This is a genomic window from Intrasporangium zincisolvens, from assembly GCF_034724055.1.
GTDB lineage: Bacteria > Actinomycetota > Actinomycetes > Actinomycetales > Dermatophilaceae > Monashia > Monashia zincisolvens.
The window spans coordinates 1-54,671 of the sequence record NZ_JAWIIL010000015.1 but is presented as its reverse complement, the minus strand read 5'-3'; the positions used below and the strand labels follow the sequence as shown (position 1 = coordinate 54,671).

Here is a 54,671-nt window from a genome sequence, read left to right as displayed (position 1 = left end):
GCCAGCTTCGCGATCGATTCACTCGATCGCCGTGGCGTCCGTTGCTCCCTGTCGGGCTGACGAAGAGAACATTACAGGTGATCGGCCGGACCGCCAAAACGGCTCCCCCGAGGCCGGATACGCGCCCGGTCGGGAGCCTCACGGCGGCCCTGACACAACACCGACGCAGGCTCCGATCCGGCGCTCGGACGCATGCTGTCGCGGCACCCGTGGCCCGCCCTACTCTCCGGACATGACGCTGACGACGCTCGCGCTTCTCGCGGTCGCGGCGCTGCTCGTCGGCTTCGCCAAGACGGCCATCGGCGGCGTCGCGACGATCTCCATCGCGATCTTCGCCTTCGCCATGCCGACGCGTGAGTCGACGGCCGCCATCCTGCTGCTCCTGCTCATCGGTGACGCCTACGCCGTGTGGCACTACCGCCGCGACGCCGATCTCGCGCTGCTGCGTCGGCTCATCCCCGCCGTCCTGCCCGGCCTCGCCCTCGGGGCGCTCTTCCTCGCCTGGGTCGACGACGTGACGCTGCGGCGCTGCATCGGGGTGCTGCTGCTCGTCTTCGCCGTGGTGCAGCTCGTCCTCGTGTGGCGCAGCCCCGACACGAGCCGGATCTCCGACTCCCGCGCTGCCGCGGTGGGCACAGGCCTGGCCTCCGGCTTCGCGACGATGACGGCCAACGCGGCCGGCCCGGTCATGACCCTCTACCTCGTGGCCCAGGGCGCCCCGAAGCGGCGGTTCCTCGGCACGGGCGCGCTCTTCTTCTTCGGCGTCAACCTCTGCAAGGTGCCGTTCAGCATCGGGCTCGGGCTGTTCACGGCGGGGACGCTGTGGCGCACCCTGGCGCTGGCGCCGCTCGTGCTGGTCGGCGCCTGGGTCGGGTTGCACACCGCGCGCCGGCTCAGCCAGACGCGGTTCGACCAGGCCGTCCTCGCCGCGACGGTCGTGTCGGCGCTGGCCCTCGTCGTCCGCTGACCCCGAAGAGGGCGAGAACGATCAAGCGCGGCCCGGCCGCGCGGGCGCAGGCTCACAGACATGAGCCCTGACACGCAGTCCGAGACCCGCCACCCACTTCCCACCGATGCCGTCGACCTCGCGCCTACGAACTTCGACACCCTCCCGTGGGCCGCCCCGTTGACGCCGCGCGCCCCCGCACGACTGGTCGTCCCCGAGCCGCCCCGCCGCGGCGAGCCCGGCGGCGACCCGTGCGGGGTCTGCGTGCGCCACACGACGGGCGCCGTCTGGAGCGACGAGCACTGGACGCTGCACCCGCCGGTCGGCGGCAGCCTGCCGGGAACCGTGTGGATGGCGAGCCGCGAGCACGTCGACTCCTTCCAGGACCTGCCCGGCGCGGCGGCCGCGAGCTTCGGGCTGGTCGTGGCCCGGGTCGAGCGGGCGATCCTCCCCCTCGGCGGCGTCGGACGCGTCCACCTGTACCGGTGGGGCGACGGCGGCGCACACTTCCACGTCTGGTTCCTCCCGCGGCCGCTCGGGATGCTCGACGCGAGCGGGCCGATGCTGCCCCTGTGGGAGGACGTCCTGCCGAACGTCACCGACGAGGCCCTGCGCCAGGCGGCCGAGCGCGTCGCCGCGGCGCTCGAGTCCACCGCGTGACCGCCTTCCCGGTGCCTCGGGTCACTCGAGTCACTCGGGTCACTCGGGGCGCAGCCGCGCGGGGAGGTTGTACGGGGTCACGACCTCGACGTTGGCCGGCACCGACGTCGGTGCCCCCGGCAGGAGCCGGTGGGCACGCATGACCTGCCGCAGCGCCCGCCTCATGTCGGCGCCGAGGTCGTGGTGCAGCACCACCGAGACGACGCCGGTGCGCAGCAGCTCGAGATTGTCGGCGTCGAGGTCGTGCGCCACGAACACGCGGCACTCGCGACCGGCTCGCGCGAACTCGGCTGCCGTCGCGCGGTTTCCGCCGCCGACCGAGTACACGCCGCAGATCGACGCGTCAGCGACGAGTGCCGCGCGGACGGCGTCGGCGAGCGACGCGTCGAGCCCGTCGGTGTCGGTGACGAGCGCGGTGCCGACGCCGGCGGCCACGCGCGGCAGCTGCGCGCGGAAGGCATCGATGCGCTCCCGCTCGCCGAAGAAGGCTGATCCGCTCGTCGTCACGAGCACCGTGCCGCGCCCGGGCCCGAGCCAGCGCGCGACGAGGTACGCGGCGGTGCGCCCGGCCGCCGCGTTGTCGAGGCCGACATAGGCGACGCGTCCGGAGTCGTGGACGTCGGTGACGAGCGTGACGACGGGGATGCCGCGGGCCGCGACGCGTCGGGCAGCCGCCGCGACGTCCGGGTGGTCGGGCGCCTTGAGCAGGACCCCGTGCGAGAGCCGGCCCCGGCGACCGACCGCGTCGAGGGACGCGACGGCGGCGGCCGGGTCGGCGTTCTCGCGCAGGTCGAACCGGGCCCGCACCACGGCGGGTCGGGCGGCTGGCAGCTCGGCCTCGAGCGCGGCGCGCACCGCGCCCGAGAAGCGTTCAGGAGCCTGCATGACGACGTCGACGACGAGCGTCCGGGCGGCGATCCGCAGCTGCGACTGCTGGTGGTCGAGGTCGAGGACCGCCTGTTCGACGGCCCGCACGGCTCGCGCGCTCGCGCCCACCCGGCCGTGGAGCACCCGGTCGACGGTGGCCTCGGACAGGCCCGACTGCTCCGCGATGTCGCGGACGCGGTGGGTGCGCGGCGCCGACCTGGCCATGGGGTCACGGTAGTGCGCGTCGCGCTCGGACTGAGGGCTTTCTGAGGGCTTGACGGCGGTGCGGGGTGGACGTGGGAGATCCATCCTGAGAGGGACCACCCAACAGCACCCACCGCGTCGAGGAGGACGTCGTGACCCTGACCGCCCGCCCCATCCACCCCTGGCTCCTGCCCGATGACTGCCGGCTCGCCGACCTGCTCGAGGTCCTCGCCGACCACACCCGACTCGAGGACCACCCCCACGCGTCGCGACTCGAGGGCGAGGTGCCCGTGTACGCCGCCGACCGGCTCGTGGCCGCGGCCACCGCCGACGAGGAGGGCCGACGCGCCGTGCTCGCCGAGGTCGCCCACGCCCTCGCGGACGGACCGGGGATCGTCGTCGTCGAGGGCGCCTTCGGCGCGTCGGTCGTCGACCGCGTCACGACCGCGTTCGACGCAATGATCAGCGAGCAGCGTTCTGCCGGAACAGCATCCGGTGACCACTTCGCAAAGCCGGGTGCCAACGACCGCGTCTGGAACGCCCTCGAGAAGCTCGCCGTGACCGACCCGCGGGCCTTCGTCGACTACTACGCCAACGACGTCCTCGCCCTGGTCGCGACCGCGTGGCTCGGCCCCGGCTACCAGGTGACGTCGCAGGTCAACGTCGTCAACCCCGGCGGCGCCGGCCAGACCGTGCACCGCGACTACCACCTCGGATTCCAGAGCGACGAGGTCTGCGCGCGCTACCCCGCTCACGTGCACGCGCTCTCGCAGGTGCTGACGCTGCAGGGCGCGGTGGCCCACTGCGACATGCCCGTCGAGTCGGGCCCGACGCTCTACCTGCCGCACAGCCAGAAGTACGCCCACGGCTACGTGGCCTACCAGCGTCCGGAGTTCCAGGAGTACTTCGTGGCCCACCACGTGCAGCTGCCCCTCGCCAAGGGTGACGCCGTCTTCTTCAACCCGGCCCTCTTCCACGCGGCCGGCACGAACCACTCGACCGACATCCGGCGCATGGCCAACCTGCTGCAGGTGTCGTCGGCGTTCGGCCGGGCGATGGAGACCGTCGACCGGCAGCGCGTCGTCGAGGCCCTCTACCCGACGCTCCTCGCGGCCGTGTCGGGGTCCGGGGCCGGACGCGTCGGGCGGGGTGTGGCGAACGCGGTCGCCGCGAGCGCCGAGGGGTACGCATTCCCGACCAACCTCGACCGCGACCAGCCGATCGGCGGCCTGGCGCCGCCGAGCCAGGCCGATGTCGTCACCGAGGCCCTGGCCCACGGGGTCGACCCGGCCGAGCTGCACCGCCGGCTCGACGCCCAGGCCGACGCCCGCCGCTCCCACTGACGTCCCGCTCGCTCACCCTTCCTCCCCCGCCGCCAGCCCCCCACCCCTTTCCATCGAGTGAGCACTTCGTCACTCCCGCCCCACCCGTTGTGTGACGGGTGGGGCTGAGTGCTCACTCGATGAAGGAAGGTGGTCGGTGGTCCGAGGGGCGGTGGTCGGCGGTTCGGGGTGGCTGGCCGACCTCAGAGGGTGAAGGCGTCCCGGAAGCGCTTGAGGGCGAGCTCGGGGTCGCCCGACGCCCAGGCCTCGAGACCGACGGTGCCGCGGTACCCCATGTCGGCGAGGGCCCGCGCGACGGCCGGATAGGCGATCTCACCGGTGCCGGGCTCGCAGCGCCCGGGCACGTCGGCCACCTGGATCTCGCCGATCCACGGCAGGGCCCGGCGGCACAGCTCGATGAGGTTCCCCTCTCCGATCTGGGCGTGGTAGAGGTCGAGCATGAGCCGCAGGTGCGGGCTGTCGACGGCCTCGACGAGCGCCAGGCAGTCGGCGGCGCGGGCGAACGGCGTGCCGGGGTGGTCGACCTCGGTGTTGAGGTTCTCGAGGACGAACTGCACGCCCTCGCGCTCGCCGAGCTCGGCGATGCGGCCCAGGGTGTCGCGCGCCTGCAGCCACATCGCTCCGGTCACCTCGTGGACCGGCTGCACCGGGAGGCCCTGGTGGTCGAGGCCCGTGCCGTGAAGGTTCAGCCGCGGGATGCCGAGGCGCTTCGCGACGGGCACCGACTCGGCGGCCGTGGCGAGCAGCTCGGCGGCGCCCTCCGGGTCGGCCAGCCGACCGCGGACGTAGCCGGTCATGGAGGAGTACACGACGCCCTCGGCGCGCAGGGCCTCGAGCGCGTCGAGGTCGTGACGCGTCCAGTCCCAGATCTCGACGGCGAAGCCGAGCTCGTGGATGCGGCGCACCCGCTCGGCGACGGGCAGGTCGAGGAAGACCATCTCTGAGCTGACGGCCAGGGTGAACGGGTGGCCGCCGGGACCTGCGCCGGCACCGACGCCGGTGGGGGCGCTCACGCGACGACCTCACGGTCGGCGTCGCGCACGGTGACGGTGCCGCCCGCCTCGACGGCCTCGATGCAGGCCAGCGCGAGGCGCAGCGCGGCGCGGGCGTCCCGGCCGCCGACGACCGTGGGCGAGCCGGATCGCACGGCGCTGCAGAAGGCGGCGAGCTCGGCGGCGTAGGCGTCGGAGAAGAGGTCGGTGTCCATGCGCGCCGTCGGGGCGGCGACGCCGTCGGCCGTCCACAGACTTGTGGTCAGGTGCGCCGGGCTGCCGGCCTGCACCATGCCGACCGAGCCGAACACCTCGCCGCGCACGTCATAGCCGTAGGCGGCCGAGAAGCTCGCCTCGGCGACGCCGATGGCGCCGTTGTCGTAGCGGATCGTCACGACGGCGGTGTCGAGGAGTCCCGCGGCCTTGTACGCGGGGGCGACGAGGGCGTCGGCCATGACGCTCACCTCGACGGCGCGCGCGCCGGCGTTGAACCAGTTGAGCGCATCGAAGTCGTGGATCAGGGTCTGGGTGAAGATCGTCCACGGCGGGACCGCACCAGGGTTGGCGAGGCCGGGGTCGCGGGTGACGGAGCGGAGCAGCTGCGGGGTGCCGACGCGTCCGGCGGCGACGGCGTCGTGCGCGGTGGCGAAGTCGCGGGCGAAGCGGCGGTTGAAACCGACCTGCAGCGGGACGCCGGCCCGCTCGACCGCGGCGATGGCGCGGTCGGCGTCGGCGAGGGTCATCGCCATCGGCTTCTCGACGAAGACGGCCTTGCCGGCGCGGGCGGCCGCGACGACGAGGTCGGCGTGGGCCGTGCTGGCGCAGGTGATGGCGACGGCCTCGATGCGCGGGTCGTCGATGAGGGCCTGGGGGTCGGTGAGCCACTCGACGCCGAGGTCCTCTCCGAGGCGCTGGGCAGACGCTTCGAACGGGTCGGCGACGGCGACGAGCTCGGCCTCGGGGAGGCGGCGGGCGAGGGTGGTGGCGTGGTGGGTGCCGATGCGGCCGGCACCGATGAGGCCGATGCGGACGGGATCTGGGGCGGTCATGGGGGAGCTCCTTTGCTTCTCTACTAGAGCGCTCTAGTTCGATGGTGAGGCCGCCGACCGTCCCGCGTCAAGAGATCGACGCGAAGTCCTCTGGAGCGCTCTACACTTCGGACCCATGGCGACCGGACGCGTGACCATGGAGGACGTCGCGGCTCGCGCCGGGGTGTCGCGGGCGCTCGTGTCGATCGTCTTCCGCGGCGTCGCCGGCGCCTCCGACGAGACGCGCGCCCGCGTGCTCGCCGCGGCCTCCGACCTCGACTACCGCCCCGACACCCGCGCGAGCCGCCTCGGCCGGGGCCGGACCCGCATGCTCGGGGTCACGTTCGCCGTGGGGCACGCCTTCCACGGCGAGGTGCTCCGCAGCCTCTACACCGAGGCGGACGCGGTGGGCTACGAGGTGGTCCTGAGCGGCGTCACGCCCGACCGGTCCGACACCGACGCCGTCGACACCCTCCTCGCCGAGCGGTGCGAGGGGCTCGTCCTCGTCGGCAGCGACCTCGCGACCGGCGCCATGGCACGGCTCGCCGAGCGGCTGCCGGTCGTCAGCGTGCTGCGGCCCGCGCGTCGGGCGTCGGGCGTCGGGGTGGTGCGCACCGACGACGCCCTCGGGATGCGCCTCGCGGTCGAGCATCTGCGCGGCCTCGGTCACGAGCGGATCGGGCTGCTCGACGGCGGTCGGGCGCCCGGGGCCGCGGAACGCCGCCAGGGCTACCGGCGCGGCATGCGCTCGGCGCCCGGGCTGCACGCGCTCGTGATGCCCGGCGGCCTCACCGAGCTCGACGGCGCCGCGGCCGCGCGGGCGTTCCTCGCGATGAACGCGCCCCGCCCGACGGGCGTCGTCGCCTTCAACGACCGCTGTGCGCTGGGGTTCGTCGACGTGGTGCGGCAGGCGGGGGTGCGGGTGCCCCAGGACGTGTCGGTGGTGGGCTTCGACGACATCGAGCAGGCCGGCTACCCGCACGTCGCGCTGACGACGGTGCGCCAGGACGCCGCCCGGCTCGGCGCCGAGGCCGTGCGAACGGTGACCGGGCAGCTGGATGACGCCGGGGCCGTGGAGGCCGCCGAGCCGACCGGCGCGGTCATCGAGCCCGAGCTGGTCGTCCGGTCGAGCACGGCACCTCCGAGCGCCGGTCGAGTGGCCGCCCCACCGAAATCCTGACGCGCCCGACCACAGCCCTCTGGCACGTTTGGCCCCATGCCGACCTACACGTCCTACGACGGGACCGAGCTCGCGTACCGCGTCGAGGGGTCGGGCGAGCCCCTCGTCGTGTGGCCGGGAGGCCCGGCCCGCGACGCCGCCTACCTCGGCGACCTCGGCGGGCTCGCCGATGCGGCCCGACTCTCGCTCGTGATCCCGGACCCGCGCGGCACCGGCGCCTCGCCGCGGCCCGCCGACCCGACTGGCTACGCCGCCACCCGGCTCGCCGACGACCTCGAGGCCCTGCGCACGCACCTGGGGCTGGACACCATGGACCTGCTCGGGCACTCGGCGGGCGGCTCGGTCGCCGAGCTCTACGCCGCCCGCCACCCCGCACGCCTGCGCCGACTCGTGCTCGTCACCCCCGGCACCGCTGCGCTCGGGCTCGACATCACGGACGACGAATGGGACGCACGCGTCGCCCTGCGCGCGACGGAGCCGTGGTTCGCCGGCGCGAAGATCGCGCTCGAGGCCGACGACGGCACGCCCGCCACCCGACAGGCGATGTCGCCCTTCCTCTACGGAGCATGGTCCGACGCAGCGCGCCACCACGCGGCGTCCGACGACGACCAGCGCAACCGCGAGGGCACGCGCGCCTTCTGGGCCGAGCAACCCGACCCGGAGCAGACGCGTCGGGCGATCGGCGCGGTGACGGCACCGGTGCGCGTCATCGTCGGCGAGCTCGACCTCATGCCGGGGCCGGGGCTCGGCGAGCAGCTCGCAGCCCTCTTCGCGGACGGGCGGTGCCTGGCGCAGCCCGGCGCCGGACACTTCCCGTGGGTCGACGACCCGGAGCTCTTCGCCCGGCTCGTCGTCGAGGCCCTCGCGGACTGAGGGTCAGGCCGTCGAGGCCGGGTCGCGGCCCTGCCACGTGCAGACGCACGCCTCGTTGCCCTCGGGGTCGGCGAGGATCCAGAAGGCAGGGGCGCGCGAGTCGGACACGAGACGGCCGCCGGCGGCGAGCGCCCGCTCGATGCGTCCGGGCGCCTCGTCGTGCGCGACGGTGACGTCGAGGTGGATCCGATTGCGTTGCGGCCGTGGCTCGTCCATCTGCTGGAACCACACGGCGGGGCCCAACCGCAGCGGGTCCTGCACGTCGTCGCGCCGGATGACGTCCCACCCGAGCACGGCGTCCCAGAACGGGCGGACGGCGTCGATGTCCATGGCGTCGATGGCGATCTCGAGGACGGTGAGCGACCCCGGCTCGGACGCGAGGCCCAGCTCGGCGACGACGTCGTCGACGTCCCGGCCCAGCGCGATGTCACTGTCGGTGACACCGCCGCCGGGACGCGTCGACAGGGCGAGGTGGACGACCGGGGCGCGGAGGTCGACGTCGAGCTGCCGGCCGTGCGCGGCAGCGACGGCGCCGACCCGGGCGACGAAGTCGAACGCGGCCGCGGCGTCGGCGGCGCGGACCGTCAGGTGCATCCGCTGCAGCAGGAACCGCCAGGTGGGCAGGGCGTCGGAGGCGGCTTGCCGGGTCAGCTTGTCGGTCATGCCAGCACGCTAGCGCTGCGCACCGACCGGTCCCGTGGTGCGGCGCACCTCGAGGTGCGGCTCGAGAACCACCTCGACGACCTCGGACCGGCCCTCGTCGAGGCGCTGCGTGGCCGCCTGCACCGCCGCCACGGCCATCGGTCGGGTGGCTTGGCTCACCGAGGTGAGGCCGACCGTCGCGAGGCGCGCGAGGGGGCTGTCGTCGTACCCGACGACCGACACGTCGCCGGGCACGACGCGTCCGGCCTGCTGGAGCGCGGCGAGGGCGCCGAGCGCCGCGCGGTCGTTGTAGCAGACGAGGCCCGTGACGCGTCCGTCCCCGTCCAGCGCGCCGGCGGCGACGAGCCCGGCGGCGCCCTCCTGCCCAGCCTCCTCGGTGGCACCCCCGGAGACCACCCGTGCCGACGCGTCGGGCACGCGTCGGGTCGCGGCGCGGAAGGCCCGGCGGCGCAGCGTCGCGATGGAGCCGCGGGGGCCGTCGACGAAGGCGAGCGAGCGGTGCCCGAGGCCTGCGAGGTGGTCGACGGCGAGGCCCACGCCGACGTCGTCGGCTGCCCGGACGACGTCGACACCCTCGACGTCGAGCCGCCGGCCGAGGGCGACGACGTGGTGGTCGCGGGCGAGGGCGGCGAGGTCGGCGTCGGGCGTCGACGGGCCGAGGAGGATGAGCGCCTCGCACCGGAAGTCGAGGAGCATCTCGACGGCGCGTCGTTCATCGCGGGTGCGGGTGAGCGGGCTGACGACGAGGTCGTAGCCGCGCTCGTCGGCGGCTGCCTGGAGGTCCTCGAGCAGCTCGGCCTGGAAGGGGCTGCTGACGTCCATCGTCACGCCGAGCAGCTGGGTGCGGTGGCGGGCGAGGAGGCTCGCGGTGCGGTCGGGGCGGTAGCCGAGGTCGGAGGCGGCGCGGAGCACGGCCTCGCGCGTCGCGTCGGAGGGGCCGGGGCGTCCGCGGAGCACGAGCGAGACCGACGCCGTGGAGACGCCGGCGCGCGCGGCGACGTCGTCGAGCCGCGGGCGTGGCGGTCGGGTCGGCATGTGGCTCCTCGGTCGAGGTGAGCGAATGGGTGATCGGGCGGGCGACCGGTCGACAGTTTGTCAGCACAAAGCGTTGACAGTGCGGTGCGGCGCCCCGCACACTCGCTTAAAGCGCTTTAAGACTAGCGCTTCAGGGGTTCCGCACGCCGATGTCCAGAGAGGCACATCACCATGACCACGTCCCCGATCGGTGTCGCCGTCATCGGCGCCGGCATGGCCGGGCGCGCGCACTGCGCCGGCTACCGCACCGCACCGACGCTGTTCGACCCGCCGCTGCCGCCCATCCGGTACGTCGCGGTGATCGACGCCGACGCGTCCGTCGCGTCCGACGCCGCGACCCGCTACGGCTTCGAGCGCTCGGGCACCGACTGGCGCGAGCTGCTCGACGACGACCGCGTCCAGGTCGTCAGCGTCGTCGTCGCCAACCACCTGCACCGCGAGATCACCGAGGCGCTGCTCGCCGCCGGCAAGCACGCGCTGTCGGAGAAGCCGCTCGCGGCGAGCCTCGAGGACGCGCAGGCGATGGTGTCCGCGGCGCAGGCCCACCCCGACCTGGTGACCGGCGTCGGCTTCGTCTACCGTCGGCAGCCCGCCGTCGCCGGCATCCGCGACCTGCTCCGCGACGAGCTCGGCGAGATCTCGCACTTCAACGGGCGGTACTGGTGCGACTACGCGCTCAGCCCGCAGGTGCCGATGGCGTGGCGTTACAAGGGCAGGCCGGGCACCGGTGCCCTCGCCGACATCGGCAGCCACCTCATCGACGTGGCCGAGTTCCTCTGCGGTCCGATGGTGTCGGTCAGCGGTGCCACCTTCACGACGAAGGTCACCGAGCGCGCCTTGCCACTCGGTACGACGTACGGGCACGCCAAGGCCGAGCTGTCCGACGTGCGCGAGCCGGTCGAGAACGACGACGTCGCGACGTTCACCGCCCACTTCGAGAACGGGGCCGTCGGCACGTTCTCCATCTCGCGCATCGCGCCCGGGCACGCCAACTCGATGGCCATCGACGTCATGGCGCAGCACGGCGGGGTCAAGTGGGACATGGACCGACCGGCCGAGTTCAGCGTCATCCGCCGGCTGCGCGAGGACGGGTTCGACGGCTACAACCAGGTGCTCGCCGGGCCGGCGCACCCGTACGTCAAGGGCGGCCTCCCGATGGACTTCCCGGGCGTCTCGTACGGCGTCGGCGACCTCTTCGGCTACCAGGCGCGGGCGTTCCTCGAGCAGGTCGCCGGCATCAAGGGGCTGCCTCCCGTCGCGCCGTTCGAGGACGGCGTCCGCGACCTGCAGATCATCGACGCCGTGGCCCGGTCCGCCGCGTCGGGCGGCGCCACCGTCTCCGTCGCCCCCTGAATCCCGCTCTCCCCCAGCACGTTCCCCACACAGCATCGATCTCCGTCGACAAAGACGTCACGAAAGGACCACCCCCATGCAGCTCGGCGCCTACAACGCGTGCCTCGCGGACAAGACGCTCCCCGAGGCCCTCGACATCATCAAGGGCCTCGGCCTGACGAGCGTCGAGATCAACTCGGGCGGTTTCCTGCCGCCGATCCACCTGCCCGTCGAGGAGCTCCGCTCGAGCGAGGACGCGCGGCAGCAGTACCTCGGTGAGTTCAGCTCGCGCGGACTCACGCTGACCGCCCTCAACTGCAACGGCAACCCGCTGCACCCGGCCGCCGGGTTCCCGCACTCGCAGGACCTCATCGACTCGATCGAGCTGGCCGCCCTGCTCGGCGTCAAGCGGCTCGTGACGATGTCGGGAGCACCGGGCGGTGAGCCGGGAACCTCTGTGCCGGTGTGGAACCCGCTGCCCTGGTGGAGCCCGTTCCTCGACGTCCAGGACCACCAGTGGAGCGTCGCGGTCCCGTACTGGAAGGACATCCAGGCCCGCGCCGCGGACGCCGACGTCAAGGTCGCCATCGAGATGCACCCGGGCAACATCGTCTTCAACCCGCGCACCCTGCACCGGCTCGTGGCGGAGACCAACGCCACGCACGTCGGTGCCGAGATGGACCCGAGCCACCTGTTCTGGCAGGGCATCGACCCGGTGCTCGCCGTCGCCGACCTCGGCGAGCTCGTCTACAACGCCGCCGCCAAGGACACCCGCATCAACGCGGCCGCCAAGGTCAACGGCGTCATCGACGACGCGTTCACCCGGGTCGCCGAGGGCTCGAAGGGCTACCTCCCACTCGGGGGCGGGACGACACTGAGCGGCTGGCCGACCAACTCGTCGTGGGACTTCGTCGCCGTCGGGCGCGGTCACGACACGGCGTACTGGACCGAGTTCCTCCGCGCCCTGCACAAGGTCGACCCGGACATGCCGGTCAACATCGAGCACGAGGACCTGCAGCTCGACCAGCTCGAGGGCCTGCGGTTCGCGGCGAACACCCTCATCGAGGCCGAGAAGGGCATCTGACGATGGCTGGCCCTTCGCCGGTCGATCCGCTGCGCCTCGGGATCCTCGGGGCGGCGCGCATCACGTCGCTGAGCGTCGTCGAGCCCGCCAGGGCCACGGGGCACCGGCTCGTGGCCGTGGCCGCCCGCGATGCAGACCGGGCCGAGTCGTTCGCGGCGGAGCACGGCATCGAGCGCGTGCTCTCCTCCTACGCCGACGTGCTGGCCGACCCCGACGTCGAGGCCGTCTACAACCCACTGCCCAACGCGTTCCACGCGGAGTGGAACATCCGCGCGGCCGAAGCCGGCAAGCACGTGCTCGCCGAGAAGCCGTCGGCGCTCGACGCCGCCGAGGCCCGACGCGTCCGCGACGCGGTGCACGCGTCGGGTGTCGTCTTCATGGAGGCGTTCCACTACCCGTACCACCCACTGGTCCAGCGGGTCTGCGGGCTGCTCGAGGCGGGAGCGGTCGGCGCGGTGCAGCGCGTCGAGGCCGTGCTCCGCATGCCGGCGCCACCGGACGACGACCCGCGCTGGTCGCGCGAGCTCGGTGGTGGCGCGACGATGGACCTCGGTTGCTACGCGCTGTCGTGCGTGCGGCTGCTCGGGCGGTTCGCCGGCGGCGAGCCTCGCGTCGTCGCGGCCCGGGCCGACGAGCGTCCCGGGCGCCCCGGCGTCGACGAACGGCTCTTCGCCGACCTCTCGTTCCCGTCAGGGGCGACCGGCCTGGCGGGCAGCGACATGGCGTCGGCCGACCGGGACATGTCGCTGACGGTGCGTGGTACGGCCGGCGAGCTCGTCGTGCCGATGTTCCCGGTGCCGCACGAGGGCGACACGCTCGTCCTGCGCCACGACGGCGAGGTGGAGGTCGTCGAGCACCTCGGCACCCGGACGAGCTACACCTACCAGCTCGAGGCGTTCGCCTCCGCCGTACGGGAGCGGACGTCGGTGCTCACCGACGCCGACTGGTCGGTCGGCAACGCGGAGATCATCGACGCCGCGTACGAAGCGTCGGGCCTTCGGGCAGGCGCAGCGGTTCGTGGGTAGGGAGGCAAGCTCACCGGCATGTGCGCTCGGGACGTCGTCCCGAGCGCACCGCGATGATCCTCACCCGCCGCGGGTCAGCGGCGGGTGAGGAGGACGACCGGGATGACGCGCGGCGTCCGTCGCTCGTAGTTCGCGAAGCCCGGGTAGCGCCGCTTCTGCTCCTGCCAGATCGGTTCGCGCTCCTCCGGCGAGAGCACCCGTGCACGGACGTCGATCGACTCGGTACCCACCTCGATCGACGCGTCCGGGTTCGCCTTGAGGTTGTGGAACCACGCAGGGTTCACGTCGAGGCCGGCGTACGACGCGAAGACGGCCCACCCGCCGTCGACGGCCTGGTACATCATCGGGTGCACGCGCGGCTCGCCCGACCTGGCGCCGGTCGTGTGGAGCAGCAGCAAGGGCGCGCCGGCGAAGTTCCCGCCGACCTTGCCGCCATGGGCCCGGAACTCCGCGATGACGTTGTCGTTCCAGCCGCTCACGGCTGCCACGCTACGCGGTTTCAGAGCCGCCGAACCGGCACGAACCAGGCGAGTAGGTCCTCGGTCCTGACCCGCTTGCACGGGGCAGGCGTGGCTCCGGACCACCGTCCGCAGCGCGTCACATCGCCGCCGGCCGAGCGTCCCTGTGGCCCTACTGGACCAGCAGACAGAACGGGTGCCCGGCAGGGTCGGCAAGCACATAGAGCGGCTCGCCCTCGTCCTTCGATCGGTCGTACAGCAGACGGGCACCCAACGCCTCCGCCCGCTCACGATGCCGCTCCAGCTCCTCGACCGAAGGCACCGTGAAGTCCATGTGCATCTGCATCGGCACCTGCTCCGAGGGCCAGGTCGCGGGAGTGGTGTCCTTCTTCTCCTGAACGGTCAGGACCCGATTGCCGTCACCGTCGAGCAGGACCAGCCAGTCGGCCTCGTCAGGACTCCCATCGGTGGGCGGTTCCTCGCCCTCCCGATACCGCAGCCCCAGAAGCTGCCGGTAGAACTCGCCCAGCGCTCGGCAGTCAGGCGCGTCGATCGCGGTGTGAAGAAGGACGGGATAGCCGGACACATATGCCTCCTTGCCAGGCGCGGCGGCCCACCTGAGTGGCCCCGAACCGAGAGTTCATTGCTGCGCAGCGTCAGGACCCCGATCCTCTGAGTCCCACTGGGCGCCACATCGGTCACACTCACGGTCGTACCCGGGGTGACCGCAGCCCACCCACTCAACCCACGGCGGCGAGCTCGCCATCGGTTCCGGGACGGCTGGAAGACCGATCACGAGATGCCGGATCTCGCCGCCACCGCAGCCCGGGCACGTGCCGCGAGGAACGTCGTACGGCGCACCCCGGTCGGCTCCCCCGTCACTGGGGAGGATCGTCATGCGGGCATTCTCACATCAGGGTCTGACGGCCTGAGGCACTTTCCACGTGTCTGCGGTGTGAGCGAACGGTTACCTGGGGGCGGCCCCGGACATTTCGGCAAGGACGTGTGTGCCGCCGCGCGCGTCGACCCAGTCGACGGCGGGCCCCTGAAAGTGTTTCACCCCGGCGAGCTGGGCCACGAGTACCTTCTGTCCGGCGAGGACGAGGACCTCTTGCGCAACGACGGTGGCGGAGCCGGGGGGCCGCACGTGTCCTGACACGGCTCCGGGCGGCAGCAGGTAGGCGTAGTAGTCGCCGGTCAGGTCGCCCATTCCGGTGTGCGTGGCTCCCGTCCCGTCGGTGGTGCTGGCAGACCAGTCGGCGATGCTGTCGGGCCGCAGACCCATGACTCGCGCCCTGTCCGGACCCGACAAGAAGATCGTCACGGGTACCTGGCGGGCATGTGCTTGAGACACGGGCCCGCCCGAACTGTCGGCCACGGTGCCGTCGTCCATCTCGTACACCGTGCCGCGTACCGAGCGCACATCGGGTGCCGGGCCGAAGGCTGCGAGGACCGAGACGTCCGGGACCGAGAACCGGCGCACGTCAGGCGGGGAGACGGTGAGATCTGGCGCCGTTGGGTCGCCGTAGGCGAGGACCCCCGCGCGCACGGGCGCCCGAACGACGCAGACGTACACGTACAGCGACGGATTCGCCTGACACGTCGCCCCGCCGGGGGTGTCTGGCACGGACAGGGCCAGGCCGGAGCCTGCTGGACTGCCCAGCGGCTGGACCGTGACCGTCCACGCGGACGAGTCGAGGGTGGCGGTGAAGGGGTTCCCGACGATGCCGAACCTGGCGACGAGGCTCCTCGGCGTCGACGGTATCGGAGTCGTGGGGGCCGTCGGGGTCGGGTGCGCGGGCAGGGCTCGGTCACGTCCCGCGACGATTGCCGATCCGACGGCGACCGCGATCGCGATGGCTGCCGCGACCGCCGCCGTGACGATGCGGCGTCGACGGGCCTGGTTCCGACGCACCGTCGCCATCGCGGCGTACGGGTCGACGGTCATGGGTGGCTCCGGCACGCTCTTGAGGAGGTCGACGACGTCATCGGACATGCGGATCTCCTTCCGCGAGCAGGGCCCGCAGGCGCGTCAGCCCGCGGGAGGCCGACGACTTGACCGTTCCCACGCTGATGTCGAGGAGGTCCGCCACCTCGGCCTCGGACACGTCGGCGTAGTGCCGGAGGACCACGCATTGCCGTTCCCGCAGGGGCAGCGCGGCGAGCGCCGTCAGCAGCCAACGGGTGTCCGGCGGCAGCATCTCCACAGACCCGCGATCCGGCACGACGTCGGTGACCACCTCGCGACGCCCCCGGCGGGTCGCGTCGATGTGCGCATTGATGATGCAGCGCCGGGCATAGGCCGCGGCATCACCGGTGCGGAGCCGGTCCCATCGTTGGTACACGGCCACCAGCGCCCCTTGGACGAGGTCCTCGGCGAGGTGGTGGTCGCCACACGTGAGCCAGGCCGCGCGCAGCAACCGCGGGGAGGTCGCATCCGCGAACGCGATGAAGGACTGGTCCGCCGGGGTCACTGCGGCACCTCCTCGTTCGCGTGATGCTTGTCTACTCCTTCAACGGATCAGGCGCCCCCGAGGTTGAGTCGGCCTCACGTCTCGACCGCGTCATGGGACGTTTGCCTCCTCGTCGACCTGAACCGGCTGCGCCATCACGTCGTACTCGTTCCATCGACGTGGATCACGCTGCGCCGCGTCGGGGCTCAAAGCGGATGCCCGAAGGGAGGGCACACGGTTGCGAACGCGGACACATCGGACGCACAAGAAAGTCTCGGCCCGGAGGTCAGCTCTCGACTCGACGCGGACCGCTCCTACCCTTTCGGAGCGACTCGTGCCCGCCTTTGGTAAGCAGCCTGCACTGGACGGGATCCGTGGTGCAGCAATCCTTCTGGTCCTGGGTCAGCACGCTCCGACCAGGCCGTTGATCGACGGTTTCGTGGGGGTGACCGTGTTCTTCTGCCTGTCGGGTTACCTCATCACCAGCCTGTTGGTCGGCGAACTCCAAACGGGAACGATCGACGTCCGGGCGTTCTACCGCCGGCGCGCCGCGCGCCTCTGTCCGGCGCTGGTCACCGTCGTGGCGGCGACCATCGTGGTGCTGTTGGTCGGGCGACATGACTTGAGCGCCGGGCAGGTTCTCGCACCCGCTGGGGCGGCCGCGACCTACACGACAAGCCTCTTCGACTGGGCCGGACACCCTTTCGCCACACAGGACTACTTCAACTACACCTGGACGCTCTCCGTCGAAGAGCAGTTCTACCTGTTGTGGCCCTTCGCGCTGTTCTGGGGATATCGCCGCCGTCCGCGGCTGTTCGCGGCGCTCACCGTGTCGCTCATCGGGATCACCCTGGCGCTTGACCTCGTCCTCGGCCTGACTCAAGCGGTCCGTTTCGACCCGCACGAGTATTTCGGGACCGACACGAATGCGCTGCCGATCCTGGCCGGCTCACTGCTCGCGATCGTCGCGCACCACGGCTGGCTGTCAGGGGCGGTGAGGCGTCTTGCCCCCTGCGCGATGGCGGGGCTCGCCCTGCTTCCTGTCCTGGCCTATCGCGACGACACGTACCGCACCTCGTTGGTGATCGTTGCTGGAACCGTCCTGACGCTGGTGGTTCTGTCCGGTGTCCTGACGCGGCCGGGCTCGGCGGTTGCCTCGCTGCTGTCGAGCGCTCCGATGCGGTGGCTCGGCGAGCGGTCGTACTCGATCTATCTCTGGAACGTCCTTGCGAGGATCGCGATGCTCAGTCTGTTCGGCCACTCGGTGATCGGTGACATCGTCTGGGTCGCCGTCTTCGTCGTTCTGGCCGAGGCGAGCTTCAGGTTCGTCGAGCGCCCACTACGCGCCAGGTTTGCGCGGGGCTCTGCTGCGTTCGGCCGACCGCTTCTCATCGCGCCACGGATTCCGTGAGGACCGCCCTGCCCACCCCTCCGTTGCCGACGTGTCATCACCCCAACGCCTGGCCGGTCGGGCGTCGGTTCACCCCGACGGGGCTGGAACGGCGAATCCCCCGACCGTGTGGTCGGGGGATTCGCTGAGGACCGGAGTGGTCCTGGGCTTTCGGTGGGTCAGATGCCCTTGACCTTCTCGGCCTGGGGGCCCTTCGGACCCTGCGTCACCTCGAACTCGACCTTCTGGCCTTCCTGCAGCTCGCGGTAGCCGCCGCTCTCGATGGCCGAGTAGTGAACGAAGACATCGGCGCCGCCGCCGTCCTGCTCGATGAAGCCGAAGCCCTTTTCGCTGTTGAACCACTTCACGGTGCCTGTTGCCACTGGTGTTGCCTCTTCTAGTCAGCGAAGTCCCCCGTGTGGAGACCTCAGGATGCCGATGTGTCACAACCAGGCGCGAGATACGAGACCCCGCGCCAAGGCGTTGTGCCCAGTCCGAACTGGTGGACCGGGACGGCAGCCGGGAACGACGCTAGCAGCCAGCCGCGCCTCTGGCCTGCACGACGCAGGACCCAACACCTCCGGCATGCGCCGGAGTGGCCTCAGCAGCTGCCCCGCGGGCCCTCGACGCGCACGCTGTCCAGTCGTGCTCGCCCTGCCTCCGTCACCTCCGTCGGGCGATGGTCAGTCCGTCGAAGGCGGTCAGGATCACGGCCTCGACCCGGTCGTCGGCGGCCACCAGGTCGTTGAAGGCGCGCAGGGCGGTGGTGTTCGCGTCCGTCGCCTCTGGGTCAGCGATCCGGCCGCTCCAGAGGACGTTGTCCGCCAGGAGCAGACCCCCGGGGCGGACCCGCGGCACCAGCTCCGCCCAGTAGTCGGCGTAGGACGGCTTGTCGGCGTCGATGAACACGAGGTCGATGTCCGCCGTCGGGGGCAGGGCACGCAGGGTCTCGAGCGCCGGCGCAATTCGGAGCTCGACCCGGCCGGCCAGACCGGCTGCGTCCCAGGCCCGTCGGCCGATCTCGGTCCACTCGGCGCTGACGTCGCAGCACAGCAGTGAGCCGCCGTCCGCCAGGCCGCGAGCGATGCACATGCTCGAGTAGCCCGTGAACGTGCCGACCTCGACCGCTCGGCGCGCGCCGATGAGCCGGGCGAGCATCGTGAGCAGCTGCCCCTGGTCATCGCCGATCTGCATGCCCGCCACGTCGCCGAGCCTCGCCGTCTCCGCCTGGAGGTCATGCACCACGGAGTCGGGCCGCCAGCTCCCGTGGGTCACGGCGTAGGAGCGAATCTCGTCGGTCACCGGGAAACTGCGCATCCTCGGACGCTACGCCTCGCTCCGAGGGTCCGGCAGGACATCGCGCCACGAGTGCTGCGGCGAGTAGCCGAGCAGGTCGCGGGCCTTGTCGATGGAGTAGAAGGTCTCGTCACGCCCCATCGGCCGCCGCAGCGGCACCCCGTCGTAGAAGCGCTCGCGCACCTCGTCGGTCGTCGCCGCGACGGACATGTCCGCGTTGGCGACGTTGAAGACCTCGTAGCCGAGCCCGTCGACCTCGAGGCAGCGCTGCACCATCTGGCCGAGGTCGCGGGCGTCGATGTAGGCGAAGACGTTTCGACGCCGCAGCGCTGGGTCCTCGAGGAACGGCGGGAACAGGTCGGCGTACTCGTGCGGCTCGATGACGTTGTTGATCCGCAGCCCGTACACGTCGACGCCGGTGCGGGCCTGGAACGAGCGCGCCGTCACCTCGTTCGCGACCTTCGACATCGCGTACGAGTCCTCCGGCACCGTCGGGTGCTCCTCGTCGACCGGCACGTAGACCGGCTTGCGCTCACCCTGCGCGAAGCAGATGCCGTAGGTCGTCTCCGACGACGCGAAGATCACCTTGCGGACGCCGAGCCGGGTCGCCGCCTCGAGCACGTTGTACGTGCTGAGGACGTTCGTCGCGTACGTCTTCGCGTCCGGCGCGAGCAGGATCCGCGGGATCGCCGCGAAGTGCACGACGGCGTCGTAGGCCGGCGTGGTCGCCCGCTCCAGCTCCTCGAAGCGCGCCAGTCCCGCCAGGGCCGAGTACGTCTCGCCGATGTCGGTGAGGTCGACCGTGAGGTCGTCGACGCCCGGGTGCCCGAGCGGGACGAGGTCGGCGTTGGTGACGTGGTGGCCCTGCTCGGCGAGGAACGGCGCGACGTGCCTGCCGGCCTTGCCGCTGCCTCCGGTGAAGAAGATGCGCATGCCTCGATCCAACCACCGCACCGACGCACGCCCGGGGGCGTGACCGCGGTTCGGCGACGCGGGACGAGCCCGGCGCCCGCTTTGACATGATGACCGCATGGAGGGAGCTGCGACCGTGCGCCGAGTCGTGCGCGCCGAGTCGTGACGGTCCCGCCGGGCCACGCCGACGCGGGCCGTCCCGAGGGCGACCAGGCGGCCGGGGACCGCGAGACCGAGACCCGGGCCCTGCTCGCCGAGCTGGGCACCGCCATGATCGCGACCGGCCAGCCGGTGCAGGAGATCGAGGAAGAGCTCGCCGAGGTGAGCGCCCGGCTCGGCTACCCCGACGTGCAGTCGGCGGTCGGACCCACCGGCCTGATGGTCACCCTCACGCCGGGTGGCGCGTCCACCTACCGCTCGGCGCCGGCCGGGCTGCGGCTGCACCAGGCGGCGAGCGTGCGTCTCATCCGCCACCAGCTGGTCCATGACGAGCTGACCATCGCCGAGGCCCGCGACGAGCTGGCAGCCACGACCACGCGTCCGGTCCAGCAGCCGTCGTGGCTCGTCGCGCTCGCCTGGCCCGTGCTCGCCGTCGGCATCGCGCTGATCCTCCAACGCGGATGGGCCAACGTCGCCGCCGCAGCGGTCGGTGCCCTCATCGTGCTCGCGCTCGTCCAGCTCGCCGAGCGCTACGAGGTGGTCGCGGCACTGCTGCCGACCCTCGCAGCCTTCGCCGTGTCGCTCGCCGTCTTCGGCGCCGCGAACGCCGGCCTGCTCGAGGGCCCGCTGCGTACCGTCCTGCCGCCGCTGGCCGTGCTCCTCCCCGGTGCCCTCGTCGTCAACGGCATGTCGGAGCTCGCCGCCGGGCACATGCAGGCCGGCTCCGCCCGCCTCACCTACGGACTCGCCCAGCTCGGCCTCTTCGCCCTCGGGCTCCTCATGGCCACCGCCCTGCTGCGGGTGCCCACCTCGACCCTCGTCAACCTTCGCGTCGACGAGATCGGGTGGGCCGGCGCCCCCGTCGGGCTGCTGCTCGTCGGCGCGAGCATCTGCCTCATGGAGGGCGTGCCGCTGCGGCTGCAGGGCTGGGTGCTGCTCGTCCTCAGCCTCGCCTTCGGTGCGCAGGTCGCCGGGCAGCAGCTCGGTTCGGTCGCCCTCGGCGGCTTCCTCGGTGCCATCGCCGCGAGCCTCGGAGCGAGCGTCGTCGAGCTCCGTCGCCCGCTGCTGCCCCGCCTCGTGCTCTTCCTCCCCGCCTTCTGGCTGCTCGTGCCGGGCAGCCTCGGCCTCGTCGGCGTGACCGAGCTCGCAGCCGGCCGCGAGTCCGCCACCGACGTGGCCCTCGGCCTGCTCGGTGTCGCCATCGCGATCTCCCTGGGGCTGCTCGTCGGCTCCTCGGTCGGCCGCGCCCTGCGTGGACGCTTTGCCGCCCCCGTCGACCCGGCAGCCACTCTGGACTCCTGACGCTGCCGCCACCCGTCGTCGCGCTGAGTGGTCTCGAGTGCACCGCGGGGGCGGGCGAGGGCTCGCGGCCCGTAGGCTCGTGGGGCCAACTGGCACCTGAACCAGCATGCCGAGGAGGCACCGTGTCTCAGACTTCATCGCGGATCCGGACGATCCTGCCCCCGTCGAGCCGCACTGCCCTGCCCGCCCTGGGAGCGACCGTGGCCGGTGGCCTGCTGACCGCGCTGGCGGCAGCCCCCGAGCGGCTGGGCCGGCTCCTTCGCGACCGCTACCCGATGGTGGCCGTCACGGGCGTGACGGGCGTCGGCAAGAGCCAGCTCGTCGACCGACTGACCCGCCGCGCCACCGACGAAACCCTGGCCGAGGTGGGTTCGGCGGTGATGGAGCGTCGGACGCGCCGCGGCTCCAGGCTGCACGGCTTCCGCTTCCTCGTCGTCCCGGGCGACAACGCGGCGACGCGCCTCGGCGCGCTCGACGAGGTCTTCCACGACGAGCCGGTCGACGGGGTCATCCACGTCGTCGCCAACGGCTACGCCACGCCCCGACGCGCCGCGGGCACGACGGGAGCGGCCACCGCGACGCGTGAGGAGCAGCTGGCCGCCGAGCTCGAGGACTGGACGATCACCTCGCACCGGATCGCCTCGATGGCCGTACGCCGCAACAAGCCGATCTGGCTGGTCATCGCCGTGACGAAGACCGACCTCTACCCCGACGACGTCGACGAGGCCGTGCGCTACTACTCCCCCGGCAGCGGCTCGCCCTTCGCCGCCAAGATCGATGCGTTGCGCGCCCTCGCCGGCGGCGCAAAGCTGTCCATCGACGTGCTCGCGGTCTCCAGCCAGGGCGGCGACCGCAAGGCGCCGATCTCCGAGAAGCGCGCCTCAGCCATGGTCGACGCCCTCGCCGACCGTCTCGGTCGCCTCAGCGGCCACGCCTGAGGGCCGCTGGGCAGGCGGCCATGACCTCGACCGGGTGGGCCGTGGTGGCGCTGGCCGCGCTGGCAGCAGGGCTGGCTGTCGGCGCGATCACGCTGGTGCCCTGGCGGGTGGCGCGCCCGGGCAACGCCGCCCGAGCGGCGGCGATGGGCGACATACCCGCCGATGTCGTCACCAGGGGCCGGGCGCTGCACGCCGCCCTGCGCCCGAGCTCCTACGGTTCGCTGCTGGCGGGACTGGCGGCGTCACTGCTCCTCGGCCTCACCCCGGCCGGTGCCCGCATCGTGGCCTGGGCGGCCCAGCCGTTCGGGGGACGCTGGCCGGCCGAGGCCGTGGTGGGCGGTCTGGTCGTCCTGCTGCTGCTGTGGTCGGCGCCGTTGCCGTTTGCCGTGTGGCGCCACACCGTGCTCCGCGACCACGGGCTGTCCACCCAGAGCTGGCGCGACTGGGCGGTGGACCTGCTCAAGAGCGGCGCGCTCGGCGTCGTGATCGGTGCGGTCGTGCTCGCCGGCTTCTACACGCTGACCCATTTGGCGCCGGACTGGTGGTGGGCCTTCGGCGCAGCTGCTGCCGCTGCCCTGGTGGTCCTGCTGTCCTTCGTCTTCCCGGTCCTCGTCGAGCCGGTGTTCAACAGGTTCACCCCGATGCCCGCCGGGCCGCTGCGTGACGAGCTGGTCTCGATGGCGGCCCGGGACGGCATGCCGGTGCGGGACGTGCTCGTCGCCGACGCGTCCCGGCGGACCACCGCGCTCAACGCGTACGTGTCCGGCTTCGGCGCCACCCGACGCATCGTCGTCTACGACACCTTGCTGCGCGAGGCCCCGGCCGGTGAGGTGCGTGGCGTCGTCGCCCATGAGCTGGGCCATGCCACGGACCGCGACCCCGAGGTGGGCACGCTGCTCGGGGCGATCGGCGCCGCGGCGGCGGTCGTGGCGCTCTCCCTGTTGGGCCACTGGGACGCCCTGCTCCACCGAGCCGGCGTGGACTCCATCGGCTCGCCGCGGGCGATCGGCCTGGTCCTCGCCGTGGGGGCGGTCGCGGGCCTGGCCACCGGCCCGCTCGAGGGCCTCGTCTCCCGCCGGGTCGAGGCCCGTGCCGACCAGCACGCGCTCCGGCTGACCGGTGACCCGGCCGACTTCGCGGCGATGCAGCTGCGCCTGGCCACCGTCAACCGGGCCGACGTCCACCCGCCCCGCATCGAGTACGTGCTCTTCGCCACGCATCCCGACACCGTGGAACGCCTGGCCGCAGCGAGAGAGGCGACATGAGCCGCGAAGCCCCCCGCCTTGAGGGGGCTTCGCGTGTGCCTCACCTGCCTCTCGAGGTCAGACGATGAGCAGAACCGCAGCGATCACGGCTCCGGCGAGGCTCAGCGCGCCGAGCACGAAGCTCGTCACTGCGCCTGCGGTCCAGTGCCCGGACTGGTCGCGGACGCTGGCTCCGAACATGCCGAAGCCGGCGGTGAGCAGTGCTCCGCCCGCGATCCAGCTGCTGAGGTACCAGGCCTCGCTCAGGTCGGCCAGGATCCAGCCGGCCGGCGCGAAGTACACGTAGGCGCCGAACGCTGCGACCAGGGCCCCGATGACCAGGAGCGTGTAGTCGACCGTGCGGTTGCGGAACAACCGGGGAAGCAGTTGATCAGTCTCCGCACGTTGCTTCTCAAGGAGCTGCGACATTGTCGTCACCTCCTTCCTGATCTCACCTTCAGCATGGATGTCCGGACGCGCCCACGTAAGGGGCTTTGGTCCGTGACCTTCGCCGGCAGAGCGCCGGCGACCGCGGCGGCGGCCTCTCCTCCGACGCCGCGCCACGATGAGCTGCTCGAGGCGCTGGATCAACCACACGCCACCTGACCCGGAAGGGACAGGTGCGGTCGCTCTGCGGCCCGCGACTTCTGGCAGGTGGCTCTCGCGCTCACGAGCTCGGACGGAAGGCTCACGACGATGTCGGTGTAGGGCCCGTCCACGGTGGTCGCGACCTCCCAACCCGAGCGCCGCACGAGTCCGAGCACGGCCAGGTTCTCCGCGAGGACGGTCGCGGTGAAGTGGGTGATGCCCGCCTCGGCGGCGAGCCGGGCCAGCTCGTGGACCAGCCGGGCGCCCAGCCCGCGACGGTGGTGGCTGTCGGCGACCTCGAGGGCGACCTCAGCGCGGTCGGGCCGTTCCGAGCGGAAGTACTGCGCGACGCCGACGAGGACGCCCGCGTCGAACGCCCCGACGGCCAGGTGGCCGTGGCTGGTCGCGACGAAGCGCGCGATGTCAGCCGGGGCGAAGGAACGCACGGGCCGGAAGTAGCGCAGGTAGCGCGACTGCGGCGACAGCCGCTGGAGCAGGTCGGTCATGTGCGGCGCATCGGTGGGCGTGAGGCGACGCAGCTGGATGGCGCGCGCAGCCGCGTCGCGGCAGGGTCGTGGCGCTCGGGCTGCCGCAGGGGTGGAGATGGTCTCGTGGTGGGCGGCGCCGATGCGCCGACGTGTTCTGGCCCCGGAGAGCGCAGCGATGACGGAGATCCGCATCGGGCTGCCTACCTGTCGAGACGTGGCCCGGCCTGGGCGATGGCCGTGCCGGCGATGTGGGTGTTGAAGGGCAGGAACGGCGAGCGGATCCGGTAGGTGCCGAGGTCGACGCCGGCGAAGCCGGCAGACCGGATCACGCTCGCCAGGTCCCGTTCGCAGGAGCAGCCTTCGAAGATCCAAGCCCACGGTCGACGGAGCGTCCGCTGCGCCCACCGAGTGGGCGTGCCCCGCTGCGCCGCGACGTGCTCGGCGAAGCTGAAGCGACCACCCGGTCGCAGAATCCGGCGGATCTCGCCGAGGACGGCCTCCGGGTCACGGACGCTGCACAGGACCAGGCTGGAGATGACGGCGTCGGCGCTGGCGTCGGGAAGGTCGATCCGCTCGCCGACGACGCTCCGGATCTCGAGGTCGACGCTCCGGGAGCGAGCCGCCCGCCGGAGCCGCGCGTGCATGTACGGGTTGGGTTCGACGGCGATGAGGCGGACGCCGGCGGGCAGGTACCGCAGGTTCGCACCGACTCCCGCCCCCAGCTCGACCACGGTCGGCGGGAGGTCGGCGAAGGCAATGGACTTGTGGCTGTGCATGAGCCGGTCGATGTAGCCGCCCATGACCCAGAAGAACGCCGAGTTGAACCGTCCGCGGCCCGGGTGGTCGTCGAACTCGTGCAGTTTCTCGGGCTCCCCGGAGGCATGGGTGGATGTGGTTGTCGGAGTGGAGGATTGCGATGGGCGAGTGGTCATGCATCGAGCGTGCCGAACGGGCGGCGACCCCGTCAGCAGTGGAAATACCGCACTTCGGAGGTCAGCCGGCCGCGTTCGACGCGACGTACCAGGCTGCGATCTGGGCGCGTGAACGGAACCCGAGCCGCGCGCGGATCCGTTCGACGTGCGACTCGGCAGAGCGCTCGCTGATCACGAGCTCCTCGGCGATCTGCCGGTTCGACCAGCCGAGCGCCACCAACGCCGCCACCTGGGTCTGGCGCGCGGTCAACGTGGGCGGCGCCCCGGGGGCGAGCGGGGGCAGTCCCAGGCCGCGACGCATCGCGTCGAGCACGGAGTGGGCGTCGCCGGCGAAGGGGATGTGCGTCCGGCCGGCCAGCACGGTCAGCGTCGCACCGTCGATGCCACGGGCCAGCCGCTCACCCTCCGCGAGCGGCACCGCGCGATCGTCCTCGCGGTGGATGACCGAGGTGGGTGCGGCGATCCGCCGGAGATCGTCCGCGACGTCGATGTCGTAGCAGGCTGCCAACAACCGATGCGCCCAGGCTGCGGACGCCGAATCTCGTTGGTAGCGCGCGAACATGGCGCGGAAGCCGGCGTCCGCATCGGGGGCGAAGATCTCGGTCAGCACGTCCGACGCGAACCCCCAGTGCTGGTCGACCAGCCCGAGCACGTGTTCCCGCACGGCCTGATCCGCCACGCCGTCACCGTCGACCCACCCGCCGTACAGGACGAGACGCGTCACCGACGTCGGATGCCGGGCGGCCCACCTCACCGCGAGCGGCGCACCGAAGGAGGCCCCGACCAGGTCGAACTGCTCGACACCGACAGCGGTCGCGACGGCGCGCAGGACCTCCAGCTCCAGCTCGACGACGTCGGTGCGAGCGGTCTCGCCCGACAGGCCGCAGCCCGGTCGGTCGTACCGCACGAGCGTCCGACCGTCGGCCAGGCCCTCGTAGAACTGGCGCTCGGCCGGCAGCGCCCACCCCAGCTCGAGATGGGACACCCACCCCGGCACGTAGATCGCCACGGGGCCCCGGCCGGCGACGGCGAACCGTATCGCCGTGCCGTCCTCGAGGGCGGTCGAGCCGAGCCGCTGCTCCACGTGCGACATTCTCCAGCGGTCGGTCGGGCGACGGAAGCGGCGTGTCTCGTCATACCCCGGCTGCGGGTAGCAGCCGGGGTATGACGAGACTGCGGGCTCCTACCTGGTGGCCTGCCAGACGGGCGCGACCTCCCGGTGGTACGACCTGCCGGCCAGTCTGCTGAGCAGGAAGGTCACCGGCGCCGGGATCGTCGAGCGAAGGTAGGAGCGCTCCGCCTCGGGCATCCCGTCCTGGACCCAGGCCATGAACCGGCCCGACTCAGCGAGGGACGGAGGCCTCAGCTGCTTCTCGACGGCCTTCCACTCGGGCGTCTCGAGGTGCGGCAGCAAGAGCGGCTCGAGGTCGTCCTCCTCGTGGTGCAGGTGCCGCTCGACGACCTCGTTCGCCCTCACGACGGCGTCCCTGGCGGCGTGGGCATCGGCGGCAGACCCGGTCGAGGCGTAGGCGTCCATCGCGGTGTGCGCAGCGGCGAGTGCATCAGCCATGGCGTGGTGCTCGGTCTCCATCACCTCGACCAGCTCCTGGGCCCCCTCCACCCTGGCCAGGAAGGGGAACACGTGCGTGTCCTCGCCCTCGTGGTGGTGCCCCAGCTGGTCGTGGAGGTTGGCGTAGGCCACCTGCAACTGCTGGGCGCGGGCGCGGTCCCCGTCCGGCGCGGCGGCGAGGGCGGACTCGAGGCGGGAGAGGTCGCGACGCACCGCAGCGTGGATGACGCGGTTCATGGTCATGGGCCCTGTCATGTCGAGACGATAACCAGCCGGGCCCGGGGCGGGGGCCGGAACCGGCACAGTCGCGGTCCGGCCGCGGCCGGGAGCCCGCCGGCTGAGGCGTCAGCCGGCTGAGGCGTCAGCCGGCTGAGGCGTCAGTCGGTCTACGGCCTCTTGAGCTGGACGGCGAGGGCCCAGACGATCACGGCGTTGATGGCGATGACGACGATGGCGCGTACCGGGTCGTACGGCAGCCACATGAACTGCGCCGTCGCCGACAGGATCGCGACGGCCACGGCCACGATCAACGACCACACCTTGCCCACGATCACCGCGATGCCGAGCCCGAGGGCGGCGAGGCCGAGAACCAGCTGGATCCAGCCCCACGTCGTGACGTCGAACGTGTAGACGTACGCACCGGCAAGGACGTACCGCTGGTCGTTCACCAGGGCCGTGATGCCCCCGAGTGCCTGGAACAGCCCGGCCGTGATGAGCAGCAGGCCCGCGAAGACCGTGAGGCCCGCGGCCCATTCCAGCTTGGTCGACGATGGTTGGCTCGTCATCGAAATCGCTCCCTCCGATGTCGCCGACCCGCGGCACGGCTCGGCGTGCGTCCACCTCACACGCTAGGTGGGCGCCGGCGGACGGGACTCATCCTTCGGAGGTGAAACGACAGAGCACCCAGACGCGCTGGCGCGTCCCGGGTTCAGCGCTGCGGCTCCACGGGCTCGGAGGCGAACAGGTTGAGACCGAGCCGCTCGGAGAGGAACTTCGTGACGAGCTGGCCGCGCACGCTGTTGCCGGCCGGATCCAACGGCGGCGAGAACGTGGCCAGGCCACCCTTGCCCGGGGACACGGTGACGATGCCTCCGCTGACGCCGCTCTTGCCGGGCATGCCGATCTCGTACAGCCAGTCACCGGACAGCTCGTACAGGCCGGCGGTCGCCATCACGGCGAGCACCCGCCGGCACACGCCGCGCGCGATGACACGTTCCTGCGTCTGCGGGTTGACGCCGCCGTCGGACAGGGTCGCCGCCATCACCGCGAGGTCGTGGACGGTCACCTCGAGCGAACACTGGCGGGTGTAGACCTCCGTCGCCTGGTCGGGGTCGAAGTACACGCGCCCGTAGCTGTTCAGCAGATGGGCGATGCCCTGGTTGCGCATGTTCGAACCGGACTCGGAGGCGAACACCTCCTCGTTCACCGTCAGCTCGCGGCCTGCGAAGCGTGACAGGCCCTCCCGGATGGATTCGAACTTGGCCTCCGCGGTGTCGCCCGGCACCAGGCTGGTGGTGGCGATCGCTCCTGCGTTGACGAGGGGGTTCATCGTCCGGTCGTCGTTGAGCTCGATGGCCATGAGGGAGTTGAAGGGAAACCCCGTGCTGTTGACGCCGAGCCGGCGCCGCGCCGACTCGTGGCCGACGGCGTCGCACACCAGCGCGAAGACGAACGGCTTCGAGACGCTCTGGATCGAGAACAGGGTGTCCACGTCGCCGATCTCGAACGAGCGCCCCCGGGCACCGACGACGCTGATCCCGAACCAGTCGGGCGACGCCTCGGCCAGCACCGGGATGTAGTCGGCGACCGTGCCGTCCGTCGTGCCTCGGTACCGCTGGTAGGCCTCGGTGACGAGCTGCTCGACCTCCTCGGGCCGGGGCAGCTCACCGGTCGAGACGCGGGGCGGTGTGATGGCCTCGTCGAAGGGGAGCCGCTCGTGCATGGAGAGCTGCGTCATGAAGGACCGCCCTTCGGATCGTCTCGCCATCGAGCGTAGCCCGAGGGAGACGGCCCGGAGCCGGCATCGCGCCAGGTCGAGCGCTGGACCTCGGGCCGGCGCGGCGCCGGAGGCGGTGCACCCATTTCCCGGATCTCGTGCCGACGTGGACGCGCGGCCCACGACAATGGAGCAGCAGTCCGGACCGCAGCGGGAGGCACATGCATGGCTTTCACCGAGGCGATCGAGCTGGCGGGCAAGGTCATCGACACCGCCGGCGTCGCCGTCCTGGTGGCCGGTGCCGCGTTCGCCGCAGCCAAGGCCGTCCTGAACTGGCGAGCCCACCGGCCCGACACCTACCGGCTGTTCAGGCAGCAGCTCGGGCGATCCATCCTCCTCGGCCTGGAGCTGCTGGTCGCTGCCGACATAATCCGCACCGTCGCGATCACCCCGACCCTGAACAACGTTCTCGTGCTCGGTCTCATCGTCGTCATCCGCACCTTCCTCAGCTTCTCCCTCGAGCTCGAGATCACGGGTCGCTGGCCGTGGCAGAAGAGCGACGAAGCACGTCCCGACGAGCGGGCCTGAGACCCGCAGCGGAGCCGCCCCCAGCGAGCGGCAGCGGGACGTGGGGTCGCTCACCTCAGCCAGCGGGGATGAAGCGCCCTCCCGCAGAGCACGGGATCGTGGCAGCTGGAGGCGTCAGGACGACGAGCCGAGGAAGGAACGCACCGTGACTGCGAAGAGCGACTTCACCGAGGAGGAGTGGACGCGCGTCGTGCGTGCTCCGTTCATGGCCGGAATGTCGATCACCCTGGCCGACCCGGGCGGGCCGATCGAGGCTGCCAAGGAGTCCATGGCGATGCTCAAGAGCGCCACCAACCCGCCCAGTCGAGAACAGCTGCTGGCTGAGGTGGCCCTCGAGATCCAGGCCATGGTGCAGGAGCACCACAACCCGGTCAGCGGCTACAAGCCGACGGGTGGACAGCCGCCCGGCGAGCAGGTGCTCGAGGAGCTGCGCGCCGTCCATCGGATCGTCGCCGCGAAGGCCACGCCGGAAGAGGCGGCTGCCTTCGGGCAGTGGCTCGTCACGGCGGCACAAGCGGCTGCGGACGCCGCCAAGGAAGGCGGCTTCATGGGGTTCGGGGCGCAGCTGGTCAGCGAGCGCGAGCAGGACATGCTGGACCGCGTCCGCCTGGCCGTGAGCGGATGACGTCTGCCGCGTCCCCCTCAGGGGATGCTGGGCACTGCGCGGCCGGCGTTCGAGAACTCCCGGAAGACGCAGGCCCGCGGCTAGACTTCGACTCCTCGGGCGGCGTCCGACCGGGCGTCGGGACGACGGAGGAGCGCCATGCTGTTCCACATCACGCAATCTCATGCCCCGGCTGACTGCCCGTACGGCGCGGGCGGGTCCCGCTCGCTGTTCGACGGTGACCATCCGGACGTGACCCTCCACGGCTACTGGCTGGCCTTTCCACAGCACACGACCTACCTGGTGGTCGAGACCGACGACATCGCGCACCTGCAGGCGTTCCTCAAGCCGGGCGCCGGCGTCACGACCTGCCAGATCACGCCAGTGAGTGACCGGCCGGTGGCTCAGACGGGGTGAACGCCGGCGCTCGCCACATCCGAGACGAGACCTCCCCACAGCGTGCGCTGGTAGCAGCGGCACCGGCGCGCGTCAGCGCACCGGGTCGGGGTCCGGCACCGGCGCGTCGGTGCTGATGAGCGAGGGCGCGGCGAGCGCGAGGCCCTCCTCCGCGTCGGGCGCGGCCGAGCGGGCGTCGGCGAGCACGTCGGCGGGCACGTGCCGCTCGAGGAAGCGCTGGGCGAGCCGCGTCGACGGGTGGATGCCGATCGTGGCCACGATGATGATCCCGGCGATGAGCAGCCAACCACCGGCACCCCAGTTCATGGCGAGGAACGTGTAGAGCGCGGGCGCCCAGACGCGGCCGAGCGTGCCGCTGAGCTCGGCGGCACCCTGGTAGGCGCCGCGCTGGCGCGGGTCCATCAGCTCGGCCTCGAACGACCAGCTCGCCGCGGATAGGTACAGCTCGGCGCCGGTCACCGTCACGTGCCCGAGCCAGACGAGTGCGATCGTCACCCAGCCGACGGTGTCGTGCGTCGCCAGCGTGATGATGCACGACACGACGAAGAAGACGGCCGAGAGGCGGACGGCCCTGAGCGCCGTCGGCACGTTCCTGACCCCGCGCGAGGTGACCATCGGCAGGAAGATGCACATGACGGTGTTCGTGCCGAAGAGGAACGCCAGCAGCACCCGCGGTGCGTCGGTCTTCTCCACGAGCCACAGCGGGATGACGACGTTGAGCAGCACCTGGTTGGTCCAGAAGACGCCGCCGAAGAACGTCGTGAGCAGCCAGCCGGGGTTGCGCAGCGGGCCTGGGCCGGGCATCTTCACCTTCCGGTCCTCGGGGGTACGTTCGTCGTGGGCTGCCTTGGGCAGGCGGGTGATCGCGGCGGCGTTGACGAGGAAGGCCACCGAGGTGAACCACGGCAGGGCGTGCAGGACGTCGTTGGAGTGGAACGCGAGGGCGATGCCGCCGAGCATCGAGCCGATGGTGAAGCCGACGTTGAGCGCGGAGTACATGTACGCGCGCGACGTCACGCGCTCGTCCGGCGGCAGGACGTCGATGGTGTACGCGCCGTACGCCGCGCCGCCGAGCGCGCCGATGACCTCCATGCCGACGGCCATCACGACGTAGCCCTCGAAGCCGTCGATGAGCGGCCAGAACGCGAACATCGCGGCCTGCCCGGCGGCGCTGACGGCCCACATCCGCTTGGGGCCGAAGCGGTCGACGAGCTTGCCCATCGGGAGCGCGGCGAGGAACGCGGCGATGCCGGCGAAGGTCAGGCCGAGACCCACCTGAGCGGCCGAGAGCCCGACGATCTGCGTGAAGAACACCGCCGAGCCGGTCATGAAGGTGCCCTCGCCCAGGGCGAAGAGCAGCGACTGGGCGGACAGCCGACCGGCCAGCGGCGACGGCGGGCGGGCGTGGCGCAGGACGGCGGCGAGAATCACGCGAGGATTCTCCAGATCCGTACGGCAGGTGTCACCGCATTTATCCGGTTCGTGCCCCGTGGGATCGGGTGCGCGCCCCTATCGGGCGCCGAACGCGGCCACCGCTTCGTCGAGCGTCGCGAAGACCCGGTCCCGGCCGATCACGTCCACGAGCCCGAACCGGTCGAGCTCGGTCAGGACGTCCGACCGGGCGGCTGCGACGGCGAAGACCACGGTGCGCCCGGACATCTGCTTCGCGAGCTCGACCAGAGCCTGGCCGGCCGTGAAGTCGACGTCGTCGATCGCGTCGGCCAGCAGGACGAGCCACTGCGGCCGCGTCGGAGTGTCCACCAGCGCAAGGGCTTCCGCGCTGAAGCGGGTGACGTTCGCGTAGAAGAGCCCGACGCCGAACCGGTAGACCACCAGCCCGGGCTCGGTCTCGGCGCCGGGCCGGGACGGCACCTCGTGGGGCCGGCCGCGCTCGTCGAAGGTGATGACCGAGTCGTGCGGCAGGTAGTGGCGCCGGACGTGGTCGAGCAGTGACAGGACGATGGCGAGGATGATGCCCTGCTCGACGCCCACGACGAGCACCACGGCAGCCGTCGCAGCCGCGATCCAGAACTCGTCGCGGCGCAGACGCCAGATGGCCCTCATGTTCACGAGGTCGATGAGCTTGACGCCGATGACGAAGACCACGGCGGCCAGCACGGCGTTGGGCATGTACTGCAGGGGTTTGGTCAGGAACAGCAGCACGATCGCGACCGTGACGGCCATCGTGAGCATCGCCACCTGGCTCTTGCTCTTCGCCTCGTCCGCCATCTCGGTCTTGGTGGGGCTGCCGTTGACGACGAAGGTGCTGCTGAGGCCGGCCGCGACGTTCGCGAGGCTGAGCCCGACGAGGTCGTTGTTCTCCTCGAACCGGTCCTGGTACTTCACCGCGTAGGCGCGGGAGGTCGCCGCGCTCTGCGCCATGATCACGAGGAACATCGACGCGGAGATCCCGAGCAGCGGCACGACGTCGGCCCACGCGACGCCACTCGGCAGGCCGATCGCGGGCAGGCCGCTGGGCACCGGCCCCAGCACGGACACCCCGTGGCTCTGGAGGTCGAGCGCCCAGCTCGCGACGATCGCGCCCACCACGGCGACGAGGCCGCCCGGGATCGCCGTGAACCAGCGTCCGAACACCACGAGCGTCGCGATCACGCCGAGCGAGACCGCCAGCGTCGTCAGTGACGTGTCGGGCAGCTCCTTCAGGGTGTCCCAGAACTTGATCAACGTCCCGCTGACCTGGTCCGCGGCGACCGACGGTGAAGGCACGCCGAGCATGCCGGCCAGCTGCCCGAGAGCCACCTGGACACCGACGCCGGTGAGGAAGCCGACGAGGACGCTGCGCGAGATGAAGTCGGCCAGGAAGCCCAGCCTCGCGACGCGGGCGAGCAGCAGCAGGCCGCCGGTGACGAGCGCTGCCAGGCTCGCGTGGGCCAGCCACTGGTTGGTGTCCGGCTGCAGCCCGGAGACGCCGAGGCCGGCGATGCCGGCGTAGAGGATCGCGGCGGTGGCGGAGTCCCCACCCACCACGAGGTGCCGCGAGGAGCCGAAGACGGCGAAGACGACCGCGGGCAGCAGGATCGTGTAGAGCCCGGTGATGACCGGCGTGCCGGCGATCTTCGTGTAACCCATGACCTCGGGGATCGCGAGGGCCGCGAGGGTGACGCCCGCGACGACGTCCTGCGGCAGCTGCGCCCGGTCGTAGGGCCGGATGCCCTGCAGGAGCGCGATGACGCCGCCGCGCTCTCGCCGCGCGGGAGCGGGAGCGGGCGGGACGGACCGGGCTCGTTGGCTCATGCGCCCTCCGACCTAGACGTCCATGGTCGCCGCAAGCCGCCCCGACCTGATGGCCCCGACGAACTCCTCGTAGTCACGTTCGTTCTGGTCGGCGTAGCGCCGGGCGAAGTTGGTCATCGCCCGGTCGAACTCGTCCGACTCGCCGAGGTAGGCGTCGATGGCCACGGGGTCGCCGGACCGCGCGTGCGCCCGAGCCAGGGTCCACCCGCAGATGTGCGCGTAGTAGCGCAGCCCGGTCGGGCCCATCTGCTCCACGAGCGCAGACAGCTTCATGTCGCGCAGCTGGCGCCAGTAGTAGTGCCGTGACGCGTCGAGTCCTTTGCTCCACCCCAGGAAGATGTCGCTGGCAGCCTGCATCATCCGCTGGCCCTGGACGACACGTTCGCCGGGCTGGTTGAAGCGGCTGTGGGGCAGGTGGTCCTCGAGCACCGACGTGGTGGCCTCCTTGACCTGCAGGAACAGCGGGTCCTGGTCGTCGCGTCCCTGCAGCAGCACGATGAACGCCCGGGTCCCGACGCTGCCGACCCCCACCACCTTGCGGGCGGCGTCGACGAACTCGAACTTCTCCAACAGACGTCGCCGGTCGTCCTGCAGCGTCGCGCGATACGCACGGAAGATGTCGCGGATGACCGTCTCCTCCTCGTCCCCGGACAGGCCGTACGTCGCCGACAGGTCGCGCATCGGCACGACGGTGGGTGGCTGGCTGATGATCCGGTAGCTGCCGTCCACCTTCTCCGCCAGCTTGGACAGTGCCTGGAGGCTGTCGCGGGTCCGGGCCTTGTCGATGTTCCTCTCGCTGCGCTTGAGCTCCTTCTCCTCCTCCTTCGTCCTGGCGATCGCCTTCGCGCCGGCCACGACGTCCTCCTCAGCGAGGCGGGCGTACCAGACGTCAAGCGTCCGCATCCCCGCGAAGCTCGCCATCGCCTCGCGGTAGGCCGAGACGCTGGCCAGGGTCACGTCCTTCACGTCGCCCTTCGCGAATCCGTTGCTGCGCGCCGCGATGGTGAAGCTCGCCGCCATCCGCATCACGTCGTACTCGAACGGGCCGGGGAGCGTCTCGTCGAAGTCGTTGAGGTCCAGGAGCAGAGTCCGCTCCGGCGACGCGAAACCCCCGAAGTTGGACAGGTGCGCGTCCCCGCACAGCTGGACGATCAGGCCGGCGCGGGGCGTCGTCCGCAGGTCGGCGGCCATGACCCTCGCGGCACCGCGGTAGAAGGTGAAGGACGACGCCGACATCCGGCCGTGCCGCACGGGCACGAGGTCCGCGTCGCGGGTCGCGTTCTGCTCCTCGAGCAGGGCGACCGGATCGGGACGAGCGGCATCGGGCGTCCATCCGCGGTGGCTCGAGACCGGCGTCCGCTCTGCGGCTTGCCTTCCGCGTGCTCGGCGTTCGTCGAGGCTCAGGTGTTGCACGTTGGTCGGCATCGACGCCCACCTCTCCGGGCCCGACGGCGAGGTCACCAACCCTCGAGCCTGCTGTCATGCACGGTGGCGACTCGAGGCCCGGCTCGCGTCAACCAGAGCGAATACCTTGGTGCGCCCCAGAATATCCGGGGTAGCTCGCGCCCGGACGCGTTTCGGCCGTCGTCGAGGATCGAGGCCGCGGTGGCGATTCGGCGGAAGTCGGCACGGAAAGGGCGACACGATCCGGGGTCTCGGTCGTCACACAGGTGGTGCCTGTTGCTCGCAACGGACGCCGAGGGCCCCGGGTCGGCTTCGTGGAGGGACCGGCCCGGGGCCCGCAGGCCAGTGGGCTCGGCAGCCCTGTCAGTGTGCGCCGGGCAGCGCCTGATACCTCCTGGCGTCACGGTCTACGAGAACATGCAGCCGAGGGTGGCGATCCTCCCGAGCGGACGTGGGGTGTGTGATCGTGCATCTCATCGGGTCGGACACGGCCGGATGACATGCAGGGTCGAGGAGCTTGCTCCGCGACCCCGGACCCAGGGGGGCATCGTGAACGGCCGGCAGCGATCGAGCGCACGTGTGGTGGTGGACCTCCTCGGCCTGGCTGTCGCGATGGCGTCCGCCGTCGTCTTCGCCGCGGCCCTCGCCGCCGCAGCCGGCGGCGGCCAGTAGCGCCTGCGTCGGCATCGGACGCCCGCCCGCCGGGAGAGGCGAAGGGGCGCGTCGTGGCCGTCCGCCGGGATCACTACGCTCGGAGCCGCGGACCGACGTGGCGCGAACCGCGGTGGGCCGCGGGGCCGCGACCCGACGACCGAGCAACGAGGAGAACTGTGCTGGCCAAGTTTCCGGGACGCTGCACCAGCTGCCAGGGTCCGATCCGAGTGGGAGACGAGATCGTCGGCGCGGGTGGCAAGGCCAACGCGTGGGTGCACGCATCGTGCCGCACCGAGCTCGCCCTCCCGGGCCTGAGCGCGCCCCAGCCGACGCCGTCCGCAGCCCGCGGCAGGACCGCGGGCACGGCCAGGGCCCCGAAGGCACCGAAGGCGCCGATGGCCACCCCGGATGGTGCGACGTTCGTCTACACCGACGGGGCGTGCTCGGGAAACCCCGGCCCGGGCGGGTGGGCGTGGGCGATCGACCGGGAGCGCTTCGCGTCCGGCTCGGAGCGACCGAGCACGAACCAGCGGATGGAGATCCGCGCGGCGCTCGAGGCCGTCACGGCGCTCGAGGGCCCGCTCGTCGTCGTCAGCGACTCCACGTACGTCGTCAACTGCTTCCGCGACCGGTGGTGGGACGGCTGGCTCAAGCGCGGCTGGACCACGTCGGCGAAGAAGCCGGTCGCCAACCGCGACCTGTGGGAGCCGCTCGTGACCGCCGTCAACGAGCGCGGCGCCGTCGCCTTCCAGTGGGTCAAGGGCCACTCCGGCCACGAGATGAACGACCTCGTCGACGAGCTCGCCGTCGCGGCCAGCCTCGGCCGGGACCAGGACGGCTGACAGGCGCGGGGCAGCCCCGCGCCTCACTCGGACTCGGGTGGCCTCGCCGCCGGAGGGAGCCTGGCCCCGCGGTGGATCTCGTGGACCCGCGCGTCCCCCGGCTCGTCGGGGTCGTCGCGGATCGGCTCGTCGGCCATGAACTGACGGATGACGTTCGCGAGCTCACCCGGGTGGCTGAAGTTGATCGCGTGCGCGGCGCCATGGATGACCACGAGCAGGACCTCGTTGTCGATCCGGCTCGCGATCTGCTGGATCCGCCGCGGGTCCGGCATCAGCGGGTCGGCGCTCCCGACCACGACGAGGGTGGGCACGCTGAGCGCGAGCAGGCGCTCGAGCGCGGGGTAGCGCGTCAGGGCCTGGAACATCCGGATCGTGCTGGGCACGCCGTACCTCAGGTAGTCGGGCACCGCCACGGGCAACAGCCCCATGGGTTCCCGGACGCCGTCCCGGGCCAGCTGACGGACGGCCCGGTGCAGCGGCTGGTTGTGCAGTCCCCCCGCAGGCGCGACGAGCACGGCGCGCTCGAGCCGGCCTGGGTGGCGGTGCGCGAACTCGCAGATCACCGCGCACCCCATCGAGTTGCCGACGAGGCTCACCCGGTCCAGGGCACGGTCGTCGAGGAAGGCGGCTGCGGCGTCGGCGAGCTCGGGCACACCCGGGGACTCGCGCGGCCGGCCGCTGCGCCCGAAGCCGGGGAGATCGGGCACGAGCGTGTGGAACTCGCCGGCCAGCCGCTGCGCCGTGGGAAGCAGGTAGCGGCCCGAGAGTCCGAAGCCGTGCAGGTGCACCATGGGCGTCCCCGGTCGACGCGGACCGACGGACTCCCGGTAGAACACCTTGACGCCGTCGATCACCGTCCACCGCCCGCTCAAGGTCGAGTCGGGACTCGCACCCCCACGGGCGCTGGGTCGGGCGTCGGGTCGGCTCGGCACCCTCCCACCGTCTCGCCCGGCCCGCCGCGTCGCGTCATCCCCGCGGAATGAGTCGCGGCCCGCCTGCGTCAGGAGAGGGACATCGGCATCGTGCCATGCGTCGGGACGGTGAGGCCCGGGATGACCTGCGGCGCGACGAGCACCAGCACGCCGAGGCCGAGCAGGACGAGAGCGGTGCCGTAGGTGGCGGTCCGGCGCCAGGGCAGGACCTTCTCCACGGCGATGAGCCCGGCGACCACCGCCATCCACACGGGGCTCATCACTCCCAGCGCGAACAGCGACGCCATCAGCGCCCAACAACAGCCGACGCACCAGGCGCCGTTCCGCATCCCCATGCGCAGCGCGCCGGTCCACCCGTCACGCCACGACCCGAGGATCAGCCCGAGCGGACTGCGGCACTTGTTGAGGCAGACCCGCTTGAGCGGCGTCAGCTCGTACACCGCGGCCAGCAGCAGCGTCCCTCCGGTGAGGACGCGGCCGGCGTCGTCCCACTGCGGGTCGGGCACGACGCGCGCCGCGAGGAGCCCGACCGCGAAGGCGACGATCCCGGCGGCGGTCCAGGTGGCCAGGTAGCCGGCGACGAATGCCATGGGCCCCAACGGAGTTCGGCTCATCCGCGAGTACAGCGCCACGGTCGGCGCCACCGAGGGGAACATCATCGCGGCCATCATGACGACCCACACCGTGATGAACCAGCCGAACGTCCCCAGCTCGGTCCACGGCCCCTGGTCCATACCGCTCATCTGCTGGACCGTCCACCACCACCCGAGCACGGCGAGTGCGACGAGGACGGCGACGAGCGACAGGTGCGCCCGCACTGCGGCGTAGGCGGGGCGCAGCCCGGCGTCGGCCGGGTGGGCGGCGCCCACCTGCGTCGGTCCCGTCAGGCGGCCCATGAGAAGCCGGACTTCGACAGCCCGGTCTTCCCCTCGTAGCTGATCCCGAAGGCGTCGATGCTCGACCGTCGCGCCTCGGCCATCGTCAGGTCGGACCCCACCGGATGGAACATCCCGGAGAACCTCACCGGCTCGCCGCTCTCGACCCCGAACGGGACGATGTCCTCGATCTCGAAGTCGATCGCGCTGCCGATCCTGACGCTGTGGCGAAGCCCGTCGTGGACCACCTCGATGGACGCACGTTCGACGCCGAGCATCTCCCCGATCAGCGGCGCGAGCCCGGCCATCGGCCCACCGAGCTGCCCACTGAAGACCTGCACGAGTCGCTCGAGCTGCTCGTCGCTGGCGTGGTCGTCGACGAAGACACCCACCCGCCAGTTGCCCTCGGTCATCACCTTGGGTGCGTCCGCGATCATCGCCACAGTGCGGCCGGCAACGTCCGTCCCGTCCACCGCACCCTCGCCGATGTCGAACACCAGGACCACCCGGCAGAAGTCGTACGTCGCCCCGTGGTCGAAGGACAGGTTGCACGGGCACATGAGCTCGCACGAGCACGTCTCGACGTACTCACCCTTGAGGGTCCACGACATGATTGCTCCTCAACCCCCCTCAGAGCTCCCTCAGCCGAGTGTCCGCCCAGCCACCGAGCGATGTCAACGACGCCGAGGTGGGCCTCGGACGCCGGCGGTATCGTCGGCCGCATGGTGCACTTCCTGCTGCTCCACGGCGCCTGTCACGGTGGCTGGTGCTGGGACGGAGTGGCCTCGATCCTCGCCGCGGCCGGGCACGGGACGACGGCTCCCGACCTTCCCTGCGACGACCTCGACGCCGCCCTGGCCGCGAACGCCGACGCCGCTGTCGCGGCTCTGCCCGTCGACGCGGGGGAGGTTGTGGTCGTGGGACATTCGCTGGGCGCACTGCTCGCGCCACTCGTGGCCCTCCGGGTGCCGACGCGTCGGATGGTGATGGTGGCCGGGGTGGTGGGCGCTCCCGGCCGGAGCCTGGAGTCGCTGGCCTCCGAGGACGCCGACCGCGACCTGCCACTGCACAGCCCGGATCTCGAGTTCGACGCCGAGGGACGGTTCCGCTTCACCGATGCCGGCGCCCGGCGCGTGCTCTACCACGACTGCCCTTCCGAGGTCGCCGACGCCGCCATCGCACGACTGAGGTTCCAACGTTCGATGTGGCGCGAGGTCGCCCCCTTCGACGCGTGGCCGCAGGTCGAGACCCTGTCGGTCGTCTGCGCCGAGGACCGGGTCGTGAGCCCCGACTGGTCCCGCCGGGTCGCTCGTGACCGTCTCGGCGTCGAGCCGATCGACCTGCCGGGTGGCCACTCCCCGTTCCTCACCCGACCGGCCGACGTCGCCGACATCCTCAGGGCCAACCTCTGACGCAAGCCCCCCGTAGCCGGTCGGTGTTCCCGCATTGCGCTGCCGGACGTGTCGGAGCAGGAGCATCCTGACGCCATGGCAGCAGACACGACGCCGCCGAGGAGCCTGGCCGTACCCCTGGTCGGGTTCGCCGCGGGCGCCGTCGTCGCGCTGCTCGTCGGGGTGTTCGGCACCGTGCACGACCCGACGCTCGCCGGCACGACGACGCTCGGCTTCCGCACCGTCATCGACATGAAGGTCGTTCTGTCCGTGGCCATCGGGGCTCTCGCTGTGCTCCAGGTCATCGGCGCCCTCTGGCTCTACGGCAAGCTCGGCATCAGCGCGCCGTCGTGGCTCGGCACCGCGCACCGCGTCAGTGGAGTGGTCACCCTGCTGCTCACGGGCGTCGTCGCCTACCACTGTCTCTGGGCGCTGGGCCTCGAGACGGGCAGGTTCGCCGACGGCGAGCCCGTGCCGGCCCGCACCGTCGTGCACGGCGTCCTCGGATGCGCGGTCCTCGGCACCGTCGTCGTCAAGGTCGTCGCCGTGCGGTCGAGGCGCGCACCTGGATGGTTCCTGCCCGTGGCCGGTGGCCTGCTCTTCGCGCTCCTCGTGTCCGCGGTGCTGACGTCGGCCGTGTGGTTCATCAGCGCTCACGGCTGGCCCAGCTCTGGCGGATACGGCTGAGCTCCAAGGACTTTCGTCACGGACTCCATCGAGACAGAGACGGCATGGCCAGCCTGGCACCGACAAGTCTCTGTCGATGCGTCGGAACCCCGTATTCGCAATGAAATCAGGCGTATTCGTCAGGACAGTCTTTGTGCGCATTGGTGCGCCATTCGTCACTCATCCACCCACCATCCAGACCTAGCGCGCATATGTGGTGGACGCGCGGGGAGATCTTGACGCGCCTTCTTTCGGACGCCGAACCTGAAGGGTCGGGGTTCTCCGACGGCTCACAAGAGGAGGAGATCGCAATGGACGAGCACGTGATGAATCGGCGTCGCGTTCTGGTGGGGGCCGGCGCCGCGAGCGCGGTGGCGATCGGGGGCGTGGCGAGTGCCTCCTCGGCTTCGGCCGGGGAGAACGGCGGTGGTTCCAGCCTCAACGGCAGCTGGATCGTCAGCCGCCAGGACGACCCGCCCGCCGACCAGACGAAGGTCTCGACCGTCCTCAGCTTCGCGGGTGGGAACGTCTTCATCAGCCACGACATCGCCGCGGCCGGTCCGCCCTTCACGGGAACCTGGGCTCGTCGCAGCGGCGGCGGCTTCAAGGCGACCTTCTGGACGGGCCAGGCCGGCGGCGGTCCCAACATGCCAGGGGTGACCGTGCGCGTCCGTGCCTGGGGCAGCGTGCACCACGGGAGGATCAGCGGCAAGTACGACTTCGCGGTCTTCGATCCCTCCGGCACCAAGGTCGACTCGGGGACCGGCTCGTTCAGCGGCCGCCGCATCGACGCGTGAGACACCGACCCGGGGCCCGCTGACCAGGTGGTCGGCGGGCCCCGGCTCCACGAGGGCGGCACGTGGGCGACCGTCCGGGCCGGCCGGTGGCCACAGGGGCGTCGGAGGCGCAGGATGGGCTGGTGGAGACATGGGACGCCTTGCGGGCGCGACGAAATGTCCGACAGTTCACGGAGCAACCGGTCCCCGACGAGGATCTCGACCGGATCCTCGACGCGGGACGCCGCGCCCCGTCCGCCGGTAACTGGCAGCCATGGGACTTCGTGCTCGTCACCGACCGGGCGCAGCTGGTCGAGCTGTCGAAGGTCTGGCAGGGCGCCAGGCACGTCGCTGGTGCGGCGGCCGCCATCGCGATCGTCGCGCCGACACCCAAGGACGACCGGCAGTCCGCCCTCCTCCAGTACGACCTCGGCCAGGCGACATACGCGATGACGGTCGCCGCGGCCGACCTCGGTGTCGGCACCGGCCACGCGGCGGCTGCGGACCAGGACCAGGCCCGGGCCGTCCTGGGCTTCCCCGAGGGACGCTTCCTCGCCTACATGCTTTCCGTCGGCTACCCGTCAGACCGCCCGCTGGCGGTCATCGAGCGGCTCGACCGGCGCCCGTTCGACGAGGTCGTGCACCGCGGGCGCTGGTGATCCGCGACGCGTCGACTTAGGGGTACGGTTCCGGCCTAGGGCCACGGCGCCGTGAGGTAGGCGACCACCAGCACCAGGAGTGCCAGGCCAGCCAGCACCGCACCGACCTGAGCCTGGCGGCCCCGCCGCGCGGACACGTCCTCACCCGACTGCCCCGGGCCCGTCATCGAGCCCCACACGATGAGCCCGATGCCGAGCACGAGGACGACGCCGACTCCGACCCAGAAGTACGTCATCCGGTCGCGCACCGATCCTGTTGGGCCTCAGTCTGGTTCAGCACTCGTCGCCGTTCGTCAGGCGCTGGGTTCCTTCCAGCCGGACCGCGTCGAGAAGGCTCTCCTTGAGCCCGAGGGCACGCAGCACCGTCGGCGCCACCTGTCGCAGCGAGACGGGGCAGCTGAGGGTCCGGCCACCCTTGCGACCGGGCTCGATGATGACCAGCGGCACGTGGGTGTCCTCGGCGCTACCGCTCCCGTGGTCGACCAGCTTCGCGTTCGGTGCCGCGTAGACGACCCCGGTCGCCGGCTGCACGACGATGTCGGGGATCCGGCCCGCGTTGCCGCCGAGCTGGCCGTCGAAGAGCTCCCCCACTGCGGCGCCGCTCGTGACGGTGCCGGCCCCGATCGTCGCGGCGTTCGCCTCGAGCACCGCGGCCGCGTCGGCCGCACGGCTGCGGTCCTTGAGCCAGACGAGCGCCATCGTATCGGCGGTCACCTGTGCGGTCAGCCCGGGCTGGACGCTGTTGACGAGCGGGGCGAAGCCGGCAGGGTCCACCCAGCGAAGCGTCGAGCGGTCGACCGGGCTGTTGGCGTGCTTCGCGGTCAGGATGACCATCGTGTCGTCGGTGAGGCCGTCGGCCTCGATCCGGCCGAGCATCCGGCCGACAGCCCCGTCCACGTAGTCGAGCGCCTGGGCCAGGCCGGGGGCAGTACCCGCGAGCGGTCCGATCGTGGTGGTGCTCTGGGGTGTCGTCCCGGCCGCGTCGACGTAGCCGGAGAACTTCTGTCCGATGTTCGCCGCCTGGAAGTTCATGCCGAAGATGGCCGGGACGCCGACGGCGGCGGTGCGGTCGTGGGTGTACCCGTCGATCTGGTTGAGCACCGCACCGACCTTGAGCTCGTCGTTCGCCATGATCTTGGCGACGTCGGACTTGGCCGCGTTGAACTCGGGGCCGTAGAAGTCGTCGATGCCCGTGCCGGACGGGCCCGCGAGGATCTCGTAGCTCGGGTGCTTGTCGGCCACCGCGGTGCGGAGCCCGGCCGCGTGCGCCACCTCGTAGATGGTGTTGACCTTGAGGAACTGGTGCGGGTAGACGACGCTGCAGCCGCGGTCCGGGTCGCGGGGCAGCTTGGCCGGGTTGATGTCGGCGACGCTGTCCCCCGCGTTCGGGTTGACGTTGATCGACTGGTTGAACGGGACGAGCGCTCCCCTCGTGCTGCAGTCCGAACCGGCCGGCGACAGGTCGTTGTCCCAGGACACGTCGTAGTAGACGCCGGTGGACCGTGGTGAGCCACCGGTCGTCATCGCCAGGGTGGCCGGGAAGGAGTCCGACGGCGTCTGGGCCGACGCGTTCGAGTACCGGCGTCCGCGCGCCAGCACCGAGGCCAGCGCGGACGACGGATGCGCAGCGGCGTAGTTCGTCAGATCGGCGTCGTGGAACCCGTCGAGGCTGAGCAGCAGCACGTGCTCCACCTTCGGGTTCAGCTGCGTCGACGCCGAACCGGCCGGTGCGCAGACCACCGCTGCAGCCAACGGCGCCATGACCATCACAGGAACTCGCCACCAGACAGTGCCCACAACTCCCCCTTGCAGCCGAAAACTCCTCGACCTCACCACGCTACGCCGGAGCCACCCGGTTCGACCGTTATTCACCGATTCGAGCGACCGTCCCCGGGCCGGGAATGCCGGAGCGCCAAGGGCCGGTTCCCGCCATCCGTGCCCCTAGGCTGCAAGAGCCCACCAGCCCGAGCGCACAGTGCAGTCGACGACCCAGGAGGGCGCGGATGTCGCTCACACGGATCCACAACTTCTCAATCTCCCTCGACGGCTTCGGCACCGGCGAGCCGCAGAGCCTCGAGGCCCCGTTCGGCCATGCGGGGCAGCGCCTGCACCAGTGGATGATGGCCACCCGGTCCTGGGACGCCGGCGGCACCGCCGGCGTCGACAACGCCTTCGCGGAGCGCCACGACCACGGCTTCGGCGCCGAGATCATGGGTGCCAACAAGTTCGGCCCGCCCGGCTGGCAGGACGACCCGGACTGGACGGGCTGGTGGGGCCCGAACCCGCCCTTCCACACCCCCACCTTCGTCCTGACCCACCGCCCGCGGTCCCCGCTCGAGATGGAGGGCGGCACGACATTCCACTTCCTCGACGCCAATCCCGCGGAGGCGCTGGAGACGGCTCGCGAGGCGGCCGGCGGCAAGGACGTGCGGATCGGCGGCGGCGCCACCGTCGTGCGCGACTTCCTCCTCGCTGGGCTCGTCGACGAGATGCACCTCGTGCAGGTCCCGATCCTGCTCGGCCGCGGCGTCCGCCTCTGGGACGGACTCGAGGCCCTCGACGACGACTACGACGTCGAGGCGGTCTCCTCGCCCAGCGGCGTCACCCACTTCAGCTTCACGCGCAAGGGTGTCCGATCCGGGAGGCCCTCTTCGTAGCAGGAGTGAAGGCCCTCCCGCGCGGGGGCGAACCCTCTGGAAGGAACCGCCGTGTCCGAAGTGATCGCCATCATGTCCATGTCGCTCGACGGCTTCGTCGCCGGCCCCGACGACGACGTGATGAAGGTGTTCGACTGGTACTTCGGCTCGGGCGACGTCGAGGTCCGCACCGGCGGATCGGACGCGATGACGTTCCGGGTGTCCGAGCCGAGCGCCCGGTACATCCGCGGCCTGACGTCCGAGCTCGGTGCCGTGCTCACCGGCCGACGCACCTTCGAGGTCGCGCAGGGCTGGGGCGGCAACCACGCCTGGGGGCCTGCCTTCGTCCTCGCCCACGAGGCCCCCGACGGGTGGCCGCGGCCCGGCTCGACGGTCCACTTCGTGTCGGACGGCGTCGAGAGCGCCGTGCGACAGGCGAAGGCCGCCGCGGGCGGGAAGTCCGTCGGCGTCCACGGTGCCGACACCATCCGGCAGCTGCTCGACGCCGGCCTCGTCGACCAGCTCTGCATCGACCTCTCGGCCGTCCTCCTCGGCTCAGGGGTGCGGCTGTTCGACCACCTCGCCGGCATGCCCGCCTTCCTCGGCGACCCGACGGTCGTCTCGGGCGTCGGCGTGACCCACCTGCGTTACCCGGTGCTCGACGCCCAGCCATGACCAGACCGTTCCGGTTCGGCGTCGTCGCCCCGGTGCTCACCGACCTGTCGACCTGGCGGGAGCAGGTGCGACGCATCGCCGACGGCGGCTACTCCACGCTGCTCATGCCCGACGTGCCGCAGTGGCAGCCGGCCCCGGCACCGGCCCTCGCGATGGCGGCGGCGCAGACCGACCTGCGCGTCGGCACCTGGGTCCACGCCTCCCCGCTGCACCCGGCCTGGAGCCTTGCGTGGGAGGCACATTCGATGTCGGTGCTGACCGAGGGCCGCTTCGAGCTGGGCCTCGGCACCGGGCGCCCCGGGATCGAGGACGAGCTGCGTGACCTCGGCCTGCCCGTCGCGGCGCCGCGAGATCGGTTGGACCAGGTGCGCGACACCGTCGCGCGACTGCGAGAGCTCGACGGCCCCGAAGCCCACACTCCCGTCGTCATGGCCGTGCGCGGCCCTCGCGCTCGGGCCCTCGCGGCCGAGGTCGCCGACACCGTGACCTTCGCGATGATGCCGGGTGACGGCCGGGCCGACGTCGAACGCCTGGCGCGGGAGCTGCTCGCCGTGCGGGACGTCGAGCTGGCGCTGCACGTGCCCGTCGTCGGCGACGAGGTCGCCCCGTTCATGGCGTCCGCCCGGGACACCGACCCGGCAGCGATGCGTGCGGCGGACTCGCTGGCCTGCCTCCCGAGCGACCCGGCGGCCGCCGACGACGAGCTCCTCCGGCGACGCGAGGAGAGCGGCTTCTCCTACGTCGTGGTGGGCGCCGGCTCCGCCGGGGTGCTGGCGCCCGTCGTGGCGCAGCTGGCCGGCCGGTAGGCGCACGCCCTCGCACGCCGCGGCTGGCTCACTCCCAGAACTCGCCGAGGCGCGCGGCGAGAGATCGGCCCTGCGCGTAGCCACCGCGAGCCGCCGGCAGACGCGTCGACGGGTCCAGCGCGTTGGCGTCGAACACCTCGCCGGCACCGGCGTCGGGAAAGACCGTCTCGACCACGCTGCCGCCGGCCCGCAGCTCGGCCACCTGACTGGCGAGGTCCATGCCCCACTCGAGCGGCATCCGGGTGGCCCCGCCGAACGGCGACATGACGAGGACGCGTCCGAATCCCGCTGCCAGGTCGGCGTTCTCGCTGCGCCGGTAGCCGCCGTTGAGGTAGCGACGTTCGCCGATCGCGTACGGCGCCATCGCCGAGGTGCTGGCCGCCACGGCGTCCACGAGGTCGACGCCGCTGTCCCGGTCGAGCACGACCGGCTCACCGGTGCGGGCGTCGACGGCGGTGATGAGCACGCGCTGCTGCGGCCAGTCGTGGCTCGCGAGGCGAGAGGCGACGACCTCGCGCCAGCGCCTGGCGTCGGCCCCGCCGGACGCGTCGCGGGCCAGCGCCGCGACGCCCAGGCGGCGACGCATGTCGGCCGGGTCGGTGGCCGAGGCGATGATGGCGTTCGACCACTCGAGGTAGCTCGGCCCCGAGACGGCCGGCCGGCGTCGCGGTTCCCCGCCCGGGGCGCCGGGACGCGTCGGTGGCACCTCGCGCAGGATCGAGGCGTAGAGGTCCGCCGGGCTGGTGCCGCCGGTGATCTGCGCGGCCACCGTCGAGCCGGCCGAGGTGCCGATGATGACGTCGGCCCGGGTCACGTCGAGGCCGGCATCGTGGAGGCCGGCGATGACGCCGAGCTCCCACGCGTTGCCCGCCGCGCCGCCGCCGGCGAGAACGAGGGCGCGCTGGTCGGGGCCGGCGGTCGGGGTCGCTGGAGAAGTGTTCATGGGAGTCGCCTTTCGCGCGATGGCTGGCGGGCGCTCCCGGTCGCGACTACGGGCGTCGCGTGATCGTGGACGGCGAGGGAGCACCCTCTGCGGACACTGCACACATGGGTCTCACCTCCTGCGGTCGGATCACGATCGCCTGAACGGTAACAGGGCACCGACGCCGTGCGCACCGGACAAACCGGGCCGCGGCGTGCGCGCAGCTCGCCTCGCGACGTGTGACTACTTCCACCTGAAGTGGACGAAGACGCGGCCGAAGTTGTCCGAGTCCTTCTCGACCCGGTGGTAGCGCGCCTTGACGTCCTTGCGGTCCAGGAACCGCAGCACCCGCTTCTTGAGCTGGCCGGAGCCCTTGCCGGGGATGATCTCGACGAGCGGCGCCTTCTTCTCGACCGCCTCGTCGATGACGGCGCGCAGAGCCCGTTCGATCTCGTCGCCACGGTTGTACACGTCGTGCAGGTCGAGCTTGAGCTTCACGCCTCGATCCTCCCGCGGCGACGCCGGGACCGCCATGCGCGGACGGCATCAGTCGAGGCCGGAGGGTTCGTGCGCGGCCGGGACGGGTAGGGCTGAGGGGACCGGAGACCCCGAACGAAGGAATGAGCATGACGGACGACGCCAAGGCCGCCAAGGAGCTCGTCGAGACGTTGAAGGACGGCGAGCGTGGCTTCGCCCAGGCCGCCGAGAAGCTGCGCGGCGACGACCGCCCGGAGTGGGCGACGACGCTGCAGCAGCTGTCCGAGGAGCGCGCCGGCTTCCGGCGCGAGATCGTCGGGATGGGCCACGCCTACGGTGACGACGTCGACGAGAGCGGCTCGATCGCCTCAGCCGTGCACCGCGGCTGGATCTCGCTCAAGGACGCCCTGACGGGTGACGACGCGGGCAGCGTGCTCGGTGCCGCCGTGACGGGTGAGAACCATGCGGTGTCGGAGTACGAGAAGGCCCTCCAGCAGGACCTCAGCGCGGGGTTCCGCGATGTCGTGACGCGTCAGCACGCCGCAGTCGTGACCGCGCGCGACGCCGTCAAGGCCCTGCAGGTCGCTGACTGACCCGACGCACCGCCACCCGGCCGAGGGCGGCTTCGAGGCTCAGGCCTCGGGGCCGCCCTCGCCCAGCTGCTGGGCGAGGTACTGCTGCACGCCGATCCGCTCGATCGCGTCGAGCTGGCTCTCGAACCAGTCCGCGTGCTTCTCCTCGTCGCGGACCATCTCCTCGAAGACCGCCGCGCTGCCGTGGTCGCCGAGCTCGTGGCACTCCTTGGCGCCGGCGTTGAACTGCGCCACGGCCGCCTTCTCGCTCTCGAAGGCGAGCCTGAGCATCTCGTGCGCGTCCTCGCCGATGCTGATGGCCCCGAGCTTCTGCACGTTGGGGTGGCCGTCGAAGAGCAGGATGCGGTTGATGAGGTCGTCGGCGTCGCGCATCTCGTCGAGGGACAGGTCGTAGAAGACCTTGCCGAGCTTGGTGAACCCCCAGCTGTCGAGCATGCGCGCGTGGAGGAAGTACGTGTTCGTGACCGTCAGCTCGAAGGTCAGGGCGTCGTTGAGGAGCTCGACGACTCGGGGGCTAGCTGGCTGCACCTTCCACCACCTCCAGCGGCGTGGGCATCGGACCGGACACGAGGTCGCGCGTCGGGTCCGACAGCGACCGGGTGACTGAGGCCTCATGCTCGCACAGGAGCCGCTTGAGGGAGAAGACGCAGGAGCCGCAGTCGGTGCCCGCCCCGGTGGTGCGGCACGCCTGCCCGAGGCTGCGCGCGCCGGCGTCCCACGCGTCGGTGACGTCGCGGTCGGTCACCACGGCGCAGTGGCAGACGATCACGGGTCCTCCGGGTGGTGGGCCGGGTCGCGGAGCGACGAGCGTACTAAGGTCAGGCTTACCTAAGCAGATGAAGCCGTGATTCCCAAGTCCGTCCCGCCCATCGGTCCTACGCTCGAATGGTCCACGATGACGATCTTGGGTGGTGGCGAGGATGCGCACAGGTGCAAAGGGTGCGCTGGCCGCGGCGTCGGCGCTGGTCCTCCTGAGCGCCGGACCGGCCGGAGCCGCAGGCTTCACCCCCGGCGCTCCCGGCGGGGGCGACCCCTACTTTCCCGACGCGGGGAACGGCGGCTACGACGTCTCCCACTACTCGCTGAGCCTCGGTTACGAGCCTGGCACGCGGCAGCTCACCGGCACGGCGGTCGTCACGGCGACCGCGACCCAGGACCTCTCACGCTTCGACCTCGACCTCCGCGGCTTCACGATCTCGGCGCTGCAGGTCGACGGGGCTCCTGCCGGCTACACGCGCTCCGGCGACCAGGAGCTCGTCATCACCCCCCGTCACGGCCTTCGCGCCGGGGACTCGTTCACGGTCGTCGTCGGCTACTCGGGTGAGCCCCACCCGGTGACCGACCCCGACGGCTCGACGGAGGGCTGGGTGCCGACCTCGGACGGCGCCTTCGTCGTCGGGGAGCCGCAGGGCTCGCCCGGGTGGTTCCCGGTGAACGACGACCCCCGAGACAAGGCGACCTACGACATCTCGGTGACCGTGCCGGAGGGCCTCACCGCCCTGTCCAACGGCGTGCTCGTCTCGAACGTGTCGTCCGGGGGGCGCACGACGTGGGCCTGGCGCGAGAGCGACCCGATGGCGCCGTACCTCGCCACGGCGACCCTGGGGCGTTTCGACCTGACGGTCACCCAGGTCGGCGCCACGCCGTCGTACGTCGCCGTCGACCCGACGCTCTCCTCCGGGAACGTCTTGCGGAAGCTGCCGCAGATCGTGCAGTTCTACACCTCGATCTACGGGCCCTACCCGTTCGACGCCGTGGGGGCGATCGCGGACGACGCCCCAGAGGTGGGCTACTCGCTCGAGACGCAGACGAAACCGGTCTTCGACCGGATGCCCGACGAGACGACGCTCGCCCACGAGCTGTCCCACCAGTGGCTCGGCGACTCGGTGACGCTCGGACACTGGCAGGACATCTGGCTCCACGAGGGGTTCGCGACGTGGTCCGAGTGGATCTGGAGCGAGCACAACGGCCGACGGAGTGCGCAGGGCTACTTCGACCAGCTCTACAACACGCCCGCGTCGAAGACGGGGTTCTGGACGCCGCCGCCGGGCGACCCCGGGGGTCCGGCCCGGCTCTTCGACGGGACCATCTACCAACGCGGCGCGATGACGGTGCAGGCGCTGCGGCAGAAGGTCGGCGACGAGGCCTTCTTCCGGATCATGCGGACCTGGGTCCAGCAGAACCGCTACGGCACCGTCACCACCGCCCAGTTCATCTCACTGGCAGAACAGATCTCGGGGACGGACCTGACCCACTTCTTCGACGTCTGGCTCTACCAGCCGCAGAAGCCGACGTCGTGGTGACGGCACCTCGAGGCCCGGCCGGACGCGCCGGCCGGGCCTCGAGGGGACCTGGCGCTCAGGCGTAGAAGTCCGGCTTGGCGATCATCTCGACCTTGACGACGCCGTCGTCGGTCAGCGCCTTGACGCCGGCGTCGCAGACGCACGCCGCGGCGTAGCCGTCCCACGACGTCGAGCCGGTGTGCTCGCCCGCGGCGACGGCGTTGATCCACTCCTGCACCTCGGTGACGAACGCGCCCCAGAACCGGTCGTTGTGGTCGCGAGTGATCGCGTTGCGGTGGCCCGAGCCGTCGCGCACCTCTACGGCGTTCTGGTCGGCCAGCGTCACGGTGCCCTTCTCGGCGACGGCCTCGCAGCGGATGTCGTAGCCGAACTGGCAGTTGACGAAGATCTCGTCGTCGACGCGGACACCCGACTCCGTCTCGAGCACGAGCACGAGCGGGTCCTGCAGGTGCTCGAACCGCAGCGAGGTCTTCTTCGGCTTGTCGACGCGCGCCGATACGAACTCCTCGCCGAGCAGCCACCGCATCGTGTCGATCTCGTGGATCGCGGTGTCGTTGATCGCCATGTCCCACGTGTAGTGCGCGGGCACGGTCGGGTTGCGGTGGGCGCAGTGCACCATGAGCGTCTCGCCGAGCTCGCCCGAGTCGAGCAGCTCCTTCATCTGGCGGTAGCTGCGGTCGAACCGGCGCATGAACCCGACGGTGACGAGCCGTCGCCCGGCGGCCTGCTCGGCCTCCATGATGCGCAGCGCGGCGTCGGCGGTCGGCGTCAGCGGCTTCTCGCAGAACACCGGCTTGCCCGCGGCGATGGCCGCGAGCACGTCGACCTCGTGGGCCGGGCCGTAGCTGCAGATCATCACGGCGTCGACCTCGTCGGCGGCGATGAGCTCGGCCGACGACGCGTACGCCGTTCCGCCGACACGGTCGGCGACCTCCTTGGCGCGCACCTCGTCGACGTCGCTGACGGCGACGACGCGGCCGCCGGCGATGACGGTGTGGATGCGGTCGATGTGGGCCTGGCCCATGCCCCCGGGGCCGATCATCCCGATGCGGACGGTCATGTCGTGACTCCTTCGTCAGTGTGAGGGAGAGCCCGCGGGCTCAGAGCAGGCCGAGGCCGATGGAGGCGAGGTACTCGCGGGTCTGGATGGCGTTGGGCAGCGGGTAGGACGGGTCGCACGGGTACATGTCCTGCTCGCACACCACGTAGAGCTCCTTGTCGAGGTCGGCGAGGGCCTCGATGAGCGAGGGCATGTCGGGCGCACCGGCGGGCGGCCGCACCGAGCAGCCCTTGGCGACGGCGAGGCCGAAGGGCCAGTCCTCGTCGTGGGCCTGCTTGACCAGGCCCTCGTCCATCGCCTTGATGTGGACGTAGGAGATGCGCTCGGGGTACTTGCGGCACAGCTCCATCGGGTCGCCGCCGCCGTAGACGATGTGTCCCGTGTCAAGGCAGAAGCCGACGTAGTCGGGGTCGGTCGCCTGGAAGACACGGTCGATGTCGGCCGGGGTCTCGATGTGGCTGTCACCGTGCGGGTGGAGCACCATCTTGAGTCCGTAGTCCTCCTTCATGATCCGCCCGAGCCGGTCGGCGTTGGCGATGTAGGTGTTCCACGCCTCGGTCGACAGGACGCGGTCGTCCGTGTAGTCCCACGTCTTCTCGTCGCGGAACATCGGGGGCAGGTGCACGACGTACTCCGCACCGACAGCGGCGTGGGTCTCGGCGATCTCGCGGAAGGTCTTCTCCGTGTCGGCCCAGGCCTCGGGCTTGTGGAGGATGCCCCAGCCGGTGCCGGCCACGACCTGGAAGCCGCGCTGGTCCATCGCCTCCTGGAGGCGCTTCGGATCCTTGGGGAAGTAGCCGAACGGCCCGGTCTCCATGACCGAGAAGCCGGCCTCGGCCATCTCGTCGAGCGCTGTCTCCCAACGGATCTGCTTGTCGTCCTCGGGGAACCAGACGCCCCACTGGTCGGGACACACGCCGATCGTCAGCTTGCTGTAGCGCTCGTCGGTGTTGCGGGCCTTGGACTCGGCCATGGTGCTTCCTCTCGCTTCCTCGGGTCGCGGCTGCGTCGCCGTCGGGTCACCCGGTGGTCTGGTGGTGGGCGGTGAGCCGCCCGGCTGCGACGGCGCGCGCTGCCGCCGCCGCCTCGTAGTGGAGCCCGGCGTGGGCGATGCGCGGCTCGTCGTACCGCAGCTCGCGGCCGTCGTGCGCGCGCAGGGTGAACCCGCCCGGCTGGTAGAACGGCCCGTCGATGCGGAGCGTCGCGGCGGAGCCGACGATGGTCGCGGTGGTCGGGGTGTCGCCGAGGATCGTCGCGAACAGCGAGGCGAGCCCGCCGGACGCCGACCGTGCCGACACGGCGATCTGCCCCTCGACGCCGTCCGGGCTCAGCGACGCCGGGGCCGGCGTCACGAGCTCGGTGACCTCCTCGAGGTCGCCGAGCACCCACCGGGCGAACCACAGCGGGTAGGTGAGCAGGTCGTACCTCGGGCCGCCGAAGAGGTCGGCGCGCATGATGCGGTGGTCGGGCGCGAAGTACTCACCGAGGTCGGCCTGCACCGAGTGGATCGCGCCGAGCGCGCCGCCGTCGAGCAGCTGCCGGACGACGTCGAACTTCGGCAGGTACGCCGACCACAGCGCCTCCATGAGGAACAGTCCGCGCGCCGACGCCAGGTCCTCGAGCTCGGCCACCTCGGCCGCCGACAGGCCCATCGGCTTCTCGACGACGGTCGCCTTGCCCGCCTCGAGCGCGAGCCGCGCGTGCGGCAGGTGCAGGTGGTGCGGCGTCGCGACGTAGACGACGTCGACGTCCGGGTCGGCGACGAGTGCCTCGTAGCGGCCGTACGTCGCCGGGCGCTCGACGCCTCCCCCGCCTCCGGCGTCCCCGTTGCGGCCCACGAAGGCGTCGGCGAACGCGTCGGCACCCGGACGCGTCCGGGAGCCCACGGCGAGCACGCGCTGGCGCGTGTGGCGGGCCATCGCGTCGCAGAAGCGCTCGGCGATCCAGCCCGTCCCGAGGACACCCCACCGCAGCGGCGGGGCGTCCATCGGGTCCGGGGTGCGCGGCGCGGGCAGCGCCGTGGGGAACGTCATCGGTCCGGTCTTTCCTTCCAGGGCTCGTGGGGCTGCCTTGCGGCTCAGTCGTTCTGGGGGAAGCCGAGGTTGAGGCCGCCGTGGCTCGGGTCGAGCCAGCGCGACGTCACGACCTTGCCGCGGGTGAAGAAGTGCACACCCTCGATGCCGTGCGCGTGCGTGTCGCCGAACAGCGAGTTCTTCCAGCCGCCGAAGGAGTAGTACGACACCGGCACCGGGATCGGCACGTTGACGCCGACCATGCCGACCTCGACGTTGCGCTGGAACTTGCGGGCGGCGCCCCCGTCGTTGGTGAAGATCGCGGTGCCGTTGCCGTAGGGGTTGCTGTTGATGAGCTCGAGGCCGTCGTCGTAGGAGTGCACGCGCACGACCGACAGCACCGGGCCGAAGATCTCCTCGTCGTACACCGACATCCCGGGCTTGACGTTGTCGAAGAGCGTCGGCGCGAGGAAGTACCCCTCGCCGTCGGCGTCGAAGTCGCTCTCACGGCCGTCGACGACGAGCGTCGCCCCGTCGGCCACGCCGGAGTCGAGGTAGCCGGCGACCTTGTCGCGGTGCTGCTTCGTCACGAGTGGGCCCATGTCGCAGCCGCGCGTGCCGTCACCGGTGACGAGCTTGCCCATGCGGTCCTTGATCTTGGAGATGAGCTCGTCGGCGATCGGCTCGACGGCCACGAGGGCGCTGATGGCCATGCACCGCTCCCCGGCCGAGCCGAAGCCGGCGTTGACGGCCGCGTCGGCGGCGAGGTCGAGGTCGGCGTCGGGCAGCACGAGCATGTGGTTCTTCGCGCCGCCGAGGGCCTGCACCCGCTTGCCGTGCGCGGTGCCCGTCTCGTACACGTACTTCGCGATGGGCGTCGAGCCGACGAACGACACCGACTTGACGTCGGGGTGGGTCAGCAGCGCGTCGACGGCCTCCTTGTCGCCGTTGACGACCTGCATGATGCCGTCGGGCAGGCCGGCCTCCTTCCACAGGGCGGCGATCGCGAGCGCGGCCGACGGGTCCTTCTCCGAGGGCTTGAGCACGACGGCATTGCCGCACGCGATGGCGATCGGGATGAACCACAGCGGCACCATGGCCGGGAAGTTGAACGGCGAGATGACGGCGACGACGCCGACGGCCTGGCGGATCGAGTAGACGTCGACGTTCGTCGAGGCGTTCTCGCTGAAGCCGCCCTTGAGCAGGTGCGGGATGCCGCAGGCGAA

Annotated in this window: 60 protein-coding genes; 25 read left to right on the top strand and 35 right to left on the bottom strand. The window is 71.6% G+C overall.

Annotated elements, in window-relative coordinates:
- The first annotated feature begins 232 nt into the window (after positions 1–232).
- Entirely contained in the window at positions 233–967 is a 735-nt protein-coding gene (locus tag RY076_RS23200; protein ID WP_323102313.1) for a sulfite exporter TauE/SafE family protein, read from the top strand.
- A 60-nt stretch (positions 968–1,027) separates the two neighbouring features.
- Entirely contained in the window at positions 1,028–1,606 is a 579-nt protein-coding gene (locus tag RY076_RS23195; RefSeq protein WP_323102312.1) for an HIT family protein, read from the top strand.
- 39 nt (positions 1,607–1,645) lie between these two features.
- On the opposite strand, the gene RY076_RS23190 is transcribed toward RY076_RS23195, so the two are convergent.
- Positions 1,646–2,698 (bottom strand): LacI family DNA-binding transcriptional regulator, encoded by a 1,053-nt coding sequence (locus tag RY076_RS23190; protein WP_323102310.1) that lies wholly within the window; start codon positions 2,696–2,698, stop codon positions 1,646–1,648.
- Positions 2,699–2,829: 131 nt separating this feature from the next.
- On the opposite strand from RY076_RS23190, the gene RY076_RS23185 reads away from it, so the two are divergent.
- A complete protein-coding gene (locus RY076_RS23185; protein WP_323102308.1) occupies positions 2,830–4,020 on the top strand; it encodes a phytanoyl-CoA dioxygenase family protein in 1,191 nt (396 codons plus the stop codon).
- A 182-nt stretch (positions 4,021–4,202) separates the two neighbouring features.
- Here the strand turns inward: RY076_RS23185 and RY076_RS23180 are convergent, their stop codons facing one another.
- Both RY076_RS23180 and RY076_RS23175 read right to left on the bottom strand, forming a co-directional pair.
- The gene (locus tag RY076_RS23180; protein WP_323102315.1) at positions 4,203–4,958 is read right to left on the bottom strand and encodes a TIM barrel protein; all 756 of its coding nucleotides are present in this window, start codon (positions 4,956–4,958) and stop codon (positions 4,203–4,205) included.
- A gap of 71 nt (positions 4,959–5,029) precedes the next feature.
- Positions 5,030–6,061: a Gfo/Idh/MocA family oxidoreductase gene (locus tag RY076_RS23175; RefSeq protein WP_323102305.1), complete on the bottom strand. Its 1,032-nt coding sequence runs from the start codon at positions 6,059–6,061 to the stop codon at positions 5,030–5,032.
- A gap of 115 nt (positions 6,062–6,176) precedes the next feature.
- On the opposite strand from RY076_RS23175, the gene RY076_RS23170 reads away from it, so the two are divergent.
- Both RY076_RS23170 and RY076_RS23165 read left to right on the top strand, forming a co-directional pair.
- Positions 6,177–7,220: a LacI family DNA-binding transcriptional regulator gene (locus RY076_RS23170; protein WP_323102302.1), complete on the top strand. Its 1,044-nt coding sequence runs from the start codon at positions 6,177–6,179 to the stop codon at positions 7,218–7,220.
- Between the two features lie 36 nt (positions 7,221–7,256).
- The gene (locus tag RY076_RS23165) at positions 7,257–8,093 is read left to right on the top strand and encodes an alpha/beta fold hydrolase (RefSeq protein WP_323102299.1); all 837 of its coding nucleotides are present in this window, start codon (positions 7,257–7,259) and stop codon (positions 8,091–8,093) included.
- Positions 8,094–8,096: 3 nt separating this feature from the next.
- Here the strand turns inward: RY076_RS23165 and RY076_RS23160 are convergent, their stop codons facing one another.
- Both RY076_RS23160 and RY076_RS23155 read right to left on the bottom strand, forming a co-directional pair.
- Positions 8,097–8,756: a VOC family protein gene (locus RY076_RS23160; RefSeq protein WP_323102297.1), complete on the bottom strand. Its 660-nt coding sequence runs from the start codon at positions 8,754–8,756 to the stop codon at positions 8,097–8,099.
- Between the two features lie 9 nt (positions 8,757–8,765).
- Positions 8,766–9,791, bottom strand: coding sequence for a LacI family DNA-binding transcriptional regulator (locus RY076_RS23155; RefSeq protein WP_323102295.1), 1,026 nt, complete (start codon positions 9,789–9,791; stop codon positions 8,766–8,768).
- Between the two features lie 171 nt (positions 9,792–9,962).
- Between RY076_RS23155 and RY076_RS23150 the strand changes: the two genes are divergently transcribed.
- The 3 genes from RY076_RS23150 to RY076_RS23140 all read left to right on the top strand — a co-directional run bounded on the left by RY076_RS23150 (position 9,963) and on the right by RY076_RS23140 (position 13,232).
- Entirely contained in the window at positions 9,963–11,144 is a 1,182-nt protein-coding gene (locus tag RY076_RS23150) for a Gfo/Idh/MocA family protein (protein ID WP_323102292.1), read from the top strand.
- A gap of 76 nt (positions 11,145–11,220) precedes the next feature.
- Complete coding sequence (locus tag RY076_RS23145; protein WP_323102290.1) at positions 11,221–12,207, top strand: sugar phosphate isomerase/epimerase family protein; 987 nt, start codon at positions 11,221–11,223, stop codon at positions 12,205–12,207.
- 2 nt (positions 12,208–12,209) lie between these two features.
- The gene (locus RY076_RS23140) at positions 12,210–13,232 is read left to right on the top strand and encodes a Gfo/Idh/MocA family protein (protein WP_323102288.1); all 1,023 of its coding nucleotides are present in this window, start codon (positions 12,210–12,212) and stop codon (positions 13,230–13,232) included.
- 74 nt (positions 13,233–13,306) lie between these two features.
- Here RY076_RS23140 and RY076_RS23135 read toward each other — a convergent pair whose 3' ends face one another.
- The 4 genes from RY076_RS23135 to RY076_RS23120 all read right to left on the bottom strand — a co-directional run bounded on the left by RY076_RS23135 (position 13,307) and on the right by RY076_RS23120 (position 16,164).
- Positions 13,307–13,711 carry a nitroreductase family deazaflavin-dependent oxidoreductase gene (locus tag RY076_RS23135; RefSeq protein ID WP_323102285.1) on the bottom strand — a complete coding sequence of 135 codons (405 nt, stop codon included), beginning with the start codon at positions 13,709–13,711 and terminating at the stop codon, positions 13,307–13,309.
- Positions 13,712–13,862: 151 nt separating this feature from the next.
- Entirely contained in the window at positions 13,863–14,276 is a 414-nt protein-coding gene (locus tag RY076_RS23130) for a VOC family protein (RefSeq protein ID WP_323102283.1), read from the bottom strand.
- Positions 14,277–14,657: 381 nt separating this feature from the next.
- On the bottom strand, positions 14,658–15,686 hold the full coding sequence (locus tag RY076_RS23125) for a hypothetical protein (protein ID WP_323102280.1): 1,029 nt from the start codon (positions 15,684–15,686) through the stop codon (positions 14,658–14,660).
- The gene (locus tag RY076_RS23120; protein WP_323102279.1) at positions 15,676–16,164 is read right to left on the bottom strand and encodes a SigE family RNA polymerase sigma factor; all 489 of its coding nucleotides are present in this window, start codon (positions 16,162–16,164) and stop codon (positions 15,676–15,678) included. Before RY076_RS23120 ends, RY076_RS23125 begins: the two co-directional genes overlap by 11 nt.
- A 313-nt stretch (positions 16,165–16,477) precedes the next feature.
- On the opposite strand from RY076_RS23120, the gene RY076_RS23115 reads away from it, so the two are divergent.
- Positions 16,478–17,554, top strand: coding sequence for an acyltransferase family protein (locus tag RY076_RS23115; RefSeq protein ID WP_323102277.1), 1,077 nt, complete (start codon positions 16,478–16,480; stop codon positions 17,552–17,554).
- Positions 17,555–17,712: 158 nt separating this feature from the next.
- Here the strand turns inward: RY076_RS23115 and RY076_RS23110 are convergent, their stop codons facing one another.
- The 3 genes from RY076_RS23110 to RY076_RS23100 all read right to left on the bottom strand — a co-directional run bounded on the left by RY076_RS23110 (position 17,713) and on the right by RY076_RS23100 (position 19,762).
- The gene (locus RY076_RS23110) at positions 17,713–17,916 is read right to left on the bottom strand and encodes a cold-shock protein (protein ID WP_142180378.1); all 204 of its coding nucleotides are present in this window, start codon (positions 17,914–17,916) and stop codon (positions 17,713–17,715) included.
- Positions 17,917–18,196: 280 nt separating this feature from the next.
- The gene (locus RY076_RS23105; protein ID WP_323102272.1) at positions 18,197–18,850 is read right to left on the bottom strand and encodes an O-methyltransferase; all 654 of its coding nucleotides are present in this window, start codon (positions 18,848–18,850) and stop codon (positions 18,197–18,199) included.
- Between the two features lie 9 nt (positions 18,851–18,859).
- On the bottom strand, positions 18,860–19,762 hold the full coding sequence (locus tag RY076_RS23100) for an NAD-dependent epimerase/dehydratase family protein (protein WP_323102270.1): 903 nt from the start codon (positions 19,760–19,762) through the stop codon (positions 18,860–18,862).
- 141 nt (positions 19,763–19,903) lie between these two features.
- Here RY076_RS23100 and RY076_RS23095 point away from each other — a divergent pair, with 141 nt between their 5' ends.
- The 3 genes from RY076_RS23095 (at position 19,904) to RY076_RS23085 (ending at position 23,405) form a co-directional block, all read left to right on the top strand.
- The gene (locus RY076_RS23095; RefSeq protein ID WP_323102267.1) at positions 19,904–21,202 is read left to right on the top strand and encodes a threonine/serine exporter family protein; all 1,299 of its coding nucleotides are present in this window, start codon (positions 19,904–19,906) and stop codon (positions 21,200–21,202) included.
- Between the two features lie 122 nt (positions 21,203–21,324).
- Positions 21,325–22,140: a hypothetical protein gene (locus RY076_RS23090; protein WP_323102265.1), complete on the top strand. Its 816-nt coding sequence runs from the start codon at positions 21,325–21,327 to the stop codon at positions 22,138–22,140.
- Between the two features lie 20 nt (positions 22,141–22,160).
- Positions 22,161–23,405 (top strand): M48 family metallopeptidase, encoded by a 1,245-nt coding sequence (locus tag RY076_RS23085; protein WP_323102264.1) that lies wholly within the window; start codon positions 22,161–22,163, stop codon positions 23,403–23,405.
- A 57-nt stretch (positions 23,406–23,462) separates the two neighbouring features.
- Here the strand turns inward: RY076_RS23085 and RY076_RS23080 are convergent, their stop codons facing one another.
- From RY076_RS23080 to glsA, 7 genes are all read right to left on the bottom strand, one after another.
- Positions 23,463–23,759: a hypothetical protein gene (locus tag RY076_RS23080; RefSeq protein ID WP_323102262.1), complete on the bottom strand. Its 297-nt coding sequence runs from the start codon at positions 23,757–23,759 to the stop codon at positions 23,463–23,465.
- Positions 23,760–23,971: 212 nt separating this feature from the next.
- Positions 23,972–24,652, bottom strand: a complete 681-nt coding sequence (locus RY076_RS23075; protein WP_323102260.1) for a GNAT family N-acetyltransferase — start codon at positions 24,650–24,652, stop codon at positions 23,972–23,974.
- Positions 24,653–24,660: 8 nt separating this feature from the next.
- Positions 24,661–25,392 (bottom strand): class I SAM-dependent methyltransferase, encoded by a 732-nt coding sequence (locus RY076_RS23070; protein WP_323102257.1) that lies wholly within the window; start codon positions 25,390–25,392, stop codon positions 24,661–24,663.
- 61 nt (positions 25,393–25,453) lie between these two features.
- The gene (locus RY076_RS23065; RefSeq protein ID WP_323102254.1) at positions 25,454–26,476 is read right to left on the bottom strand and encodes an alpha/beta fold hydrolase; all 1,023 of its coding nucleotides are present in this window, start codon (positions 26,474–26,476) and stop codon (positions 25,454–25,456) included.
- Between the two features lie 99 nt (positions 26,477–26,575).
- The gene (locus RY076_RS23060) at positions 26,576–27,217 is read right to left on the bottom strand and encodes a hemerythrin domain-containing protein (RefSeq protein ID WP_323102252.1); all 642 of its coding nucleotides are present in this window, start codon (positions 27,215–27,217) and stop codon (positions 26,576–26,578) included.
- A gap of 131 nt (positions 27,218–27,348) precedes the next feature.
- Positions 27,349–27,747, bottom strand: a complete 399-nt coding sequence (locus tag RY076_RS23055) for a DUF7144 family membrane protein (protein ID WP_323102249.1) — start codon at positions 27,745–27,747, stop codon at positions 27,349–27,351.
- Between the two features lie 143 nt (positions 27,748–27,890).
- Entirely contained in the window at positions 27,891–28,919 is a 1,029-nt protein-coding gene (glsA, locus tag RY076_RS23050) for a glutaminase A (RefSeq protein ID WP_323102247.1), read from the bottom strand.
- A 204-nt stretch (positions 28,920–29,123) separates the two neighbouring features.
- Between glsA and RY076_RS23045 the strand changes: the two genes are divergently transcribed.
- The 3 genes from RY076_RS23045 (at position 29,124) to RY076_RS23035 (ending at position 30,507) form a co-directional block, all read left to right on the top strand.
- Positions 29,124–29,486 (top strand): DUF1622 domain-containing protein, encoded by a 363-nt coding sequence (locus RY076_RS23045; RefSeq protein WP_323102245.1) that lies wholly within the window; start codon positions 29,124–29,126, stop codon positions 29,484–29,486.
- 145 nt (positions 29,487–29,631) lie between these two features.
- The gene (locus RY076_RS23040) at positions 29,632–30,111 is read left to right on the top strand and encodes a hypothetical protein (RefSeq protein WP_323102243.1); all 480 of its coding nucleotides are present in this window, start codon (positions 29,632–29,634) and stop codon (positions 30,109–30,111) included.
- Between the two features lie 138 nt (positions 30,112–30,249).
- Positions 30,250–30,507, top strand: a complete 258-nt coding sequence (locus RY076_RS23035) for a DUF3303 domain-containing protein (RefSeq protein ID WP_323102242.1) — start codon at positions 30,250–30,252, stop codon at positions 30,505–30,507.
- Between the two features lie 72 nt (positions 30,508–30,579).
- Here RY076_RS23035 and RY076_RS23030 read toward each other — a convergent pair whose 3' ends face one another.
- From RY076_RS23030 to RY076_RS23020, 3 genes are all read right to left on the bottom strand, one after another.
- Positions 30,580–31,938, bottom strand: coding sequence for an MFS transporter (locus RY076_RS23030; RefSeq protein ID WP_323102240.1), 1,359 nt, complete (start codon positions 31,936–31,938; stop codon positions 30,580–30,582).
- Positions 31,939–32,016: 78 nt separating this feature from the next.
- Complete coding sequence (locus RY076_RS23025) at positions 32,017–33,762, bottom strand: SulP family inorganic anion transporter (protein WP_323102238.1); 1,746 nt, start codon at positions 33,760–33,762, stop codon at positions 32,017–32,019.
- Between the two features lie 12 nt (positions 33,763–33,774).
- Positions 33,775–35,187 carry a DUF2252 domain-containing protein gene (locus RY076_RS23020; protein WP_323102236.1) on the bottom strand — a complete coding sequence of 471 codons (1,413 nt, stop codon included), beginning with the start codon at positions 35,185–35,187 and terminating at the stop codon, positions 33,775–33,777.
- Positions 35,188–36,047: 860 nt separating this feature from the next.
- On the opposite strand from RY076_RS23020, the gene RY076_RS23015 reads away from it, so the two are divergent.
- Positions 36,048–36,662, top strand: coding sequence for a ribonuclease H family protein (locus RY076_RS23015; protein WP_323102234.1), 615 nt, complete (start codon positions 36,048–36,050; stop codon positions 36,660–36,662).
- Between the two features lie 23 nt (positions 36,663–36,685).
- Here RY076_RS23015 and RY076_RS23010 read toward each other — a convergent pair whose 3' ends face one another.
- The 3 genes from RY076_RS23010 to RY076_RS23000 all read right to left on the bottom strand — a co-directional run bounded on the left by RY076_RS23010 (position 36,686) and on the right by RY076_RS23000 (position 39,080).
- Positions 36,686–37,534, bottom strand: coding sequence for an alpha/beta fold hydrolase (locus RY076_RS23010; protein WP_323102232.1), 849 nt, complete (start codon positions 37,532–37,534; stop codon positions 36,686–36,688).
- A 128-nt stretch (positions 37,535–37,662) separates the two neighbouring features.
- On the bottom strand, positions 37,663–38,490 hold the full coding sequence (locus tag RY076_RS23005) for a DUF2182 domain-containing protein (RefSeq protein ID WP_323102231.1): 828 nt from the start codon (positions 38,488–38,490) through the stop codon (positions 37,663–37,665).
- Entirely contained in the window at positions 38,478–39,080 is a 603-nt protein-coding gene (locus tag RY076_RS23000) for a DUF1326 domain-containing protein (protein ID WP_323102230.1), read from the bottom strand. The genes RY076_RS23005 and RY076_RS23000 overlap by 13 nt, the downstream gene beginning before the upstream one ends.
- Positions 39,081–39,191: 111 nt before the next feature.
- On the opposite strand from RY076_RS23000, the gene RY076_RS22995 reads away from it, so the two are divergent.
- From RY076_RS22995 to RY076_RS22980, 4 genes are all read left to right on the top strand, one after another.
- The gene (locus tag RY076_RS22995; RefSeq protein ID WP_323102229.1) at positions 39,192–39,881 is read left to right on the top strand and encodes an alpha/beta fold hydrolase; all 690 of its coding nucleotides are present in this window, start codon (positions 39,192–39,194) and stop codon (positions 39,879–39,881) included.
- 75 nt (positions 39,882–39,956) lie between these two features.
- Complete coding sequence (locus tag RY076_RS22990) at positions 39,957–40,547, top strand: DUF6529 family protein (protein WP_323102227.1); 591 nt, start codon at positions 39,957–39,959, stop codon at positions 40,545–40,547.
- 290 nt (positions 40,548–40,837) lie between these two features.
- The gene (locus RY076_RS22985) at positions 40,838–41,323 is read left to right on the top strand and encodes a hypothetical protein (protein WP_323102226.1); all 486 of its coding nucleotides are present in this window, start codon (positions 40,838–40,840) and stop codon (positions 41,321–41,323) included.
- Between the two features lie 122 nt (positions 41,324–41,445).
- Entirely contained in the window at positions 41,446–41,961 is a 516-nt protein-coding gene (locus tag RY076_RS22980) for a nitroreductase family protein (protein ID WP_323102225.1), read from the top strand.
- Positions 41,962–41,996: 35 nt separating this feature from the next.
- Here the strand turns inward: RY076_RS22980 and RY076_RS22975 are convergent, their stop codons facing one another.
- Positions 41,997–42,197, bottom strand: a complete 201-nt coding sequence (locus RY076_RS22975) for a hypothetical protein (RefSeq protein WP_323102224.1) — start codon at positions 42,195–42,197, stop codon at positions 41,997–41,999.
- Between the two features lie 37 nt (positions 42,198–42,234).
- Positions 42,235–43,722: an alkaline phosphatase family protein gene (locus RY076_RS22970; RefSeq protein ID WP_323102222.1), complete on the bottom strand. Its 1,488-nt coding sequence runs from the start codon at positions 43,720–43,722 to the stop codon at positions 42,235–42,237.
- 242 nt (positions 43,723–43,964) lie between these two features.
- Here RY076_RS22970 and RY076_RS22965 point away from each other — a divergent pair, with 242 nt between their 5' ends.
- The 3 genes from RY076_RS22965 to RY076_RS22955 are packed head-to-tail and all read left to right on the top strand — an operon-like array spanning position 43,965 to position 46,078.
- Positions 43,965–44,618 carry a dihydrofolate reductase family protein gene (locus RY076_RS22965; protein ID WP_323102221.1) on the top strand — a complete coding sequence of 218 codons (654 nt, stop codon included), beginning with the start codon at positions 43,965–43,967 and terminating at the stop codon, positions 44,616–44,618.
- Positions 44,619–44,669: 51 nt separating this feature from the next.
- A complete protein-coding gene (locus RY076_RS22960) occupies positions 44,670–45,272 on the top strand; it encodes a dihydrofolate reductase family protein (RefSeq protein WP_323102219.1) in 603 nt (200 codons plus the stop codon).
- On the top strand, positions 45,269–46,078 hold the full coding sequence (locus RY076_RS22955; RefSeq protein ID WP_323102217.1) for an LLM class flavin-dependent oxidoreductase: 810 nt from the start codon (positions 45,269–45,271) through the stop codon (positions 46,076–46,078). Before RY076_RS22960 ends, RY076_RS22955 begins: the two co-directional genes overlap by 4 nt.
- Positions 46,079–46,106: 28 nt before the next feature.
- Here the strand turns inward: RY076_RS22955 and RY076_RS22950 are convergent, their stop codons facing one another.
- On the bottom strand, positions 46,107–47,021 hold the full coding sequence (locus RY076_RS22950) for a patatin-like phospholipase family protein (RefSeq protein WP_323102214.1): 915 nt from the start codon (positions 47,019–47,021) through the stop codon (positions 46,107–46,109).
- Between the two features lie 222 nt (positions 47,022–47,243).
- Entirely contained in the window at positions 47,244–47,498 is a 255-nt protein-coding gene (locus RY076_RS22945) for a Smr/MutS family protein (protein ID WP_323102212.1), read from the bottom strand.
- A gap of 128 nt (positions 47,499–47,626) precedes the next feature.
- On the opposite strand from RY076_RS22945, the gene RY076_RS22940 reads away from it, so the two are divergent.
- Positions 47,627–48,070, top strand: coding sequence for a ferritin-like domain-containing protein (locus RY076_RS22940; RefSeq protein WP_323102210.1), 444 nt, complete (start codon positions 47,627–47,629; stop codon positions 48,068–48,070).
- 39 nt (positions 48,071–48,109) lie between these two features.
- On the opposite strand, the gene bfr is transcribed toward RY076_RS22940, so the two are convergent.
- Complete coding sequence (bfr, locus tag RY076_RS22935; RefSeq protein WP_323102207.1) at positions 48,110–48,598, bottom strand: bacterioferritin; 489 nt, start codon at positions 48,596–48,598, stop codon at positions 48,110–48,112.
- A complete protein-coding gene (locus RY076_RS22930; protein WP_323102204.1) occupies positions 48,585–48,839 on the bottom strand; it encodes a (2Fe-2S)-binding protein in 255 nt (84 codons plus the stop codon). The genes bfr and RY076_RS22930 overlap by 14 nt, the downstream gene beginning before the upstream one ends.
- 151 nt (positions 48,840–48,990) lie before the next feature.
- On the opposite strand from RY076_RS22930, the gene RY076_RS22925 reads away from it, so the two are divergent.
- Positions 48,991–50,373, top strand: a complete 1,383-nt coding sequence (locus RY076_RS22925) for a M1 family metallopeptidase (protein ID WP_323102201.1) — start codon at positions 48,991–48,993, stop codon at positions 50,371–50,373.
- A gap of 55 nt (positions 50,374–50,428) precedes the next feature.
- On the opposite strand, the gene RY076_RS22920 is transcribed toward RY076_RS22925, so the two are convergent.
- From RY076_RS22920 to mmsA, 4 genes are all read right to left on the bottom strand, one after another.
- On the bottom strand, positions 50,429–51,433 hold the full coding sequence (locus tag RY076_RS22920) for a Gfo/Idh/MocA family protein (RefSeq protein ID WP_323102198.1): 1,005 nt from the start codon (positions 51,431–51,433) through the stop codon (positions 50,429–50,431).
- Between the two features lie 40 nt (positions 51,434–51,473).
- Positions 51,474–52,406: a TIM barrel protein gene (locus RY076_RS22915; RefSeq protein WP_323102196.1), complete on the bottom strand. Its 933-nt coding sequence runs from the start codon at positions 52,404–52,406 to the stop codon at positions 51,474–51,476.
- A 46-nt stretch (positions 52,407–52,452) separates the two neighbouring features.
- The gene (locus tag RY076_RS22910; protein WP_323102194.1) at positions 52,453–53,466 is read right to left on the bottom strand and encodes a Gfo/Idh/MocA family protein; all 1,014 of its coding nucleotides are present in this window, start codon (positions 53,464–53,466) and stop codon (positions 52,453–52,455) included.
- 44 nt (positions 53,467–53,510) lie between these two features.
- Positions 53,511–54,671 (bottom strand): CoA-acylating methylmalonate-semialdehyde dehydrogenase (gene mmsA / locus RY076_RS22905; RefSeq protein WP_323102191.1); only part of this gene is annotated, 1,161 nt, incomplete at its 5' end.

Coding starts and splice junctions, on each gene's coding strand:
- RY076_RS23200 (WP_323102313.1), top strand. CDS start 233: ATGACGCTGACGACGCTCGCGCTTCTCGCGGTCGCGGCGCTGCTCGTC.
- RY076_RS23195 (WP_323102312.1), top strand. CDS start 1,028: ATGAGCCCTGACACGCAGTCCGAGACCCGCCACCCACTTCCCACCGAT.
- RY076_RS23190 (WP_323102310.1), bottom strand. CDS start 2,698: ATGGCCAGGTCGGCGCCGCGCACCCACCGCGTCCGCGACATCGCGGAG.
- RY076_RS23180 (WP_323102315.1), bottom strand. CDS start 4,958: ATGGTCTTCCTCGACCTGCCCGTCGCCGAGCGGGTGCGCCGCATCCAC.
- RY076_RS23175 (WP_323102305.1), bottom strand. CDS start 6,061: ATGACCGCCCCAGATCCCGTCCGCATCGGCCTCATCGGTGCCGGCCGC.
- RY076_RS23170 (WP_323102302.1), top strand. CDS start 6,177: ATGGCGACCGGACGCGTGACCATGGAGGACGTCGCGGCTCGCGCCGGG.
- RY076_RS23165 (WP_323102299.1), top strand. CDS start 7,257: ATGCCGACCTACACGTCCTACGACGGGACCGAGCTCGCGTACCGCGTC.
- RY076_RS23160 (WP_323102297.1), bottom strand. CDS start 8,756: ATGACCGACAAGCTGACCCGGCAAGCCGCCTCCGACGCCCTGCCCACC.
- RY076_RS23155 (WP_323102295.1), bottom strand. CDS start 9,791: ATGCCGACCCGACCGCCACGCCCGCGGCTCGACGACGTCGCCGCGCGC.
- RY076_RS23150 (WP_323102292.1), top strand. CDS start 9,963: ATGACCACGTCCCCGATCGGTGTCGCCGTCATCGGCGCCGGCATGGCC.
- RY076_RS23145 (WP_323102290.1), top strand. CDS start 11,221: ATGCAGCTCGGCGCCTACAACGCGTGCCTCGCGGACAAGACGCTCCCC.
- RY076_RS23140 (WP_323102288.1), top strand. CDS start 12,210: ATGGCTGGCCCTTCGCCGGTCGATCCGCTGCGCCTCGGGATCCTCGGG.
- RY076_RS23125 (WP_323102280.1), bottom strand. CDS start 15,686: ATGTCCGATGACGTCGTCGACCTCCTCAAGAGCGTGCCGGAGCCACCC.
- RY076_RS23105 (WP_323102272.1), bottom strand. CDS start 18,850: ATGCGCAGTTTCCCGGTGACCGACGAGATTCGCTCCTACGCCGTGACC.
- RY076_RS23100 (WP_323102270.1), bottom strand. CDS start 19,762: ATGCGCATCTTCTTCACCGGAGGCAGCGGCAAGGCCGGCAGGCACGTC.
- RY076_RS23085 (WP_323102264.1), top strand. CDS start 22,161: ATGACCTCGACCGGGTGGGCCGTGGTGGCGCTGGCCGCGCTGGCAGCA.
- RY076_RS23075 (WP_323102260.1), bottom strand. CDS start 24,652: ATGCGGATCTCCGTCATCGCTGCGCTCTCCGGGGCCAGAACACGTCGG.
- RY076_RS23070 (WP_323102257.1), bottom strand. CDS start 25,392: ATGACCACTCGCCCATCGCAATCCTCCACTCCGACAACCACATCCACC.
- RY076_RS23060 (WP_323102252.1), bottom strand. CDS start 27,217: ATGACAGGGCCCATGACCATGAACCGCGTCATCCACGCTGCGGTGCGT.
- RY076_RS23055 (WP_323102249.1), bottom strand. CDS start 27,747: ATGACGAGCCAACCATCGTCGACCAAGCTGGAATGGGCCGCGGGCCTC.
- glsA (WP_323102247.1), bottom strand. CDS start 28,919: ATGACGCAGCTCTCCATGCACGAGCGGCTCCCCTTCGACGAGGCCATC.
- RY076_RS23045 (WP_323102245.1), top strand. CDS start 29,124: ATGGCTTTCACCGAGGCGATCGAGCTGGCGGGCAAGGTCATCGACACC.
- RY076_RS23035 (WP_323102242.1), top strand. CDS start 30,250: ATGCTGTTCCACATCACGCAATCTCATGCCCCGGCTGACTGCCCGTAC.
- RY076_RS23025 (WP_323102238.1), bottom strand. CDS start 33,762: ATGAGCCAACGAGCCCGGTCCGTCCCGCCCGCTCCCGCTCCCGCGCGG.
- RY076_RS23020 (WP_323102236.1), bottom strand. CDS start 35,187: ATGCCGACCAACGTGCAACACCTGAGCCTCGACGAACGCCGAGCACGC.
- RY076_RS23005 (WP_323102231.1), bottom strand. CDS start 38,490: ATGGGCCGCCTGACGGGACCGACGCAGGTGGGCGCCGCCCACCCGGCC.
- RY076_RS23000 (WP_323102230.1), bottom strand. CDS start 39,080: ATGTCGTGGACCCTCAAGGGTGAGTACGTCGAGACGTGCTCGTGCGAG.
- RY076_RS22995 (WP_323102229.1), top strand. CDS start 39,192: ATGGTGCACTTCCTGCTGCTCCACGGCGCCTGTCACGGTGGCTGGTGC.
- RY076_RS22990 (WP_323102227.1), top strand. CDS start 39,957: ATGGCAGCAGACACGACGCCGCCGAGGAGCCTGGCCGTACCCCTGGTC.
- RY076_RS22985 (WP_323102226.1), top strand. CDS start 40,838: ATGGACGAGCACGTGATGAATCGGCGTCGCGTTCTGGTGGGGGCCGGC.
- RY076_RS22975 (WP_323102224.1), bottom strand. CDS start 42,197: ATGACGTACTTCTGGGTCGGAGTCGGCGTCGTCCTCGTGCTCGGCATC.
- RY076_RS22970 (WP_323102222.1), bottom strand. CDS start 43,722: ATGGCGCCGTTGGCTGCAGCGGTGGTCTGCGCACCGGCCGGTTCGGCG.
- RY076_RS22965 (WP_323102221.1), top strand. CDS start 43,965: ATGTCGCTCACACGGATCCACAACTTCTCAATCTCCCTCGACGGCTTC.
- RY076_RS22955 (WP_323102217.1), top strand. CDS start 45,269: ATGACCAGACCGTTCCGGTTCGGCGTCGTCGCCCCGGTGCTCACCGAC.
- RY076_RS22950 (WP_323102214.1), bottom strand. CDS start 47,021: ATGAACACTTCTCCAGCGACCCCGACCGCCGGCCCCGACCAGCGCGCC.
- RY076_RS22940 (WP_323102210.1), top strand. CDS start 47,627: ATGACGGACGACGCCAAGGCCGCCAAGGAGCTCGTCGAGACGTTGAAG.
- RY076_RS22925 (WP_323102201.1), top strand. CDS start 48,991: ATGCGCACAGGTGCAAAGGGTGCGCTGGCCGCGGCGTCGGCGCTGGTC.
- RY076_RS22920 (WP_323102198.1), bottom strand. CDS start 51,433: ATGACCGTCCGCATCGGGATGATCGGCCCCGGGGGCATGGGCCAGGCC.
- RY076_RS22915 (WP_323102196.1), bottom strand. CDS start 52,406: ATGGCCGAGTCCAAGGCCCGCAACACCGACGAGCGCTACAGCAAGCTG.
- RY076_RS22910 (WP_323102194.1), bottom strand. CDS start 53,466: ATGACGTTCCCCACGGCGCTGCCCGCGCCGCGCACCCCGGACCCGATG.